Source organism: Marinomonas sp. ABL3_031 (assembly GCF_056161265.1).
On the sequence record NZ_JBSWYU010000014.1, the window covers coordinates 1 to 57,671 of the forward strand.

Annotated in this window: 56 protein-coding genes, 1 pseudogene and 1 riboswitch (1 of these 58 running past the window's edge); of the genes and pseudogenes, 5 read left to right on the forward strand and 52 right to left on the reverse strand. The window is 43.9% G+C overall.

Annotation, left to right across the window (positions count from 1 at the left end):
- The 38 genes and pseudogenes from ACXAH2_RS14340 to bioB form a co-directional block, all read right to left on the reverse strand.
- A pseudogene (locus tag ACXAH2_RS14340) lies at positions 1 to 490 on the reverse strand (chemotaxis protein CheW); the annotation flags it as partial.
- Positions 491 to 499: 9 nt separating this feature from the next.
- Positions 500 to 1,273 carry a ParA family protein gene (locus ACXAH2_RS14345; RefSeq protein ID WP_475079442.1) on the reverse strand — a complete coding sequence of 258 codons (774 nt, stop codon included), beginning with the start codon at positions 1,271 to 1,273 and terminating at the stop codon, positions 500 to 502.
- A 72-nt stretch (positions 1,274 to 1,345) separates the two neighbouring features.
- Positions 1,346 to 2,161, reverse strand: coding sequence for an OmpA family protein (locus tag ACXAH2_RS14350; protein ID WP_475079443.1), 816 nt, complete (start codon positions 2,159 to 2,161; stop codon positions 1,346 to 1,348).
- The gene (locus ACXAH2_RS14355) at positions 2,154 to 2,891 is read right to left on the reverse strand and encodes a flagellar motor protein (RefSeq protein ID WP_475079444.1); all 738 of its coding nucleotides are present in this window, start codon (positions 2,889 to 2,891) and stop codon (positions 2,154 to 2,156) included. Before ACXAH2_RS14355 ends, ACXAH2_RS14350 begins: the two co-directional genes overlap by 8 nt.
- Positions 2,891 to 3,955 carry a protein-glutamate methylesterase/protein-glutamine glutaminase gene (locus ACXAH2_RS14360; RefSeq protein ID WP_475079445.1) on the reverse strand — a complete coding sequence of 355 codons (1,065 nt, stop codon included), beginning with the start codon at positions 3,953 to 3,955 and terminating at the stop codon, positions 2,891 to 2,893. Before ACXAH2_RS14360 ends, ACXAH2_RS14355 begins: the two co-directional genes overlap by 1 nt.
- A gap of 30 nt (positions 3,956 to 3,985) precedes the next feature.
- Positions 3,986 to 6,289, reverse strand: coding sequence for a chemotaxis protein CheA (locus tag ACXAH2_RS14365; RefSeq protein ID WP_475079446.1), 2,304 nt, complete (start codon positions 6,287 to 6,289; stop codon positions 3,986 to 3,988).
- Positions 6,290 to 6,304: 15 nt separating this feature from the next.
- Positions 6,305 to 7,090, reverse strand: a complete 786-nt coding sequence (locus ACXAH2_RS14370; protein ID WP_475079448.1) for a protein phosphatase CheZ — start codon at positions 7,088 to 7,090, stop codon at positions 6,305 to 6,307.
- Positions 7,091 to 7,100: 10 nt separating this feature from the next.
- Positions 7,101 to 7,481 (reverse strand): chemotaxis response regulator CheY, encoded by a 381-nt coding sequence (locus ACXAH2_RS14375; RefSeq protein WP_012071097.1) that lies wholly within the window; start codon positions 7,479 to 7,481, stop codon positions 7,101 to 7,103.
- Positions 7,482 to 7,536: 55 nt separating this feature from the next.
- Positions 7,537 to 8,274 (reverse strand): RNA polymerase sigma factor FliA, encoded by a 738-nt coding sequence (locus ACXAH2_RS14380; RefSeq protein ID WP_475079449.1) that lies wholly within the window; start codon positions 8,272 to 8,274, stop codon positions 7,537 to 7,539.
- A gap of 95 nt (positions 8,275 to 8,369) precedes the next feature.
- On the reverse strand, positions 8,370 to 9,725 hold the full coding sequence (gene flhF / locus ACXAH2_RS14385; protein ID WP_475079450.1) for a flagellar biosynthesis protein FlhF: 1,356 nt from the start codon (positions 9,723 to 9,725) through the stop codon (positions 8,370 to 8,372).
- Positions 9,726 to 9,826: 101 nt separating this feature from the next.
- Entirely contained in the window at positions 9,827 to 11,944 is a 2,118-nt protein-coding gene (gene flhA, locus ACXAH2_RS14390; RefSeq protein ID WP_475079451.1) for a flagellar biosynthesis protein FlhA, read from the reverse strand.
- Positions 11,945 to 11,978: 34 nt separating this feature from the next.
- Positions 11,979 to 13,115, reverse strand: coding sequence for a flagellar biosynthesis protein FlhB (flhB, locus tag ACXAH2_RS14395; protein WP_475079452.1), 1,137 nt, complete (start codon positions 13,113 to 13,115; stop codon positions 11,979 to 11,981).
- Positions 13,108 to 13,890 (reverse strand): flagellar biosynthetic protein FliR, encoded by a 783-nt coding sequence (gene fliR / locus ACXAH2_RS14400; protein WP_475079454.1) that lies wholly within the window; start codon positions 13,888 to 13,890, stop codon positions 13,108 to 13,110. Before fliR ends, flhB begins: the two co-directional genes overlap by 8 nt.
- Positions 13,890 to 14,159: a flagellar biosynthesis protein FliQ gene (fliQ, locus tag ACXAH2_RS14405; RefSeq protein WP_475079455.1), complete on the reverse strand. Its 270-nt coding sequence runs from the start codon at positions 14,157 to 14,159 to the stop codon at positions 13,890 to 13,892. Before fliQ ends, fliR begins: the two co-directional genes overlap by 1 nt.
- Positions 14,160 to 14,161: 2 nt before the next feature.
- A complete protein-coding gene (gene fliP / locus ACXAH2_RS14410; RefSeq protein ID WP_475079456.1) occupies positions 14,162 to 14,902 on the reverse strand; it encodes a flagellar type III secretion system pore protein FliP in 741 nt (246 codons plus the stop codon).
- A complete protein-coding gene (gene fliO, locus ACXAH2_RS14415; RefSeq protein WP_475079457.1) occupies positions 14,899 to 15,228 on the reverse strand; it encodes a flagellar biosynthetic protein FliO in 330 nt (109 codons plus the stop codon). Before fliO ends, fliP begins: the two co-directional genes overlap by 4 nt.
- A gap of 91 nt (positions 15,229 to 15,319) precedes the next feature.
- Positions 15,320 to 15,787 carry a flagellar motor switch protein FliN gene (gene fliN / locus ACXAH2_RS14420; RefSeq protein WP_475079458.1) on the reverse strand — a complete coding sequence of 156 codons (468 nt, stop codon included), beginning with the start codon at positions 15,785 to 15,787 and terminating at the stop codon, positions 15,320 to 15,322.
- 1 nt (position 15,788) lies between these two features.
- A complete protein-coding gene (fliM, locus tag ACXAH2_RS14425) occupies positions 15,789 to 16,766 on the reverse strand; it encodes a flagellar motor switch protein FliM (RefSeq protein WP_475079459.1) in 978 nt (325 codons plus the stop codon).
- 5 nt (positions 16,767 to 16,771) lie between these two features.
- On the reverse strand, positions 16,772 to 17,281 hold the full coding sequence (locus tag ACXAH2_RS14430; RefSeq protein ID WP_475079460.1) for a flagellar basal body-associated FliL family protein: 510 nt from the start codon (positions 17,279 to 17,281) through the stop codon (positions 16,772 to 16,774).
- Positions 17,282 to 17,451: 170 nt separating this feature from the next.
- Complete coding sequence (locus ACXAH2_RS14435) at positions 17,452 to 19,434, reverse strand: flagellar hook-length control protein FliK (RefSeq protein WP_475079461.1); 1,983 nt, start codon at positions 19,432 to 19,434, stop codon at positions 17,452 to 17,454.
- A 102-nt stretch (positions 19,435 to 19,536) separates the two neighbouring features.
- Complete coding sequence (locus ACXAH2_RS14440; protein ID WP_475079462.1) at positions 19,537 to 21,243, reverse strand: SpoIIE family protein phosphatase; 1,707 nt, start codon at positions 21,241 to 21,243, stop codon at positions 19,537 to 19,539.
- Between the two features lie 5 nt (positions 21,244 to 21,248).
- Positions 21,249 to 21,551 (reverse strand): STAS domain-containing protein, encoded by a 303-nt coding sequence (locus ACXAH2_RS14445; RefSeq protein WP_475079463.1) that lies wholly within the window; start codon positions 21,549 to 21,551, stop codon positions 21,249 to 21,251.
- Between the two features lie 30 nt (positions 21,552 to 21,581).
- Positions 21,582 to 23,462 carry a hypothetical protein gene (locus ACXAH2_RS14450; RefSeq protein WP_475079465.1) on the reverse strand — a complete coding sequence of 627 codons (1,881 nt, stop codon included), beginning with the start codon at positions 23,460 to 23,462 and terminating at the stop codon, positions 21,582 to 21,584.
- A gap of 9 nt (positions 23,463 to 23,471) precedes the next feature.
- On the reverse strand, positions 23,472 to 25,481 hold the full coding sequence (locus ACXAH2_RS14455; protein WP_475079467.1) for a hypothetical protein: 2,010 nt from the start codon (positions 25,479 to 25,481) through the stop codon (positions 23,472 to 23,474).
- A 14-nt stretch (positions 25,482 to 25,495) separates the two neighbouring features.
- Complete coding sequence (gene fliJ, locus ACXAH2_RS14460; RefSeq protein WP_475079468.1) at positions 25,496 to 25,930, reverse strand: flagellar export protein FliJ; 435 nt, start codon at positions 25,928 to 25,930, stop codon at positions 25,496 to 25,498.
- Between the two features lie 53 nt (positions 25,931 to 25,983).
- Entirely contained in the window at positions 25,984 to 27,315 is a 1,332-nt protein-coding gene (fliI, locus tag ACXAH2_RS14465) for a flagellar protein export ATPase FliI (protein WP_475079469.1), read from the reverse strand.
- Complete coding sequence (locus ACXAH2_RS14470) at positions 27,315 to 28,133, reverse strand: FliH/SctL family protein (RefSeq protein WP_475079470.1); 819 nt, start codon at positions 28,131 to 28,133, stop codon at positions 27,315 to 27,317. Before ACXAH2_RS14470 ends, fliI begins: the two co-directional genes overlap by 1 nt.
- Positions 28,134 to 28,141: 8 nt before the next feature.
- Positions 28,142 to 29,155 (reverse strand): flagellar motor switch protein FliG, encoded by a 1,014-nt coding sequence (gene fliG / locus ACXAH2_RS14475; RefSeq protein ID WP_475079471.1) that lies wholly within the window; start codon positions 29,153 to 29,155, stop codon positions 28,142 to 28,144.
- Positions 29,156 to 30,829: a flagellar basal-body MS-ring/collar protein FliF gene (gene fliF, locus ACXAH2_RS14480; protein WP_475079472.1), complete on the reverse strand. Its 1,674-nt coding sequence runs from the start codon at positions 30,827 to 30,829 to the stop codon at positions 29,156 to 29,158. It abuts the gene before it with no gap.
- A 27-nt stretch (positions 30,830 to 30,856) separates the two neighbouring features.
- Positions 30,857 to 31,219: a flagellar hook-basal body complex protein FliE gene (gene fliE, locus ACXAH2_RS14485; RefSeq protein ID WP_475079473.1), complete on the reverse strand. Its 363-nt coding sequence runs from the start codon at positions 31,217 to 31,219 to the stop codon at positions 30,857 to 30,859.
- A gap of 67 nt (positions 31,220 to 31,286) precedes the next feature.
- Positions 31,287 to 32,636 carry a sigma-54-dependent transcriptional regulator gene (locus ACXAH2_RS14490; RefSeq protein WP_475079475.1) on the reverse strand — a complete coding sequence of 450 codons (1,350 nt, stop codon included), beginning with the start codon at positions 32,634 to 32,636 and terminating at the stop codon, positions 31,287 to 31,289.
- Position 32,637: 1 nt separating this feature from the next.
- Positions 32,638 to 33,792, reverse strand: a complete 1,155-nt coding sequence (locus ACXAH2_RS14495; RefSeq protein WP_475079476.1) for a sensor histidine kinase — start codon at positions 33,790 to 33,792, stop codon at positions 32,638 to 32,640.
- Positions 33,792 to 34,262 (reverse strand): helix-turn-helix domain-containing protein, encoded by a 471-nt coding sequence (locus ACXAH2_RS14500; RefSeq protein WP_475079477.1) that lies wholly within the window; start codon positions 34,260 to 34,262, stop codon positions 33,792 to 33,794. Before ACXAH2_RS14500 ends, ACXAH2_RS14495 begins: the two co-directional genes overlap by 1 nt.
- A gap of 89 nt (positions 34,263 to 34,351) precedes the next feature.
- A complete protein-coding gene (bioD, locus tag ACXAH2_RS14505; RefSeq protein ID WP_475079479.1) occupies positions 34,352 to 35,029 on the reverse strand; it encodes a dethiobiotin synthase in 678 nt (225 codons plus the stop codon).
- Positions 35,030 to 35,040: 11 nt separating this feature from the next.
- Complete coding sequence (bioC, locus tag ACXAH2_RS14510; protein WP_475079481.1) at positions 35,041 to 35,868, reverse strand: malonyl-ACP O-methyltransferase BioC; 828 nt, start codon at positions 35,866 to 35,868, stop codon at positions 35,041 to 35,043.
- Positions 35,852 to 36,652: an alpha/beta fold hydrolase gene (locus ACXAH2_RS14515; protein WP_475079482.1), complete on the reverse strand. Its 801-nt coding sequence runs from the start codon at positions 36,650 to 36,652 to the stop codon at positions 35,852 to 35,854. The genes bioC and ACXAH2_RS14515 overlap by 17 nt, the downstream gene beginning before the upstream one ends.
- Positions 36,653 to 36,660: 8 nt before the next feature.
- Positions 36,661 to 37,845 (reverse strand): 8-amino-7-oxononanoate synthase, encoded by a 1,185-nt coding sequence (bioF, locus tag ACXAH2_RS14520; RefSeq protein WP_475079484.1) that lies wholly within the window; start codon positions 37,843 to 37,845, stop codon positions 36,661 to 36,663.
- A complete protein-coding gene (gene bioB, locus ACXAH2_RS14525) occupies positions 37,829 to 38,917 on the reverse strand; it encodes a biotin synthase BioB (RefSeq protein ID WP_475079486.1) in 1,089 nt (362 codons plus the stop codon). The genes bioF and bioB overlap by 17 nt, the downstream gene beginning before the upstream one ends.
- Positions 38,918 to 39,220: 303 nt before the next feature.
- Between bioB and ACXAH2_RS14530 the strand changes: the two genes are divergently transcribed.
- A complete protein-coding gene (locus tag ACXAH2_RS14530) occupies positions 39,221 to 39,709 on the forward strand; it encodes a ComF family protein (RefSeq protein WP_475079487.1) in 489 nt (162 codons plus the stop codon).
- Positions 39,710 to 39,771: 62 nt separating this feature from the next.
- Entirely contained in the window at positions 39,772 to 41,061 is a 1,290-nt protein-coding gene (gene bioA, locus ACXAH2_RS14535) for an adenosylmethionine--8-amino-7-oxononanoate transaminase (RefSeq protein ID WP_475079488.1), read from the forward strand.
- Between the two features lie 63 nt (positions 41,062 to 41,124).
- Here the strand turns inward: bioA and ACXAH2_RS14540 are convergent, their stop codons facing one another.
- From ACXAH2_RS14540 to rpsF, 7 genes are all read right to left on the reverse strand, one after another.
- A complete protein-coding gene (locus ACXAH2_RS14540; protein WP_475079489.1) occupies positions 41,125 to 41,781 on the reverse strand; it encodes a methyl-accepting chemotaxis protein in 657 nt (218 codons plus the stop codon).
- Positions 41,678 to 42,688, reverse strand: a complete 1,011-nt coding sequence (locus ACXAH2_RS14545) for a PAS domain-containing protein (RefSeq protein ID WP_475079490.1) — start codon at positions 42,686 to 42,688, stop codon at positions 41,678 to 41,680. Before ACXAH2_RS14545 ends, ACXAH2_RS14540 begins: the two co-directional genes overlap by 104 nt.
- Before the next feature lie 54 nt (positions 42,689 to 42,742).
- A complete protein-coding gene (gene dnaB / locus ACXAH2_RS14550) occupies positions 42,743 to 44,119 on the reverse strand; it encodes a replicative DNA helicase (protein ID WP_475079491.1) in 1,377 nt (458 codons plus the stop codon).
- A gap of 121 nt (positions 44,120 to 44,240) precedes the next feature.
- A complete protein-coding gene (rplI, locus tag ACXAH2_RS14555; protein WP_353669451.1) occupies positions 44,241 to 44,684 on the reverse strand; it encodes a 50S ribosomal protein L9 in 444 nt (147 codons plus the stop codon).
- Between the two features lie 19 nt (positions 44,685 to 44,703).
- Positions 44,704 to 45,567, reverse strand: a complete 864-nt coding sequence (locus ACXAH2_RS14560; RefSeq protein WP_475079493.1) for a YybS family protein — start codon at positions 45,565 to 45,567, stop codon at positions 44,704 to 44,706.
- A gap of 18 nt (positions 45,568 to 45,585) precedes the next feature.
- On the reverse strand, positions 45,586 to 45,816 hold the full coding sequence (gene rpsR, locus ACXAH2_RS14565) for a 30S ribosomal protein S18 (protein ID WP_013662377.1): 231 nt from the start codon (positions 45,814 to 45,816) through the stop codon (positions 45,586 to 45,588).
- A gap of 23 nt (positions 45,817 to 45,839) precedes the next feature.
- On the reverse strand, positions 45,840 to 46,244 hold the full coding sequence (rpsF, locus tag ACXAH2_RS14570) for a 30S ribosomal protein S6 (RefSeq protein ID WP_475079495.1): 405 nt from the start codon (positions 46,242 to 46,244) through the stop codon (positions 45,840 to 45,842).
- Positions 46,245 to 46,499: 255 nt separating this feature from the next.
- On the opposite strand from rpsF, the gene ACXAH2_RS14575 reads away from it, so the two are divergent.
- Genes ACXAH2_RS14575 through ACXAH2_RS14585 form a run of 3 tightly spaced genes read left to right on the forward strand, consistent with a single transcriptional unit; the run spans position 46,500 to position 49,063 of the window.
- Positions 46,500 to 47,237, forward strand: a complete 738-nt coding sequence (locus tag ACXAH2_RS14575; protein WP_475079496.1) for a MipA/OmpV family protein — start codon at positions 46,500 to 46,502, stop codon at positions 47,235 to 47,237.
- An 11-nt stretch (positions 47,238 to 47,248) separates the two neighbouring features.
- Positions 47,249 to 48,145, forward strand: a complete 897-nt coding sequence (locus ACXAH2_RS14580; RefSeq protein WP_475079497.1) for a DMT family transporter — start codon at positions 47,249 to 47,251, stop codon at positions 48,143 to 48,145.
- A gap of 21 nt (positions 48,146 to 48,166) precedes the next feature.
- Positions 48,167 to 49,063, forward strand: coding sequence for a DMT family transporter (locus tag ACXAH2_RS14585; RefSeq protein ID WP_475079498.1), 897 nt, complete (start codon positions 48,167 to 48,169; stop codon positions 49,061 to 49,063).
- Here ACXAH2_RS14585 and ACXAH2_RS14590 read toward each other — a convergent pair.
- The 7 genes from ACXAH2_RS14590 to hldE form a co-directional block, all read right to left on the reverse strand.
- Positions 49,060 to 49,926: a DMT family transporter gene (locus ACXAH2_RS14590; protein WP_475079499.1), complete on the reverse strand. Its 867-nt coding sequence runs from the start codon at positions 49,924 to 49,926 to the stop codon at positions 49,060 to 49,062. The two genes, ACXAH2_RS14585 and ACXAH2_RS14590, sit on opposite strands and share 4 nt — an antisense overlap.
- 45 nt (positions 49,927 to 49,971) lie before the next feature.
- Positions 49,972 to 50,685 carry a thiamine ABC transporter ATP-binding protein gene (locus tag ACXAH2_RS14595; RefSeq protein WP_475079500.1) on the reverse strand — a complete coding sequence of 238 codons (714 nt, stop codon included), beginning with the start codon at positions 50,683 to 50,685 and terminating at the stop codon, positions 49,972 to 49,974.
- Positions 50,678 to 52,252: a thiamine/thiamine pyrophosphate ABC transporter permease gene (gene thiP, locus ACXAH2_RS14600; protein WP_475079502.1), complete on the reverse strand. Its 1,575-nt coding sequence runs from the start codon at positions 52,250 to 52,252 to the stop codon at positions 50,678 to 50,680. Before thiP ends, ACXAH2_RS14595 begins: the two co-directional genes overlap by 8 nt.
- Before the next feature lie 23 nt (positions 52,253 to 52,275).
- A complete protein-coding gene (gene thiB, locus ACXAH2_RS14605) occupies positions 52,276 to 53,286 on the reverse strand; it encodes a thiamine ABC transporter substrate binding subunit (protein ID WP_475079503.1) in 1,011 nt (336 codons plus the stop codon).
- Between the two features lie 55 nt (positions 53,287 to 53,341).
- A riboswitch (TPP riboswitch) is annotated at positions 53,342 to 53,452 on the reverse strand.
- 22 nt (positions 53,453 to 53,474) lie between these two features.
- The gene (locus ACXAH2_RS14610) at positions 53,475 to 54,701 is read right to left on the reverse strand and encodes a 3-deoxy-D-manno-octulosonic acid transferase (RefSeq protein ID WP_475079505.1); all 1,227 of its coding nucleotides are present in this window, start codon (positions 54,699 to 54,701) and stop codon (positions 53,475 to 53,477) included.
- A complete protein-coding gene (gene msbA, locus ACXAH2_RS14615) occupies positions 54,701 to 56,485 on the reverse strand; it encodes a lipid A export permease/ATP-binding protein MsbA (protein ID WP_475079506.1) in 1,785 nt (594 codons plus the stop codon). Before msbA ends, ACXAH2_RS14610 begins: the two co-directional genes overlap by 1 nt.
- On the reverse strand, positions 56,486 to 57,671 hold the 3' portion of the coding sequence (gene hldE / locus ACXAH2_RS14620) for a bifunctional D-glycero-beta-D-manno-heptose-7-phosphate kinase/D-glycero-beta-D-manno-heptose 1-phosphate adenylyltransferase HldE (protein ID WP_475079508.1). 242 nt of this gene lie beyond the right edge of the window; 1,186 of the gene's 1,428 nt are visible here — the last part of the coding sequence; its start codon lies off the right edge, out of view — the gene reads right to left on this strand; it ends in the stop codon at positions 56,486 to 56,488.

Genomic DNA, 57,671 nt, shown 5'->3' on the forward strand with positions numbered 1-57,671 from the left:
CTGGCTCTGGCTCTGGCTCTGGCTCTGGCTCTGGCTCTGGCTCTGGCTCTGGCTCTGGCTCTGGCTCTGGCTCTGGCTCTGGCTCTGGCTCTGGCTCAATAGCCTGCTTACTTTCCGACTCAACTGGCAAACTTTCTTCTACATGATCTGCAACGGCGTTCTCAAAATCCTTAAAAGACGCATCAATGGAGGACCAGTCAGTAGCAGATAAATCCGTGCTCGGCTCACTATCTGATGGAACGTCAATCTCTGCACTCGGCTCAGCATCAAGTGTTTGTTGTTGAGACTCTACGATCTCTTCTGTATTCTCAGCAAGACTGACTTCAACGTCTTCTGCAAGCGCCTCATCTTCTTGTAAACCTTCTTCCGATACGATCTGTTCCGATTCAGAAGTTTCCGATGTTGCTTCTTGCAGCAAATCATCCAAATAACGTTGTACCGCGGCTTGCGGCCCAATCAATACGTCTTCTTTGTTCTTTGTTTCTTTCATATGTATTTTCTATCCCGCTGGATTCATCAATGAATCCATCAGACTCGCGTATGCTTTGATGCCACGAGCACTTGAATCCAATGCCGACGGAGCAATTCCTGCTGTACTGGCATCACGTAATTTTGTGTCAACGGGAATGACTGAGTGCCAAACAAGCTCTTCGTACATATCTTTTAAATTACGCAAACTCTTATTAGATGCCTGAGTACGACGATCAAATAAAGTTGGCACAATCAAATAAGGCACTGGACGCTTACGTGCTCTGTTAATCATAGTCAAAGTACGCACCATACGCTCCAATCCCTTAATAGCCAAAAATTCCGTTTGTACTGGAATAATCAATTGTTGGCATGCCGCCAGAGCATTAATCATTAACACACCCAACACGGGCGGACTGTCGATTAAAACGTAATCATAATCATCCCATAAAATGGCTAGCGTTTTGGAGATCACTAAGCCCATACCGCCTTGCGCTTGGGCATGGCGTTCTAAAGTAGCCAAAGCGGTAGAGGCCGGCAACAAAGACAAATTTGGATGACCCGTTTCCAATATCAAAGAAGGTGGCAATTCATCCGGCATTTTTCCAGACACCTGAAAAAGGTTATAAGCGCTGTTCTCTATTGAGTCTGGATCAAATCGGAAATAGCTTGTTAATGAACCATGAGGGTCTAAATCCACCATTAATACACGGTGTCCTGCGTCCGCCAATAGTCCGGCTAAAGACACTACTGTCGTCGTTTTACCTACACCACCTTTTTGATTCGCCACCGCCCAAATGTGCACTCTGACTCTCCGCTATCCTAAACTGTTTTTCTGCTTACGAATTCTTTGCAATCAATCATATACAGTAACTGCTTACTTAAACAAGTAATCATATAAATTATCGGCTCTTCGCTTGCTAATTCGTATTACCACGCGACGATTTTGCTGCCGAGCAAATTCATTGGTATTTCTTACTTTTGGATGTTCACTAGCAAACCCCATTGGAGCAACCATTGCAGGATTCATACCGCGATACACCAACTCATCTACAACAGATGAAGCACGTAAACTAGATAAGTTCCAATTGTTACCAATACGTGGAGAGTTTACCGGCAAATTATCTGTGTGACCTTCGACTATTACTGCAGATGGATAAGCATTTAAAACATTTGCAACCATTATCAGTAGAGCTACCGCTTCATTAGTCAGTTCATACTCGCCAGCACCGAATAATAAAGCCGATTTCATTTCTAGACTGACCCAATCAGCCGACTCTGACACTTCAATTTGACCAGTTTGATGTAAACCAGAAAATTGCTGTTCAACCAAACGACTCAATAAAGCATATACAGCAGAAGATTGATCTTCTTCAACTTCAAACGCTTCTTGAGGAAGGGGTATCGTTTCGATTAATTCAGCATCTTTGGGTTCTCCAACAATGGGGTCTCCTATATTGATGGGTTTTACCGATTTTTGGACCGCTTCAAATACGCCTTGTAAACTTTCCTTTAGACGCTTTTCATCATCAGAATTTTTTAATGACAAGGAATACAAAGCAACAAAGAAGGCAAAGAGCAAAGTAATAAAATCAGCGTAAGAGAGAATCCATCGGTCTTTTCCTGGCGGATGTGCGGGGGAAGACTTAACCAACTTACGGCGTTTAGATGAACCAGATTCAACATCACTCATAAGTCGCCAACTCAAGTTCTAAGCGGTATGGATGCTTACCAATCGCAATCCCACAAATACCATCAATAAGAAGTTGATGATAGAGCAGCTCTTTATCAATGTAATTGGACAACTTTCTGGCAATGGGAAACACCACCAAATTCGCAAAGCCTTGCCCATATAAAGTCGATACAAAAGCCACTGCGATCCCTTGCCCCAGCGCTTCAGGACTATTCAAATTAGCCATCGCCTGTATTAGCCCCAAAACAGATCCCATGATCCCTAAAGTTGGAGCATACCCACCAATGGATTCAATAAAAGATACGCTCTTTGTCCGTCTTTCGTGAATGCGAATGGCATCATCGTGCAAACGATCAGACAACACATTTGGGTCAGTGCCATCTATGGCCATCTGTAAAGCTCGGGTAGAAAAAGGATTATTGATAGCACCGACATCCGATTCTAAAGCTAATAAAGATAAACGTCGTGCCTTATGGGCGAGATTGTTTATGGTAGTTCGTGCTGAGGTAAAATCAAAAACAGGTGGAAATAAACTCCATTTAAGTAAAGCTAAAGCACGAATTGCTTCTTGAATACTGCTCTGAATTAGCGTCGCACCGAGGCTACCGAAAATAACGATAATAGCGGATGGGAGATTGAGTAGTAAAACCACTTCCCCACCGCCCAACCAATTAGCAAGGAAAACTGAGCTAAATGCAATTAATAAACCTGCTAAGGTGACTAAGTCCACTAACCGACCTCGCGTACAATACGTTCACCAATATGATTCAAGTCGATAATTTCATCGGCCAAATTAGCCTTTTCAACCGCCATTGGCATGCCGTAAATAACACAGGTATCTTCACTTTGAATCCAAACTTTAGAACCTGAGTTTTTGAGCATCCTGGCACCTTCTCGGCCATCTACGCCCATCCCCGTCATAACCACTGACAGAACTTTTCCTGGGTAGCATTTTGATGCCGAACCAAAAGTCACATCAACCGATGGCTTGTAATTTAGACGTTCATCACCATCCAAAATACGTACACAACCGCCATTACGTGAATCGATCATCATTTGTTTTCCACCAGGAGCAAGTAAGGCCACTCCGGCTTCAAGACGATCACCATCCTGTGCTTCTTTCACTTTAATTTGACATATATTATTCAAACGTTCTGCAAAAGCCCCCGTAAAAGCAGCAGGCATATGCTGTATCAACACAAGAGGTGCCGAAAAGTCTTCGGGGATTTTACTTAATACAGCTTGGAGCGCCATTGGGCCACCTGTGGAAGTACCAATAGCGACGAGACTAACGCGCTTTCGAGAACGAGGAATAATTACCCCTCGATCAGTGACAATGGCTTTATGCTCTTTACGCGACGTAAGCGGTTCAGTACTTCCACCACCACTCGATAAACGCGTACGAGCCACCGCCAACACGCGGTCAACCAAAGCTTTCTTCACCACCGCAGAATCTCGAGATATGTCCTCAAAGTTCTTAGGCATGAAATCAACCGCACCCGCTTCTAAAGCATCTAACGTAACTTTAGCGCCTTCATGGGTAAGAGAAGAGAACATTAACACCGGAGTGGGTTTGACCTTCATGATATTAGAAACAGCCGCAATACCATCCATTACGGGCATTTCATAATCCATGGTCACCACATCTGGTGACAGCGATTGAACTTTATCAATCGCTTCTTTGCCGTTATTAGCCGTCCCCACAACAGACAAACGCGGGTCTGCTTCGAAAATTTCCACCAATCGGCGTCTGAAAAAGCCTGAGTCATCAACAACCAGCACTTTTACCGGCATACTACATCTCCAAAATGTATAACTTAGTTGTTACCTTGATGCATAACTTTTTAGCATGCTTGGCACATCCAGAATCAATGCAATACGACCATCACCCGTAATTGTTGCCCCTGCCATACCTGCAGTACCTTGCAACATTTTCCCTAGTGGTTTAATAACAACTTCTTCCTGTCCGACCAGTTGATCCACAACAAAGCCAACTTCATTCATTCCTACCTGAACCACAACAACGTGAGCCTCAGAAGGATTTTCGTCCGTTTTAGAACCTTTCACCAGCCAATTTTGCAAGTGGAAAATAGGCAGAGTCTTACCACGAATGACTACCACTTGCTGACCATCAACAATATTGGTTTTCTTTAGATCTAAATGGAAAATTTCATTCACGCTTACCAATGGGAAAGCAAAAGCTTGATCAGATAAGGTCACCATCAAGGTCGGCATAATAGCGAGTGTTAATGGTACTTTAATGATAAAGCGAGAACCTTGACCCAATACAGATTTGATGTCCAAGGTACCGTTTAGTTGAGAAATTTTGGTTTTCACCACGTCCATCCCAACACCACGACCAGACACATCTGTGATCTCAACTTTGGTAGAGAACCCAGGGGCAAAGATCAGGTTAAAGGCTTCGTCATCAGATAAACGCTCAGCCGCATCCGTATCCATCAAGCCTTTTTCAACGGCTTTTTTACGTAATACATCTGGGTCCATACCAGCACCATCGTCTTCGATAGACAAGAGGATATGGTCACCTTCTTGCTCCGCTGACAAGATAACAGTACCCATGCGAGGCTTACCATTCGCTTCACGCTTCTCGGGAGATTCCACACCATGGTCAACTGAGTTTCGCACCAAGTGAACTAAAGGATCTGCAAGGGCTTCTACCAAGTTTTTATCTAAGTCAGTGTCTTCCCCTTTTAACACTAGGTTAACTTCTTTCTTCATGTTACGAGCCAAATCTCGTACCACTCGAGGGAAACGACCAAACACTTTCTTGATAGGTTGCATGCGAGTTTTCATAACCGCATTCTGCAGATCACCGGTTACTACATCAAGATTGGCAACTGCTTTACCCATAGACTCGTCGTCACTCTGCAAGCCTAAACGCACCAAGCGATTTCGTACTAATACCAACTCACCTACCATGTTCATGATGTCATCAAGACGTTTGGTGTCAACACGAACGGTAGCTTCTTGTGTCACAGGAGCATTAGCAGCTTTTTCTTTCGGAGCTTCGGCTTTAGCTGCTGCAGGTTTAGCAGCAGGTTTCGGCGCAGGAGCTGCTTTTGGTTTTGCCGGCTGCTCTTTTTTGGGGGCGGTTTTCTTGGTTTCAGACTTTGCAGGTTCTGCTGTTTGTTGTGCTTTTTTCTCAGCTTGCAAAGTATCTAAAAGCGACTCAAATTCATCCTCAGTAATCAAATCAGATTCTGCATTATCAGCTGCGGAATCTGCCTTAGATGTTTCTGACGTCTTATCTTCTTTCGTTTCTTTTGCTGAATCATCTTTTTCAGCCGACGATCCAGGCGCGCCTTCACCATGCAAGCTATCTAATAACTCTTCAAATTCATCTTCTGTGATATCATCAGACTCCGCCGCTTTACTAGCATTGGCTTCCACAGGCTTACTTGGCGAATCAGCCTCATCATTCACACCAGGCGCCCCACTACCATGTAGCTGATCAAGCAAGGCATCGAATTCATCTTCGGTAATGTCATCATCTCCAGCTTCTGCTGTATTCGATGCATTTTCTGCAGATGCAGCAGCTGGCGCATCATCACCTAGCGCATCTAGAAGCGATTCAAATTCATCATCAGAAATATCCACTGACTCTGACTTTTCATCCTGTGCAGGCGTCTCTTCTGGATCAGGTTCAGACTCAGAGACAGGTTCTTCTAGCTCTGGCTCGGGTTCTGGCTCCGCTGCGGCAGCCATTTCTTCTTCAGAGGGAGGAGTTGCGTAAGCACTCAAAGTAGCAATTAATTCAGGATCTGCAGGTTCTGGTTCTCCACCAGAACGAACGACTTCAAACATTCCATTTACCGCATCCAAAGCTTGCAATACGGTATCCATTAGGTCGGAATCAATTTGACGTTGACCATTTCTCAAAATGTCAAAAACGTTTTCTGCATAATGGCAGCAATCAACCAATGCAGTTAATTGCAAAAATCCAGCACCGCCTTTTACGGTATGGAAACCACGAAATATAGCATTAAGCAGAGCTTTATCTTCAGGATTTTGCTCTAGATCTACTAATTGTTCGGAAAGCTGCTCTAGAATCTCTCCAGCTTCTACCAAAAAATCCTGTAGAATTTCTTCATCGACTTCGAAACTCATCCTCAGCTCCTTCTTCTAGAAACCAAGACTTGATAGCAAGTCGTCTACTTCGTCTTGACTATTCAGTACTTCAGGGTTGTTTTGTTTATTAATAGAAGGACCATGGCCTCGTGTATCATCAGCCTCTTGTGCCTCCTCTTGATGCTCAATGCCGGAAATGCTATCAACACGCCCCGCAACTGCGACAAGATGTACAAGTTTCTCCTCTACATCTCGAATCAGTTCATTTACTCTAGAAATTACTTGACCCGTTAAGTCCTGGTAGCCTTGTTCTAGAAGAATCGTATTTAGATTAGAATGTAATGTAGTAGCGCTTTCATCAGCGTACGACAAAAAAACGTCGATTCGCTTATACAAATCTCGAAATTCTTGCGGCGATAAATCACGTTGAATTAAACGTCCCCAATCTTTTCGAAGCTCACGTGCCTGCTTTTGCAGCTCACTGGCAACTGGTACACTACTGTCAACCATGTCCATGGTCTTATTGGCAGCTGCACTAGTTGTTTCGATAACATAAGTCAATCGATCAGATGCATCCGTTATTTTAGAAGAACCTTCTACCTCTTCATTAACAACCAAATCCATCGAATCAATTTGAAAATCACGAATAGCATCATGCAGACTTCGCGTTAGGTATCCCACTTCGTTATAAAAGCTATTATGTCTAGCTTCGCTTAACTCTTGGATAATCTTTATCGCACCACTGAAATCACCGACTTCGATATGGTTCAAAAGTTCTACAGCGCCATCTTTTACTTGTTTTTCAAAATCCACTAGTCCAGATCCCAATTTATTTGACATCTAAATATCCCTATTTGGCAGCATCGATTCGTTCGAATATCTTCTCAATTTTTTCTTTCAGTGCTACGGCTGTGAAAGGCTTAACAACATAACCATTAACACCAGCTTGTGCTGCCGCAATGATTTGGTCACGCTTTGCTTCTGCCGTTACCATTAATACTGGGATACTTTTCAACTTCTCATCAGCCCGGACTGCACGCAAAAGCTCAATACCCGTCATTCCAGGCATGTTCCAGTCGGTTACGAGGAAATCGATTGTACCAGCTTGAAGTATTGGTAACGCAGTCGTTCCATCATCCGCTTCAACTGTATTGGTAAACCCTAAATCCCGTAACAAGTTTTTAATGATTCGTCTCATTGTCGAGAAATCATCAACAATCAGGATCTTCATGTTTTTATCCAATGCAACCTCCACACCCCAAAGGTATATTTCCACAACACATAATTTAATCTCGCCAATCGCTCAACCTAGCACGTAATCTCATTGCCGCTTGGCTATGAATTTGGCTAACCCTTGATTCACTGACGCCTAAAACAGCACCAATTTCTTTTAAGTTTAGTTCATCATTGTAGTACAAGGATAAAACCAACTTTTCCCGTTCTGGTAGATTGTCAATTTCAGCGGCTAATTGCCCCTGAAAACCACTTTCTTCTACCAATGCATATGGAGCATTTTCACTTTCACTTTCCGCTCCATCAAAATTATTTGCATCAGAGTCTAGCATCTCTTCATAACTAAACAGCTGTGTCGACATGGATGAATGCAACATATCATGATATTCATCCATACCGATTCCCATATGGGCTGCAACCTCCATATCGGAAACATCTCTTCCTAACTTTGCCTCAAGCTCTTTGATGGCGTTGGTTACTGCACGCCCATTGCGACGTACAGAACGAGGAGCCCAATCAGATTTTCGCACTTCATCCATAATAGAACCACGGATACGAATACCCGCATAGGTTTCAAAGCTCGCACCCTTGGTTGACTCAAAGCGCTTATAGGCTTCAATCAAGCCCATCATACCTGCTTGAGTCAAATCATCTATATCCACACTGTCAGGTAATCGAGCTAATAGATGGTAGGCAATCTTCTTTACCAAGTACCCATACTGCTCGACAATCGCATCAATCGATAGCGTTGCCTTTTTGGTGTAGGTGTCATATCCACTTTTGGTTTGCATAAAATCGTCTGAGCAACCTTCGTCTTTAAGTAAGTTGCGCAATCAAACTGTACTACATAGTTTGGCGCAACGCTTTCTGAAATAACATAATTTTACTAACTACCATACTTTAGTGACCCAAAAAGATGGTTGTAGTGTTCTGCCGTATACACGGCACGACTAATTAAATTATGTGCTCGAGCTGGTTCAATATCATCTGGGATACGTTGACCATCCGCCAAATATACTACAGGTAAACCTTCTTCAATGACCACACTTATTGCCTCACCTAAGGAAGCAGACTCATCAAGTTTACTTAATACACAACCATCCAACTGCACTTGAGAGTAGACATCAACCACAGTTTTCAATACTTGGCGCTGACTTGTACAAGGTAACACCAGCAATTTTTGCAAACTCGCACGTGCTCGTTTCATCATCAGCAATTGACGCTCAAGATTCGAATCACGGGGGTTCATCCCTGCTGTATCCACCAAGACCAAGGAATAATGAGCGTATTTGGTCAAGACTTCGTTTAGGTCCGAATACTCATTTACCACCTCAACAGGAACGTTCAATATACGCCCAAAAGTACGCAACTGCTCATGAGCAGCTATTCGATAGGTATCTGTCGTAATTAACACCACCCCTTCAGGCCCATGCTTTAGAACATGTTGAGCGGCAATTTTACCAATTGAAGTTGTTTTACCTACACCGGTTGGGCCCATAAAAGCAATGCAACCACTCAGCTCTGCACCACCAGAACGTACGGGGATATAATCAGCTAAATGCGCTAATAATCGGTTCCAATCGTCTTCTCGACCTTTAAGGTCAATATCATCCATTAAACGTGATGCGACTAAATCAGATAAACCAAGCGCTTTTAATTGTTCACGCGCTTTGCTTTCCAATTGACCACGCTTAGATTGAGGGTCTGCCCCTTCATTCTGACGTTGTTCCAACATAGCACGAACTTGTTGTAACTCTCGCTCCATTTCACGAAGTTGCTGAGCACCTTCAGTATTTCGAATTGATAGGGCTTCTTCTACTTCAGTCTTTTCACCGTCCTCTGCTGCTGGCATTTCAATTGATGAAACAGCTTCATATCGATAAGACGGCTTAGGTGATGCCATGTCAGAAGAAGATTTGTTTGACTGGGCGTGTTGCGAGGAAGAGACCCTTTTTTGCTTGGCACGTTCAATTCGCTCTAAATAGTCCGCACTTGGGTCTTGCGTAAAATCTTGTCTTGCTGCTGGAATGGCTTCTTGACGACTAAATTGAGAACGAGGTGAAGCCGCCCCTTTTGACATGGAAGGTGGCATAGAGCCATCGTAGTCAAGAGCCGCAACAATTTCTATCTCACCCGTCGGCAAGCGCTGATTTGATAATATTACAGCGTCTGGACCTACAGCATCTCGAACTTTCCGTATCGCTTGCCGCATGTCAGGTGCACGAAAACGCCTAATTTGCATGAATAACCTAATCCTTCCAGCTTATTTCTCTTACAAATCCATAGCTTACCCGAAAGAATAGAATAAATATAGCCACAATATTTACCATTAATAGGTAAACTTTATTGGCCTATTACACCCACCACTGTTATACGCTTATGATCTGGCACTTCCTGATAGGAAAGCACCGCCATATTCACCATCCCATAACGCATAAAACGTGCAAGCATCGGACGGATAGGCGCTGATACTATGAGGATAGGCGTATTCCCCATTGCCTCTTGCTGTTCAGCAGATTGTCGTAAAGAAGTTTGTAATTGTTCCGCCATTTGTGGTTCGAGAATAAGCGCTTCTTCGTTTTTAATACCTGACTGTTGACTTTGTTGCACTGTCTGCATCAGCATCTTTTCCAATTGAGGTTCTAACGTCAGCACAGGAATCTCTTCCACACCATCGGCCAGTGTTTGAATAATCAATCGCGACAATGCCGTTCGCACTGCCGCCGTTAATATCATAGGATCTTGTGTTTTTGGCTGTACTCCCATGATGGCTTCTGCAATGGTACGCATATCACGTAATGGCACCCCTTCAATTAGCAAGTTCTGCAACACTTTCAACAATACACTCAACGGCACAGTATTCGGTACCAGTTCTTCTGCGAGTTTAGGGTTGTATTGTTTCAACAAGCTAAGCAACTGCTGAACCTCATCATGACCAATCAGTTCATAAGCATGTTTATGCATAATTTGATTCACATGAGTTGCTACTACCGTACTGACATCCACAACGGTATAGCCAAATGTTTGCGCCTGATCACGCTTTTTCGGATCAATCCAAACTGCATCCAATCCGAATGAAGGATCCTTACCAGGCACCCCCTCAATGGTTCCAAAAACTTGACCAGGGTCGATCGCCAAGTCTTTATCCGGATGCACTTCGGCCTCAGCCAAACTTACCCCCATCAAAGTGACTCGATAAGCATTAGGCATCAGATCCAAATTGTCACGAATATGAACACTGGGCACCAAAAAACCCAAATCTTGCGACAATTTTCGGCGCACCCCCTTGATCCGCGCTAACAATTCGCCCCCTTGAGTTTTATCTACTAATGGAATCAAACGATAGCCAACTTCTAGACCTAGCATATCCACAGGAGCAACATCATCCCAACTTAAATCTTTCGATTCCGCCGGCACAGGAGTATCTGTCGTTGAAGACTCAGAAGATTTTTTACCTTGATTGACCTTTTGTTTTTTACGATATTCTAAGAAATAGGCCAAACCACCCAAGCAAGCTGCCAAGCTTAAAAACGCAAGGTGTGGCATACCAGGAACAACGCCCATAATGGTCATTACTCCTGCTGCGATATAAAGTGCTTTAGAAGAGCCAAACATTTGTTTGACTACCTGCGAGCCCATATCCCCTGTTTCATTGACGCGAGTCACCATGATGGCAGCGGCCGTCGATAACATTAACGACGGCAATTGCGCCACCAAACCATCACCAATAGTCAATAGTGAATAACGCTCAATAGCTTGCGTAAAAGACAAATCATGCTGCGCCATACCAATTGATAAACCACCAATAATATTGATCCCCAAGATCAATAAGCCAGCAATAGCATCCCCTTTTACAAACTTTGAAGCACCATCCATAGAGCCGTAAAACTCGGCCTCAGAAGCAATTTCAGTACGACGCTGCTTGGCTTGATCCGCATCAATCATGCCGGCATTCAAATCCGCATCTATCGCCATTTGTTTACCCGGCATAGCATCCAAGGTAAAACGCGCACTCACTTCAGAGATACGACCCGCACCCTTGGTCACTACTGCAAAGTTGATGATCATTAAAATAGCGAAGACAACAAAGCCCACAACATAATTACCACCAATCACCACTTCACCAAAGGCCTGGATCACCTTACCAGCAGCATCTCCCCCCTCATGACCATTAAGCAGCACTACTCGAGTAGATGCCACATTCAGTGCCAATCTCATCAAGGTAGATACCAACAAAACAGTAGGAAAAACAGCAAAGTCCAGCGGGCGCATGGAATAAATCGCCACCAACAAAACGACAATAGCAAGGGCAATATTAAAGGTAAACAAAACGTCCAGAAGAAAAGCTGGGATAGGCAAGATCATCATCGCCAACAGCGACAATAACAAGATAGGAATCCCTAAGTTCCCGCTAAAAATGCTTTGAACTTGTCCAGTTATTCGGCTTCTGTCGAAATTCACACAAGTTCCCTAGCGAATAAAACTATTTTCATGATCAATTACCATCCCATTGAAATTCATCAGGCACATCTAAGTCAGGCATAGATTCAGGCATAGGAGCCCCTGTCCTGGCATTGCGTAATTGGTAAACATAAGCCAACAACTGAGCCACCACTTTAAACAGACCTTGCGGTATCTCTTCACCAATCTCCGTATGATGATAAACAGCCCGCGCCAATGCAGGCGATTGTATCACAGGGATATCGTAATGATTGCCTACCTCTCGAATTTTCAGCGCAATGAAGTCCCCCCCCTTTGCCAACAACACCGGCGCGGAGCCACTCACTTGATCATACTTTAACGCCACAGAAAAGTGCGTCGGGTTAGTAATAATTACATCCGCTTCGGGCACATCTGACATCATTCGACTCATGGCAGCCTGTCGCTGCAGTTGACGAATACGCCCACGAACCAGAGGATCACCTTCTTGTTGTTTAAATTCGTCTTTCACTTCCTGCTTGGTCATTTTCAACTTTTCTTTATGCGACCAAACTTGGAAAGGCACATCAATAGCAGCAATCAAAACCAAGGCTAGCGATACAAAAATAAACGACCAAATGATGATATCAACACCATGCTCTAGCGCTAGTTGGATATTCTGAAAGGTTAGTCCAAGAGTTTCCGGCAAGAAATGTAAAGTCACCAACACTGAAATCAAAGTCACCAAGCTAACTTTGGCAATTGACTTTAGTAATTCCACTAAAGATTGCACTGAGAACATTCGCTTTAGCCCAGCAATCGGATCCATTTTACTCAGCTTAGGAATCAATGGCTCCCAAGAAAAATTCAACCCACCAAGAGCAATACTTCCAATAATGCCTGCTGCTGCCAACACTGACATAAGTAGCACCATGGAATCCATCATAGCTACCACAGATTCATAAAGATGAAACACCATACGATTAAGATCGAATAAATCTTTGCGCTCAACGAGAAAATTAAAATCGAAAAGCACCGCTAAATCGTTCACTAGAAGTGTACCAGTGCCATACAAGGTAACTGCTGCCACAATTAATAATAATGCAGTACTAAGATCTTTTGATCGAGGAATATTGCCTTTATTACGCGCGTCTTGAAGCTTCTTACTACTGGCGCTTTCCGTTTTTTCACTACCGTCTTCGTTTTCAGCCATTAATCTGAATCCCCCAAGTAGCCTTCATCCAGTTGGTAATTTCTTCGAAGAAAAGCGCATAAATGCGCAAGAACTCTTCCAGCATAATCCAAAAGAAGAATAAGGAAAACAGCATAATGATAGGAAAGCCTAATGCAAAAATATTCAACTGAGGCGAAGCCTTGGCCACTACACCAAATGCCAAGTTGATAATCAACACCACAACAGCCAATGGCAACACAATCAACAAAGCCTTTTCAAACATCCAACCACCCAGCAACACCAACTGCCAATAACGCTGACTATCAAACCCAGCTCCAATGGGCCAATAACGAAAGCTCTCAGCCAAATATTCAATCATAACCAAATGGCCATTGGTACCGAGAAACGCCAAAGCCACCATAGACAAATAATATTGCCCCATAGTCGCCACTGAAATACCGTTAGCTGGATCGTTGGACATAGCAAAACCGAGACCAGCTTTCATAGCGGCCAATTGTCCTGCTAAAGAAAATAATTGAAAGAGTATTGTCACCACAAAGCCAAGTACAAAACCAATCACTAACTGCTCTGCAATCAACACAATATAAGCAGGAGAAATTGGATCATAATTCGGCACATTAATCACTGGAGTAATGATAATAGACACAACAAAGGCAAAAGCTGCACGTACAGGCGTACTGACCAAACGACTACCAAATAATGGAAGCGCCATAAAAAAAGCGCCTATACGAAAGAAAGGCAACAAGAAACTGATGGTTAACTCGAGTAACTGTTGTGGATCAAGCTCAAGCATTAGCCTATTATCAAAGGGATATTAATGAAAAGTTCAGTAGTAAAATCCACCAATTCAGTAAGAATCCACGGCCCTAACTGCATAATCACCAAAATAGTGACTATTAACCTAGGCAAAAAAGACAACGTTTGTTCGTTAATCTGAGTAGCGGCCTGAAACACACTGACCAAGAGACCAACCAGCAAGCTCGGCATCATCACCACTCCGACAATCAACACAATCAGATAAAAACCTTGCCCATAAAGATCCAATACCACTTGTGGATTCATCTTTAGATCCCAAAACTCGCCGCTAGTGTCCCCATTATCATAGCCCAACCATCCACCATGACAAACAACATAATTTTAAAAGGCAATGAAATAATAATAGGCGACAACATCATCATACCCATAGCCATCAATACACTGGCCACCACCATGTCGACAATCAAGAAAGGGATAAAAATCATAAAGCCTATTTGGAAAGCTGTTTTTAACTCACTGGTCACAAACGCTGGCATCAAAATAGTAAAAGGCAAATTATCAAGCGAGTCGATAGCACCTTCCTGTCCTGCCAACTTAACAAATAAATTGATATCGTCTTCTCGAGTTTGCGCCAACATAAAATCACGAAGCGGTCCCGAAGCCGCCTCTACTGCCTGAACGGAAGTCATCTCTTCATTTAAATAAGGCTGTAGCGCTACTTGATTCACTTGATTCAAGGTTGGCGTCATTATAAATAGAGTCAAAAACAATGCCATCCCAATCATAATTTGATTCGAGGGCGTTTGCTGCAAACCTATCGCCTGCCGCAAAATCGCCAATACCACCACGATACGCGTGAAAGACGTCATCATCATTAACGCCGCTGGCAGCAAGGTCAACGCCGTCATGATGAAAAGTATTTGCAAGGAAACTGAATACTCCTGGCTGCCGTCAGGATTGGTCACTAATTTAACCGCAGGCAAGCCAGTTTCCGCCCAAGCCAATACAGGGAGAAACAATAGACAAAGTAACAATACAAGACGCTTCATTTGTCATCGCCTTGAGACTGACGAGTTTGATCATGCTGCGCTTGTACGAGCTCAGAATCAAAGGGGCGACCTCGCTTAGGAAAGCTTTTGAGATGAGTAATAGTATGGCTGGTCACACCAAGCAAGACTTTCTCATTCTCTACTTCAACTAACATTAGCTTTTCTTTTGTCCCCAAAGATTGCACGCTCAGAATCTTAATATCCGTCTTACCCAACTTCATTTGAGCCAGCTGAAAACGCTTCAACAACCACAAACTGGCAGGTATAAAAGCAATGATCACCAGCAAAGACAACGCCACTTTCCATAATGAGGCGGTGGCTGACATTTCCTGTATTCCAGACGCAAAAATGCCAGTTGCAGAGAAAATACCGCAACTGGCCATCAAAAACTTATAAATAAAAGACGTTTTCAAGACACTATTTCAATCGTTTAATTCGTTCGGAAGGGCTCACCACATCCGTTAATCGAATACCGTATTTATCATTCACGACCACAACTTCACCGTGCGCGATAAGGGTTCCATTTACTAATACATCTAATGGCTCACCTGCAAATCGATCCAACTCAACTACAGACCCCTGTGTTAATTGCATTAGATTACGGATAGCAATTTCTGTGTTTCCTAACTCCATCGATAAGACCACAGGAATATCCATGATCAAATCCAAATCCGAGCCAACACCACCATCAGGAACGTTCGGGACAGTCAAGGTTTCCAACTTGACAGGCTGAACCTCCTGCTCATTCATCGCAGCTGCCCACTCATCATCAACCGCGCCTTCGTCTGAATCATCAGTTTCCCCAGCTTCAGACATGGCTGCTGCCCATTCATCCGCTAGGTTCTCGTCCATTCCTTCTTGATCTGGGGATTGCTCTTCTGCCATGCTACTTCGTTACCTTGTTCGGTTTAATATTTTCCGTGACCTGAATCGAATAGCGTTCGTTACTGACGCCCAATTTACCTTTAAAACTTGGCACGCCATTCGCGCGTACTATAACAGACTCAGGCATTTCTACTGGGATAATATCGCCTGCTTTAAATTTTAAAACCTCCCCTAGTGTAGCTTTTTTATTAGCCACATTCACTGAGAGTTTTACATCAATGTCTTTTACATCTTGCTCAAGAGATTTGCCCCAGCGATCATCTTTTTCATCAACATCACTTTGTACACCCGCGTCTAATAATTCACGCACTGGTTCAATCATGGAGTAAGGAAGAGTGATGTGCAGCTCGCCACCGCCACCATCTAATTCAATATGAAATGTAGATACCACTACCACTTCACTAGGACTGACAATGTTAGCCATCGCTGGGTTTACTTCGGAACTGATGTATTCTAATTCCAATTGTAAAACAGGCGCCCAAGCCTCAGTCAGATCGACAAACACTTGCTCAAGCATAAGCTGAACAATTCGAATCTCAGTTGGGGTAAATTCACGACCTTCAATTTTAGCGTGACGACCATCACCGCCAAAAAAATTATCCACCAGCTTAAATACTAATTTGGCGTCAAGAATAAACAGCGCGGTGCTTCGTAACGGACGAAATTTCACTAAGTTTAAACTGGTTGGAACATACAAGGTATGCACATACTCCCCAAATTTCATCACCTGCAATCCGCCCGAAGACACATCGGCAGTACGCCGGAGCATATTAAATAAACTGATCCGAGTATAACGAGCGAAACGTTCATTAATCATTTCTAAGGTCGGCATGCGACCTCGAACAATTCGCTCTTGACTGGTTATGTCATAGGAAGCGACACCATTTTCATCGGCGTTATCATCGTCGGCAGGCTTCTCATCTGCACCATGTAAGAGTGCATCAATTTCGTCCTGAGATAAAAGATCTTGAGCCGACATAATGATTACTGCATCACAAAGTTAGTAAAAAGAACACCATCAATGCCGCCTTGCCCAGTTTCTTGCTCCAAAATACCGTTTATGGCATCCAGGGCTGCAATTTTCAGCATATCTTTCCCCTCGGCTGTTCTAAGCTCATCAAACGATTGACTAGAAAACAACAACACCAAACTATTACGAATTAAAGGCATATGTTGAGTGACGGCTTCCATTTGCTCTTTATTTTTTGATTTAACCGTCATATTCAACTGAACATAGCGCTGTCGTCCATTCACCATCATATCTATGGTAAAAGCCGGCTCCAATGCTAGATAAATCGATGGTTCTGCAGCCAAGGCCGCCGCCTCAGCCTCAGCGGAATCTGCAGGCGCCTCAGAACCACTGAACAAAAGAAAATACGCCGCGGCCCCACCACCTAAAAGAGCAACAACCAAAGCAATAATGATAATAAGTTTCTTCTTGCTACTAGACGTTCCTTCCTCGGAACCAATATCTAAACCGTCTTCTTCAGCCATATACCTTAACCTTTGGTGCTTAAAACCTTAACGCTCAACATATTGAAGAAGGCAAACAAGAGTCTTCTAGACCCAGTTAAACCATCCTCAAACAACTAACTCTATATTCTACAAAGAATAAAGCAGAGCACCATCAATTTCTTTTACTATGTTCAACAACAAAGGCAAAATTAAGCATAATAATCCACCCCTGTAGGTGACACGTAAGACATCATGGTAGTCGACATTTCTTCCTCTCCCTGTTCGTCTAAGGCTGCATCATTACTCGCAACAAGTGGAGCTTGTCGTGGATTTTTTTGCGCTCCTGAAGCATCTTGCTGTGACACATCCACTTCTGCGCGACTCAAATCCATACCTTGTTGCGCCAACATATCACGCAAACGTCCCATTTGACCTTCTAAAAGATCCCTAGCCTGCGGAGTGGCCGCGACAAAGTTAATTTGTGTATTCGCATCATTATCCACTGACACCTTGACCGTTAAACTACCAAGTTCCGGTGGATCCAAACGAATATGAGCAGTATGCCCACCCTCGCGCGCAACCCATGCCACTTTCTGCCCCATTTCAGCAGCCCAGTTAGGGTGACCCGGCGGCACACTCATCGCCATATTCACAGCTACTTGATTTGGTGTCGCTAATTGACTGGTAACACCCGCCGCGCCCATCACACGTCCAAGCTGCTGTTGATGAAGAGATGAATTAAACATCACCGCGTCATCAGGAAGAGGGTTTTGCCCAGCCATTTTGCTCAACATGGCTTCGTGCTCTTTTTTACGCAACTCAATTGGTTCATTAGGCATCATATCGACCGCGTCAAGATCCACTCCCTCTAACATCTCCGTCGCTGCAGAGCCAGTGGCTTCATTATTCAGTTTATTAGCGGTCATCACCAGTCCGGCGCCAGCAAGCAGCGCTTGTTTAGCATTATCTTTGGCCGTTTGATCGGCTAACACTCCGGTTACCAAACCATCTTGATTGCTCTGTTTTGACGAGCTCGTCATCTGATCCAATACCCAAGACAATTGACCATCAGCCACTTCCAAGCTATCAGCAGACACGGCCATTCCGGCAGAAACCGCAGCAGCAACCGGGGTAGGCTTAACCTGCTGCTGGATATCAGCTATTTGAGTAGTTGCTACCGCAGCAGCAACCGGGGTAGGCTCAACCTGCTGCTGGATATCAGCTATTTGAGTAGTCGCCAACGCAGCCTTCTGTTCTTCTGTTAACCCCGTTTCAACACCAAGGGATGCCATGAATTCAGGAGACCGTTCAATACCTTCGGTATTAGCGGTACGCGCTTCCTCCATATTCAGTGGTAACGCTGACTGCGCTTGTAAAGCAGCAATTTGATCGGCATTTAAACTTTCTAATTGCTCTTCAGTAAGTGATAAGTCTGCTAAAGGTTTGTCCATTAATTGCCCATCTACCATAACCTGAACAACACTTCCTTGTTGATCTGACACTGATTGAAATGAATTGCCTTCTGCATCAACATCTACTGACTGCTGAGCAAGCAGTAATTCATTATTCGTCATTGCAGCTGTTTGATCTTGCACAACATTTGTCATTACATCAGATGCATCGACACTGCCTTGCTTAATATCCGTTGACAATGACTGAGACTGGGTCGAGTCAACAGCCACTTGTTTTACTGCACCGATAATTTGAGCGGTATCAATAGCGGTTTGCTTAACTTTTTCTTGATTGATATCTGTCGTTTGTTTTGGAGAAGCTTCGCCACTTAACTGCAAGTTTTTGCCGCCATCCTCCCCATCCGAAGCAAAGGACTTATCGTTTTTTACTGCTGGCTTGTTACCATCATCTGTCGCCTTCGAGGAGGAAGACAATACCTGCTGCCCGTCTTTTTTGGCATTTTGTGTAGCCAATTCTGAAGACGCTTTCTGCTGGTCTTTACTCTGAGCTCGGCGCGTATCCATCACTGCATTTTGATCATGAGACGCTGACTTGGTGCGGGCTTCGCTGACGTTAGATGATGGGGCGTGAGAGCCATTTCTTGGCGAAATAGCTTCTTTAGCACGGGAAAAATCATCCGAAAACGCCGTTCCATTGCGTTCTGGCACGCGATTGATTGGGGCTTTTTTAGCTGTCGACGGAGCCGAAATCGATAATAAGCTATTAGAATCTGTGCGCATAATGTCCTCCAAAGATATAGAAGACTATGCAATAGTGAGGCCAACTAGAAAAAAGCGCTAAAAATCTAGGAAAATCAAGCTTACAGACGGGGTAGAAAGCGATCAATCCTGTCCAACTTGCCAGTGATAATAAGCAGTAACAGCACTTCCTCCCTTAGAAAATTCCAATTTATGACAAAGCTGATCCAACAAAGCCAAACCACGATTGTAAAGCAGCTCACTGTTCGCCATATCAAAATTTATGTGTTGGTAATCAAAGCCCGAACCGCTGTCTTCAACATATAAGACCAATACCCTACTATTGCCTTCTGAGGTGACTTTCACGGATATTTTGACATACCCCTCTTTAAGATTTGCCAAACTCCTTTCACGCTCTTCGTAATACTGGGAAAAACCATCACTGGAACACTTTTTATCTGAGTTTAACTTAAGCACACCGTGCTCTAGAGCATTAGAGTAAAGCTCTGACAAAATCATAAAAATCTGACTGGAAAAACTGCTTAAACCAGGCACAGTAGTAATAATCTGCAATACATAAGGCAATGGATCAGTATTACGAAGCGAATCAGCATTGAGGACATACTCAAATGAAAAATCTGCTGGCGCCTCATGATGACTAATCGACATATCACGTTCTGGCGACTCGATACCTATATTGGTATCAAGACATACACTCAAACAAGAAATATCGTCATGAGGATTTTCTAACACTCCCTGCTCAGTTAGCTGCTCCACCAACCAGTCTAAGGCCTTATCAGCCTGAACTTGACCTTGATAAAAAGGATCCAATACGGAATGACAAAACATAATCCCAGACTTATCTAACGCTTCGTAAACACCATCGGAAAACACCACCAAACGATCACCTGGAATAAAGGTCACAGGATCGATCTGACATTCAAATTCGTCAGGATGCAAAATACCCAAGGGAAGGTTTTTAGAGGGAAAACGCTGCGGAGCTATAGATTGCTGAGAGAAAAATAACAAATCTGGCAAACCACCATTCCAAATCTCAATACTTTTATTATTAACTTTTATATCGACAAAGGCAGCACTGCAAAACATATTGGCAGGCAAGATAGTCTTTAATCTGGCATTAATCTCTGGAATGATCTGCCGCATTAAAAAACCTTTTTTGGTCCAATCAAAAAAGATGTCCGCTAGTGGCAAAGCGCCAATTGCTGCTGACAAACCATGCCCAGTAAAATCACCCAATAATATATGCATACCACCATTGGGCTTATAAGCAGCCAAAATAACATCCCCATTGAAGGTATGCGTACCATAGTGAACGGTTGATATAGCAGGGTCTTTCAAGCAATTGGAGTGAGTAATATTTTCATACACTACCTTGGCGACATTTTGATCATGCACCAATTGCTCATTATACAATGACATGGCATCGCGCTGTTCCTCCAGTGTTTTCTGCATTACTAGCAGGCGCACAATGGCGTTCAACTTGGCGGTAATAAGGGCAGGATTGTAGGGTTTAGATATAAAATCGGTACCGCCAATTCGCAGACAATTAGATAAAGCAACAGGGTCTGCTACACCGGATAAAAAAATAATGGGGACAAATACATTTCCAGCCGCCTGCTGAATTTCAAGAGCAGCCTCCCAACCATCTTTACGCGGCATTTTAACGTCTAAACAAACTAATTGAATGGTATTAGGGTCAAATTTATCGACTGCGTCCTGACCATCTTCCGCTGAAATGACATTATGACCAAACTGACTCAAGATGGCCTTCAACAAAATCCGGTCAGAAGGATTATCATCCGCGATCAAAATGTTCAGAATCTGTTCCATAGACACTACTCTTCGATATCAAATAACCTATGGAAATTCGCTATTTTTAAGATATCTAATACCGCACCATTAGGCTTCTTCAAAATAACGCTCGCTTTCTCACCACCAGCATGATCTCTTAACAATAACAACATACCCAATGCCGAACTATCTAAATAGCTGACATTACTAAAATCAATCTCGTAGGCGTTCGCTTTCTTGACTGAAACAAAGGCTTCTTTAAACGACTTATGAGAGCTGTAATCAAAACGCCCATTAATGACAATCGTTAGACATTTTGTTTTATCATTAAAAGTGCTTTCAACCACTGAACACCTCGCAAGTAACAATGGGAAACACTACCATTCCTCCCATTCTTCATATAAATCTCCATCTGCCGACGCCTCATCCTTTTCTCCTTGCTCAACGGATGATTCTTCTGTTGCTATCAACTCAATTCGCTTTACAATATCGTCCACTGTTTCCCTCACTCTCATTAACCTAGCGTTTCCAACGCTACGATCTGATTCCAACAAGGATAAGGTAGTACTAATCATTCTCACCATTTCCTGTATTTGACCTTGAACTTCATTAATATCGTGGTCTAAATCAACAGCAAAACGATGACGAACTGTATCATTTTGCCCTTCAGCAGCTGATAAGCTCGACAACACCCCAGCTCTCACTTCATGTAAACATCGACTGACGTTATCAAGTAGCAAGGCATTTGAAGATAAATCTTTTTCCACCAAAGACAGACGTTGAACAACCATCTCGTACCCTAGTAGAAGGGAATCTTGAATTTGATCCGATAAATTCCTCACATCTCTTACACTCAACTCAGACAGTGAGGTAGAGACAACAGGCAAAACTTCTTGGGCCTCAGAGACATTGTGGTCTGTTTTTGCGTCAAATAAGGATGCTATTTGTTGTAGTTTGGTAATCTTTTCAACATTATTTGTATGTTTAGCGAAGGTATTACTTGCACTCAGAACCTCTAGTACTCTCAACCTTATCGCCTCTAATGCAACCGCAAACGGCGCATAAGGAGACGCTTCTCTTACCATACGAATGGGTGCATCCCAGACATCTTTATAGAGCAATTTTAAACTGTTATACAAAACATCAAATTCAGCACTTTCGGATTTATGCTGAATCAAAATAAGATAGCGCTGACCGGATTCATCTTCATTTGCGGTGAACTGTTCCACTGTTAAAGCATATACTCCATCCGCCAAGACCAGCTTCAACTCGCCCTCATTGAATAAGATAGTTTCAGCGACCTGCTCACCAACAGGTGAATCTAAACCCGGATCTATACCAAACAGAGTTTCAAAAGTAGTGGTATTCCTCTGCCACAAAATGTCGGCACCCCGAGTAAGCCAAATAATATCTCGCTCTTCATTCACTACAAAAAATGGCAACTCAACTGCCGACAAAGCAGATTCAATCAGGGTTAAACGCCCCAACTGATCTCGAATATCCATATCACGAGATGATAATTCATGATCGATTAAATGGCTTAAATCCGTTAACTCATCCACCATCTTACGTTCCGGAAGCACTGAAGCATGGCCGTGCTTTCTGTGATCAATCACATGATGCATGGTCGCAAAACCTGTGGTTAATTGACGACTAAAGCGCAATACCAACAGAATGACGATGAAAGTAACAGCAATAAACAAGGCAACTGGAGCCCATACCATACGCCCGACAAAAAGCTGTCGCTGATAATCTAATGCCACACCAATTTGCAATAGCTGCTCATCCAGCACCTCAAGTTGTTCAAACTCTAGATATGCCTGCACTCTTTCCTGGTCAGACAAAGGGTAAGTATCTATTTCACGATTAAAAAAGACATTCAGTAAATCAATTGCACCAGATAAATCAGTATCTTGAACTTCAGGGAAAGCATCCAATCGATCTACAATTAATTGATACTCACTAATGAGCAATTGTTGATAATAACCGGCTGAATTGGTTTGTAATCCGGGTTGCAGACGATTTAAATTATCAATAAGAAGCCATTCAAGCCAGTTTTCTTCTGCGTTATGAACCAGCTTCTGCAACTCAGATAAGTTTTCTTGCTGCGAGTTTTGCTGTTGCAAATTGCTGTTTACCAGATAATAAAGACCAGCAAACGCTAGCAACAGAAAAAACAACAAAATAACGACTGTTTTCTGCAAACCGTTAATTAACTCTTTTCGCGGAGCACCAAAAGGTGAATGCAATTTATTCATAGTAAATAATCACTTACAAGCTAACACTGACTCAAAATAGTCAGTGATAAAAGACAAATATTTTTTCTTATCTAGCACAACGAGATCTTCATGTTCTAGGTCGTTACTAAGCTCGCTACCACTCCCTAGTTCAAGTGATTCAATTAATTGATATGATTCATACCAGTCAATTGAAGCGAATGGCAAAACGACTGACTTACCATCAGCCTCAAGAATAACAGAAAAATCCCCAGTTGAGTTTGTTTCACTAAACCCTGATGCCCCATTATTCAATTCAACATATTCGATGCAACTTTCTAAGCTTGGCATAAAATACCGACTTTGCAGCCCAAACTCTGTATAAAGATTAAAACATTGCGGTGATTTGTAAGGGGTAATATCCAATACTAAATCTGCTTCAATCACTAAGGGAAAACCATTGCATAACCCAAAATAATACCCCTTCTTGCCTAAGCGAGGAACCATTTCCGTCCCTAACCCTTGCACTTCAGGCGCTATAATACTGACATTAGCTAAAACAGGCTCCAATAACATTACACCTTTCTTATCTAGCCAAATATTTTTTACTTGCGAACCAACACAATGACAATGTAACGCCACTGCCTCTACACACCGCAACCCATCATATGGAATAGCAAAAGATTGACCCAATTGAGTCACAACCAACACAGCAACCTTCCCATGATTAGGAAATAGCATACAAACTGCTTGATCCATAGAATAGACTGCAAGAGAAGTCACCAATGGGATCCGTCTCTCATCCTCCAAGTTGCAAAAAACTTGCTGGTTTGAAAAAGAAATCTGATCAGCCTCTATACAATAGGGTCTTGCTTCTGAACAGTGAAAATGAAATTGTTGAGAAAGGTAATCAATCTGATATAAAACACTCGGTAATATGTCTCGGCCTAGGTAAACACTCTGAGTTATCTTATTCGCCTCTTTAACCGCAATAGTCTCAAATTCCGCGACCAGATTACTGTCTGGCGCAGAAACTTTATGCGCCACCGCATAAAAACTTCCTTGCCAACGTAAAGGGGATAGCACTGTCCCATGATCAACAGACCATGAAGACAGATTCACCTTAGGAACGGGAAATTGAGAAAATACTGGATCCACTTGAGCTATATTGTCAACAACGTCTGCAAAACCAGTATAAATCTGTTGCTTAACATATTGAGTGTATTGGGTTAAAAAAGTATCTCTCCAATGACGGGACAAGCTATTTGATTGGAAAACTGAAAGCAAGGCAGGAAATGACAATGCAGGATGCTCTAATAAGGTCGTATGTGCAACAACATCCTTTGTTATTGCTGTTTTCGTTAAAGATTCAGATGCTTGAACGCTTGATAAATCAGTCTTCCTATCTGTCTTTTCAGCTTTGCTCTCCACCCATTCAAGTTCAGAAAAAAAGTGACTTAACCAACTCAATGGCACACTTGACTCGAAAGAAAAGCGTCCAACAAAACACCCATTGACAGTACCACTCACCTCAAACGACACTGGGCCAAACTCAATCAATCGTTGCAATAAACTTTCTACATTAAGATTTTTTTTACCCGTTAACTCAGCAACATACCGAAACCGATCGACTGGTTTCGACAAGCTTGTTTGAAAATCCATCAATTTTTGCCAAATAGAGTTTTGAGGCAATAAAGAACGTGCATGAAGCTGCTGATAGTCTTGGCCTAACTGTACCGCCATAACATTTTGAAAAATGGCATCCAAACAAGGTAGAAGCAACATTTGTCCATCAGGATGAAAAGGACAATCTAATCCAAGCAATTGATCAATGGTATTTTGAATTAAGACAAGTTGAGATTGAAACAAAGAGGTACTAGGAAAAGCAAACTGACTTTGTTCTTCAAGTTTTCCCAGTAAAGAGCACAAGCTTTCCAAAGATGAGCGAGGTTGCGTAGCATAAGACACAACAGCAGCCTCTATTTCAGCCATAAGCAAACTAACATCAGAAATATTTAGTTCCGCAACTGAATTCCCCAGTCCCACTTGCTTTAACTCCATTATTTAATAGGCTATTAGCGACTCATATCCAAAAAACGACGCATGGCAAATTCATCCATTTCACGCTGCTCCTGTTTATCTTGGAAAACTTGTTCAGCTTTTAGGTTTTTGTCTTTTAAAACATCCATGCTTTGTGTTTTTGAGCGTGCTTGTAACCAACGCCGCATACTCATATCAGCTTGTTGCTCTGCTCTTTCTATAGCCGCCTCTTGTTGTGAAATAGCCTGTTGCACACGATCAACAAAGTGCTGATAATTGGTTGTAAGATAAGGACTCAAGCCTAGCAGGTTGCGTTCTGACTCGTATTGTTGGGCATACTCTTTTAGCTCTTCCAGTTTCTGAATGTCTTGCTGAACTTTTGCCTTATCACGCGCCAGCTGTTGAGCAACAACATCCTCTTTGCGCTGGGCAAGATCCACAAGTATTTGCAAACGACGTGATTTTTTCATGAGCAACCTATTTATTCCGTTAATAAATAGTAGACGTATTTAGTGACTGGCGTCTACTGCCCTTTTGTCATCGCAGTCACTAATGCTTCCAGACTTTGATCTATCGAAAAGCTTTCACTAAGCGGCTGCTGCAGAAAATTACGAATTTCAGGCATTTGAACGATGGCCTGATCAAGATCAGGGTCACTACCCTGCGCATAAGCACCGACAGAGATTAAATCCTGATTTTGTTGAAATTTCGAATAAAGCTGTTTTACACGCATTGCGCCATATAAATGATCTTCACTGACAATTTGTGGCATAGCTCGGGAAATAGAAGCTTCAATATCAATGGCTGGATAATGACCCTCCTCCGCAAGACGCCGAGACAATACTATATGCCCATCAAGTATGGCTCGCGACGCATCCGCAATAGGGTCTTGCTGATCATCACCCTCTGTCAAAACCGTATAGAAAGCAGTCACAGAGCCACTACCATCCTGCCCATTTCCCGCCCTTTCAACTAGTTGAGGAAGTTTCGAAAATACAGAGGGCGGATAACCTTTAGTAGCCGGCGGTTCGCCAACAGACAAAGCAATTTCACGCTGTGCTTGTGCATAACGAGTAAGAGAATCCATTAACAAAAGAACATTCTTGCCTTGGTCTCGATAATATTCAGCAATACGAGTAGCCAACATGGCTGCACGCAGTCGCATTAATGCAGAATCATCAGCAGGAGAGGCCACTACTACTGACCGCGCTAAACCTTCTTCACCAAGAATCTGCTCAATAAATTCCTTTACCTCTCGGCCACGTTCACCAATTAGCGCGACAATAGTAATATCCGCTTCAGTAAAACGCGTCATCATACCCAGCAACATGCTTTTACCCACACCGCTACCAGCAAACAACCCCAGACGCTGGCCTTTTCCAACAGTCAAAAGACTATTGATAGCCTTAATACCAACATCCAAGGTATCAGTAATGGGCTTACGTTGTAATGGGTTGATGATGCCACCATGCAAACTCACTGAATCTTCTGCGCTAATTGAACCTTTGCCATCCAAAGGCTTCCCCAGCCCATTGACCACTCGTCCCAATAATTCATCGCCTACAGGCATTTTACTTTCATCAAGTAATGGCTTCACACGCGCACCAGGAGAAATTCCCTCAATCGCCTCAGTAGGCATCAGATAAGTCAAATCCCCCGTAAAGCCCACCACTTCTGACTCTACCCACCGCTCTTTACCAATCTGCACAGCACAACGGTCACCTAATGCTACGACACAACCCACAGCCTCCATGGTGAGACCGACCATGCGCGTTACTTTACCCTCTAATTGAGGAGCATAGGTGTTATTAAAAGCATTGTTGAGCTTGACCAATCTTTCTGCAAGGCTGGCCATTAGCTTGCATCCTGATCATGAGAGCTTATCAAATGGCGTAATTCTTCATAAACAGCAGCCAAACGTTGTTCAACGCGGCCATCAATATGAAAGGATTTGGAGTCCAACACAAAACCACCACTCACCATAGAAGGGTCTTCTTCCACTTTCAGTGCTAGACGCTCTTGGATACCTAACGCTTGTAAAACCGAAATATCATCAGGGTTGAGTCGTATACGAATACGCCCTTCAAATTCACCTATTTCATCAAACACCCGAGTGAGCTGCTCTGTTAAGATATCCTGCCCATCTTGCTGCATTTTGTGCAAACAAACATTTTCTACCATGCGAATCATCGCTTGATAAATTAATTGTTCAGCAGCGTGTCGGCTACTTTCTAGTGGTTGGGAAATTTCTGCGACGACATTAGCAAACAAGGCTTCAACTTGCTCAAGCTGGGCTTTAGCAACTTCACGAGCTTGCTCACGGCCTTCCTCCAAACCTACCGCCGTACCTTCAGCATGCCCTTTTTCAAAACCGTCTACTTCACCTTTAGAAAAGCCTCCCTCATAACCTTTTTTATGGCCTTCTTCTTCCCCTTGAATAAAGCCCTCGTCATAAGCGGCAGATCGGATTTCTTCTAACTGAGAAGCGGTTAGGGGCTCATATACAAGAGCGTCTTGATCGACTTCTTCTGTTACCACTACCGTATTTTTTTGCACCAGAATGGCTGGACCGGTTGATTCTTTTGGTGTGGGGTTTTCAAGATGAGGCAACTCCCATCTCTCATAAGCGGTTAGTTTACGATCTTCGTGCTTTTCATTATCCTTATCTGACATAACGCTAACTAAACCATCTGCTCGCCACCGCCACCGAGAACGATTTCTCCGTTATCAGCGAGACGTCTGGCAACGGCCAGTATTTCCTTCTGCGCAACTTCAACTTCACTTACACGAACTGGACCTTTTGCTTCCAAATCGTCTTTTAACATGTCTGCAGCACGGGAGGACATGTTTTTGAAAATTTTCTCCTGCATATCTGGGTCCGCCCCTTTCAATGCCAGAATCAGAGTTTCCGATTCCACCTCACGCAAGATAACCTGAATGCCTCTATCGTCCACTTCGAGCAAGTTATCAAACACAAACATCAAGTCTTGAATGGTATTCGCTAGATCTTCATCCACATCACGAATCGACTCCATCAGTTCGGTCTCCACCGAACTATCAATAAAGTTCATAATATTTGCGGCAGTACGCACACCACCAATAGTAGTAGATTGCGTCGAGTTGTTGCCAGAGAATTGACGCTCAAGAATGTTATTCAACTCTTGCAAAGCAGCAGGCTGTACTGTTTCCAACGCTGCCACACGTAACACTATGTCCAAACGCACGCGTTCATCGAAGTTTGCCAAGATATCGGCGGCCTGGTCTGGATCAAGATAAGAGATAACAATAGCTTGAATCTGTGGGTGTTCATAACGAATGACATCAGCGACTGCACGCGACTCCATCCACTTGAGAGTATCTAGACCTGTAGTGTTACCACCTAATAGAATTCGGTCAATCAAGCTGCCCGCTTTTTCTTCGCCCAAGGCTTCTCGCAGCATATTACGGATATAACCATCCGAACCAAGCCCTAACCCGGTTTGATCACCTACCAAAACCAAAAAATCATCCAAGACTTTTTCCACTTGGTGACGTTGCACATTACTCAATTGCGCCATGGTCTGGCCAATTTTCTGAACCTCTTTCGGGCCCATGTGCTTAAGGATTTGTGCGGCATCGGATTCCCCCAGTGACATTAATAGCACTGCAGCTTTTTGAACCGATGTTAAATCTGCACCTTGGCCTGTATCACTCATTTAATTTTCCATTACCCACTGTTTAACAACTTGCGCAACACGCTCTGGTTCTTCGGCAATTAAGCCGCGTATTGCATTAAGTTGACGATCAATTTTTTCAGGTGAACCTGGTACCAATATGTCTTCAGCACTGACCAAAGACACCTGATCATCTGAAATTTCATCCGTTTCGTCTGAGAATATAGCGGCTTCGGTATCCTCTGCAACCGCAATCTTGTTTTGCTCACTAAGGGTTTTCAAAATCGGGCGCACCACGATGAGCAACAAAATAAGAACAAACAAGCCCACTAAGGTTGGCTGCAATAAATTCAAGAACCAATCCTGCTTATAGAAAGGCGGGGCAACAATTGGCTCTTCCGGATCAGGCAAAGCAAAAGGAGAATTAATAACACTTACACTGTCACCACGAGCCGGATCATAACCCACTGCATCACGGACCAATAAAGTCAGACGACCTAACTCATCGTCACTCCAAGGTGTTCGTACTACAGTGGAGGTATCAGTATCCAAACTTGCTAAGTCATCAACCACCACGGCAACTGACAAGCGTCGAATGGTACCTTGTTGGCGTTTGGTATAGCTGATACTGCGATCTAGCTCAAAATTACGCGTGGTTTCTTCTCGGGACTGACCATTTGTTCCTGCTGAATTACCACCAATGGGCGCACCATTTTCGTCAACCGCTTCTGGCGCAGTGACTGCACCGGGCGGTTGATTGGTCAATGCGCCAGGAATACCGCTGGCTGAAACGCCTGCACTACGATTTTCTCGAAGCGTTTGTTCACTTCTCAAAGCCAATAAATCAGGGTTATATTGCTCGTCAGTTTTCTCGATAGCAGTAAAGTCCACATCAGCTGACACTTCAGCTTTGAAGCGTCCTTGTCCCACAACCGGGCCAAGAATGTTATTAACTCGCTGCAATAACACATCTTCTACTTTACGAGTATAGTCAAACTGCTTACCTGCCACGGACAATTCTGAATTAGAATCTTTTTCGGTCAGCAAAGTACCACGCTGATCCACCACAGTAACGTCTTTATCACTCAATTGAGATATGCTGGAAGCAACCAAATTAACAATAGCATCGACCTGACTGCGATCTAAACGACGTCCCGGATACAGCTCTAGAAACACAGAGGCGGAGGGTTTTCGAGTATCACGAACAAACACGGACTCTTTAGGGATAGCAAGATGAACCCGAGCCGTTTTAATACTTTGCAAGCTTGAAATAGTTCGACTCAACTCACCTTCCAAGCCGCGACGATAGCGCGTTGTCTCAACAAATTGCGATGTACCAAGACCTTGATCTTGATCCATGATTTCTAAGCCAACAATATTGTCAGAAACGATACCTGAACCAGCCAATTTTAAACGCGCTTGATGATAATAATCGCCTTCAACTAATAAAGCGCCGGTATTTTCATCAAGTTTAAAAGGGATGTTATTAACACTAAGAATTTCAACTATTTGATCTGCGTTGTAGTCAGTAATACTACTTAAGACAGGTTTATAATCTGGGCCGTTAGTCCATAACACAGCAGCCAAACCAATTGCGATAGAGGCAGCCAAGCCGACCATCAAGGCCAGCTGTCGTATCACTGTTAACTTATTGAATCCAGTGACTAATTCTAAATAGAGCTTACGCTCCGATTGTTCTGCAGGGACATTATCCATTAAAAAGCGCCAAGCGGTTTATCTAGCCTAAATCGGCATATTCATGATTTTTTCATACGCATCAACAAGTTTATTTCGTACTTGAGTCATCGCTTCAAAAGAAACACTTGATTTTTGTAGACCAATCATCACTTGTGGTAAATCAACACCTTCATCACCGCGCTCATAAGATTGAGCTAGTTGCGATGCTTCTTGTTGAAGAGAATTTACATTATCAACGGCATTCTTCAGCATTTCTGCGAAATCTGCACGTTCTACAGCCTGAGCAGCATCCACATTGCCACCAGATTTTGCAACCTCTGTCACCCCACTGCCGGGGGCTTGAACTTGCGAGCGGAGATCCCTCATTTGGGATAACACTTGATTAATATCAGGTCGACCTGAAATCATGCTCTTCACCTAAAAAATCACGTTCTATGAAGTTTAGCATAAAGCTAATTAAAACAAGATACAAAAATCAATCGACGTCGATACCACTTTCACGCATTTTCGCTATCTTGTATCGTAAGGTTCGAGGGCTGATTCCCAACTTATCCGCCACTTCCTTACGTTTACCCTTAGCATCAATTAATGCTTGAGCAATAATACGAAATTCATGCTGCTGCACACCTTTACCCAATATGGAAGCCGCACTCTCCTCTTCCTCCTGCACCTCCTCTGTCGTCGTTGGTGCTCCAGCCATCATATCAAAAGCAATGTGTTCATCGTGTATTTGACCATTTGAACTTAAGATCAAGGCACGCTGAATTACATTATCTAACTCACGGACATTACCAGGCCAAGGGTGCGCTTCTAACTTACTTTGTGCTGAAGGTTTCAACAAAGCCCCTATTATGCGCATCTTGCCAGCATGTTTGTGTAACAAATGCTCGGCAATGGGTAAAATATCTCCTTTACGTTCTCGAATTGGTAACCAGCGCAATGGAAAAACGTTAAGGCGATAGTACAAATCTTCGCGAAAACCACCTTCTTTTACGTACTCTGCAAGATCACGATTGGTCGTCGCTATGATTCGCACATCGAGCGGGATCGATTTTTTACCACCAAGACGCTCTACTTCTTGCTCTTGCAGCACTCGTAATAACTTAGCCTGCAAACCCACATCCATTTCCGTAATTTCATCTAGTAGCAAGGTGCCGCCATTGGCTTGTTCAAATTTGCCTGCTTGCGAAGAAACCGCGCCAGTATAAGCGCCTTTTTCATAACCAAATAAAATGGCTTCCAACATATTTTCAGGAATAGCAGCACAGTTGATGGCCACAAAAGGCGCATTGCGACGCGACGATTGGTTGTGAATGTAATGGGCAAGCACCTCTTTACCTGTACCACTTTCGCCACACACCAGTACTGTTGAGTCTGTCACGGCCACACGCTTAGCCAAATCCAACAAAGCCAAACTAGCCGAATCTTTAGCAATCGGCTGACTCGAAGATAAAGAAGTTTGCTTAACCGTATATTTGGCAATGGCATTTAAAAGCTCTTCTTCCTGAAACGGCTTAAGAAGATAATCCACCGCACCGTCACGCATGGCTTCTACCGCATGAGCAATGTCGCCATAGGCCGTCATTAACATAATGGGTAATTCAGGATACGTATCGACCACGTGATGCAATAAACCATAACCATCCATGCCAGGCAGGTTCACATCTGACACCACCATATCAAATTGCCCATGCTTCAACGCCAACACAGCTTCTTCAGCACTGGAAACCATTTTACATTGGTAACTTGCCAGCATGAGCGTATCTTCCAGCGCTTCTGCCAATCCTTTGTCATCTTCGACGATTAATAACTTCACATCCGACATGCTATACCCTTATAAGAGGAATGGTTAAACTGGCCGTTGTCCCAGCCCCTTCTATACTATCAATTTCAAACTGCCCGTGATGAGCACGAGCGATGGCCTTAACGACCATCAACCCCAAACCAGTCCCATGCTGTTTGGTTGTTACAAAACCTTCTTGAACATGCTCTAAATGCTGTTTGGACATGCCCACACCACGGTCTTTAAATACGAATTGAACCCCTGCGTTTGCTTCTTGCCAATCCAACCTTACGACACAAGCTTCCGCTTGTGAGTCTATGGCGTTATTAAGCAAATTTAACAGCGCACCAATCAGCGTTTCCTTATTGCATTGAATCACCTGATTAGCAGTAAAATCACTTCCTGAAGCTTCCAAAGTAGCATTTTTTTGTTCACATACTTCTTCACATTGGCTTATCAATTCATCAACAAACTCATTAATGGATAAGGTTTCATCCAATTTAATTTCACTGCGCGAAAAAATCAGCATATCACGAATTTGCTTTTCGATATTAGCTAATCTATCCGCCAGTTTATTGGCAAAATTTTGACGCATCACAGGCGCCAAATCCGCTTTTTGTAAATGCCCTGCATACAAAGAAGCCGAGGATAATGGTGTTCGAATTTGATGGGCTAAAGCGGCTACCATTTTCCCCATATTGGAAAGTCGCTCATGATGATTAAGCTTCTTTTGCAACAAGTAGGCTTCTGTTAAATCCACCAAAATCAACAATTGACCAGGCACATTACCCAAGGAGGCCGTTTCCACACGCACCCTTCGACCTGTCACCATAGTCACATCGTGACCATCGTCTTCTTGAGGTCGGAAACTAAGTGGCACCACTTCTCCCCAGGACTGTCCGATGAGCGGCAGATTAAAGAGTTTTTCTGCTACCGGATTTGCCATCACAATCAGTCCTTCCTCATTTAGCAGTAAAACGCCAACCGGCATGGATTCAAACAACTGCTGAAACTGCAACACCAAAACGCGATTCTTATCTTGTTCCTGGCGCTTATCTTGCTCTACTTGCTCTAATTGTTGATGCAAACGTGCAACTTCTTGCTGCAAATCAAGATAAGATTTTGTCAACACATCGGAAGATTCAGAGAAAGCCTTAAAAGCGGCTTTTAATTCCGCTATTTCTTCATCTTTAGTCACTAAAACTCCGACTTATCAATATTGTAACGACGCATTTTCTCAATCAAGGTGGTTCTCTGAATTTGCAAGTTTTGCGCCGCCTTAGACACCACGCCTTGTGTAGAAACCAAAGCTTGGCGAATCAACAGGGCTTCCAAATGCCGAACATGCAAATTCAAATTAACACCCGAAGCCTGAGGAAAGCTATGCAATTTCTTAATTTCTTTTAAAATGGAAGATAAAGCTTGGGAACGCCAAGGCAAAGGACATAACCACACATTCTCACTGTCAGTAACGATACAGTCTTCTCTAAGTGAAATAACCGGCACCATTTCATCCAATTCAAAGGATTCAACCTGACGTCCCAATACCGCAAAATCCGGCAAATCAAACGCCGTTAAAGACGTACTGTGCTCAATACCAATGAATGTCAGAACACTGGAAACACTGGAAACTTCCTCGTTATCTAAACCGCATAACCAAGCTTTCACCTTAGCACTCCAATTGTCACCTTTTTATCATGCAATTATATCTCGTATTAATGCGCTTTTATCCAAGACTTTCAAGCATTAAGAAAAAATTATAGATTTGAGAGTAAGTTATCAAACTCTTGCTCAACTACTTCAATACTTTGAGCGAATGATAACTCCCCCATTAATGGTGCAGGTAAGATGCTCTTTAAAGTTTGCAGATTTTCATCGTAGCAAGGCATTTGAGAGTCAGCACTGTTAGCAACCCAGCCAGCCAAAGTCAGGCCATCTCGAACAATAGACTCTGCGGTTAAAACGGCATGATTAATACAACCTAACTTCATATTCACCACAAGGATAACGGGATAACCGAGCGACTTAGCCACATCCGACAACATTTCCCTATCGTTTAAAGGCACTCGCCAGCCACCGGCACCTTCTACCAAAGCCAGCTCATGCGACAAGAGCAAAGCCCCTTTTATGAAGCCCTCCAAACGCGCAGCAGTAACCAGTCGTTGCTCTTGCTGTGCTGCAATGTGAGGAGCAATCGCCGCCTCCAACAATATTGGGTTCACTTGCTCATAGGCCAGCGGGACACTGTTTGCCTGCATAATTTGATGGGCATCTTGATTACGCCACGACCCTTCTATCCTTTCCGCTCCTGCCGCCACAGGCTTTAACCCCATCGCCTTTAAACCTGATCGCTTGGCGGCTGATAATAAACCCACGGTAAAATAGGTTTTTCCTGCATCTGTATCCGTTCCTGTCACAAAAAAACGTTTCTTCACATTGACCTCTTTTATTCAACTCGCTGGCTTTGCGCCACCACAAAAGCCACCTGATAACTGAGTGGTATACCTTCTGGCTGACGCTGCTTTTCATAAGCCTTTAAAAAACGCTTCCAAGTAGAAGGAGACATGGCACCTGAATCAGCGCCAATCATACTGGCACCCACTTTGCGCAAAGAGGCCACAGCCTGTTCAGGTGTATCAAACCACATGCGCACTGTGTCTTGGCATAGTGACCCAACATGCCAATTTGCTTGCTCGAGATAATCTTGGAGGGCTTGCAGCGAAACGTATTGATGCACATGTTTTGCCTCATCAACTCCTCGCCATGCGGCATTAATTTCAGGCATAGAATCTGACAAGAGTGTGGTAAAAACAAAATAACCTTGTTGTTGACTGGCTGCATGCAATGATTTGAAAAGAACATCAGGTTGCAAGCACCACTGCACCGCTAGATTAGAAAAGACCAAAGACAAACTGGCTTTGGCAAACGGCAAAGATTCAGCATCTGCACAAAGATAATAAATGTTATCAACAAGGTCGGCGCAGTCTTGCTGAACTCGCTGGCGTGCTTGCTCCAACATACTTGTCGACAAATCTAATGCTAAACATTGGGAAAAGCCTTGCAGCTTGACCAAGGAAGGCAAAGCGGCTCCCGTACCCGTACCCAAATCAAGTATTCGGTCGAAAGTCTGATTGGGCAGCATGGCAAGTAATCTGTGCATTACTTCTAACTGGAATTGGGCATAATGATCATAGCCAACGGCTGCACGATCAAAACGCTTTGCGAGCTGCTTTTTGAAAGCAGTCGCAGAAGTCATATCAGGGGTTATTAACATTGATAAAATTTTCTACCGCTTCCACACAAGCTTCTTCATCTTCTAAAAACGATTGATGAGCACATTCCGGCAAGACCAAACTTTGCTGTAAAGGATTCACCTCAAGCTGCTGCAAACAGTGAGCAGACACTAAGGTGTCGCGTCCTCCGAATATATGAAAATTCGGCACATCCAATAAAAATAATTCGCGTCGCACATCCAAGAATTTCAACAAACGTAAACCACCTACCAACGCGGCTTTATTGAGATTATCCATTGGCAACAAAGCTTGTAATTGCTTCGCCAATGCCCTCTCATTCTTTGCCCCTTTGGATTGCAAAGCCACAAACCGTTTTAAGCCTTGTTCAGGCTGCTCTGCAATTAGATTGGCAAACGCATCAAAATCCGCAAGCGACATGGCGTGATTCCAACTGTCTCGCTCCACAAAGCTTGGCGCACTTGAGAAGGTAATCAAACCCTCAACACAGCTGGAGCGACGCGCCGCGACATACGTTGCGATCATGCCGCCCAATGACCAGCCCAACCACCATGCACTTTGAGGCGCTACATCAATTAGCTGTTCAGTTAACGCATCAATATCATAGTTTGGGCCAATTCGTGTTTTTGAGACCCATTGCTCATCCAATGAGATACCTGGTAAGTTCGCCACCACCACATAAAAATTATGACTCAAGCGTGTTGCAAAGTCCGCCATGACTTCTTTCGGCATGGCCCAACCAGAGACCATAAATATGGCTTGCTTAGAATCATCGCCAAAAGCTTGGGTTTCGATCGGTGTGCGCATCTTGTTCCTCAATTATTAGCCGTTAATACTTGCTCAAGTGCATCACATAATAACACTAAATCTTGCTTCGAGTGTCCAGCGCTCAAGGTAATCCTCAATCTCGCTTTACCATTTGGAACCGTAGGCGGGCGAATCGCCGTACACCAGATACCAGACACTTTAAGCTGCTCACTTACTGCTAATGCCGCCGCACTTTCACCTATTAGGATAGGTTGAATTGCCGTCTTTGAGGGCATCAAATCCACTGGCAAATCCGCCATGCGCTGACGAAAATAACTTATATGTTCTGCCAGCTGCTCTCTTTTCTGCTGACCTTCATCAGAGCAAATCAACTTCAGCGCCGCCAAACTCGCACCAGCGACCGCAGGAGACATAGAAGTGGTGTAGATATATGGGCGGGCAAATTGAGTTAAATAGTCAGCAAAATCATTATTGGTAGCCACAAAGGCACCGGCAGTACCAAATGCCTTACCAAATGTCCCAACTAATATTGGAACTTGCTGCATGCTCAAATTATATAGCGCTAAACTACCTCGCCCTTGCTTACCTAAACAACCCAGACCGTGAGCATCGTCCACCATAAAAGTCCAATCTAGCTGCTGACACAAAGAAGCAAGTTCATCTAAAGGCGCAATGTCACCATCCATGCTAAATACGCCGTCGGTGACCAATAAACCTGGTTGTGACTCTTTACGCATACGCCGCTCAGCACTGATCGCATCCGCATGCAAATATCGACGAAGCGGTGCCTGAGCCAATTGTGCGCCATCAATCAGTGAGGCATGATTCAATTTATCCTGAACCACTGGTCGATGCTTATTGGCTAATGCCGAGATCACGCCCAAATTCGCCATGTAGCCAGTACTGAACAGCATTACCCTTTCATAACCAAGCCAATCTGCCAACGCGTCCTCTAACGCTTGATGAATGCCCAAATGCCCCGCTACCAAATGAGAGGCACCACCACCGACACCATATTCATTCGCGCAAGATTGCATGGCTTTAATAAGATGAGGATGGTTGGCCAAACCAAGATAATCATTAGAACAATAGGCAGTATAAGCTTGCCCTTGGATCTGAGTATGGGGCACTTGAGGACTGTTTAAAGTAACGGTCTGCCTCATCAGATCGCCTTGACGTCTCTCATTCAGAGCCGCCAAGACCCAATCAGGCGTATTAGACACTGGCTTCATAAAAAAGCTTAGCGTCTTCTTGCTGAGCCGCTTGTGCCGCAATGGCTTCTGCTACGGCTTCGTCTGAATGCTCTTCGCGTTTTTCAGGATTAATACCCAATTTAGCAAACAAAGCCATGTCTTTATCTGCTTCCGGGTTTCCTGTCGTTAGCAACTTCTCACCATAGAAGATGGAGTTTGCACCGGCCATAAAACACAAAGCTTGGGTTTGCTCACTCATACCTTGGCGCCCAGCCGACAAACGAACATGGGATTTCGGCATAATGATTCGCGCCACAGCGATGGTACGAATGAATTCAAAGGTATCTAAATCATCGACATTTTCAAGTGGCGTGCCTTCTACTTTAACCAACATATTAATTGGCACACTTTCAGGGTGAGGCTGCATTTGAGAAAGCTGACGCAATAAACCAACGCGATCTTTTTGCTCTTCCCCCATTCCCATGATGCCACCACAGCATAACTTGATGCCAGAATCACGCACACGAGATAGCGTATCTAGCCTGTCTTGATAACTACGCGTGGTGATGATGCTGTCATAAAATTCAGCCGAGGTGTCTAGGTTGTGGTTGTAATAATCCAACCCCACTTCTGACAAACGTTTCGCTTGATCATCATTCAAAGTCCCCAAAGTCACACAAGACTCTAAACCAAGAGATTTCACACCTTTAATCATCTCCAACACATAAGGAAAATCTTTCTCAGATGGGTGTTTCCAAGCCGCACCCATACAAAAACGACTAGCGCCTTTTTCCTTCGCTAAAGCCGCTTCTTCCAGAACTTTTTGCACTTCCATAAGCTTTTCTTTTTCAAGCTCAGTATTGTAGTGACCGCTCTGCGGGCAATATTTGCAATCTTCTGGACAAGCACCCGTCTTAATTGACAAAAGCGTACTGACTTGCACTTCATTAGGAGTAAAATGCTCTCTATGGACAGTCTGAGCGCGGAACATTAAATCCATAAAAGGCAAATCAAATAGAGCTTTCACCTCTGCATGAGTCCAATCATGACGAGGCTCACCAGATAAAGTGGCAGTGGTGTTAGTTAGTGAAGCTGTGTTATTAACAGACATAATTCCCTCAGACATAGAATATTTGGAGCAATACTAATGGACTGGAAATTGCTGTCAACCACTAAAATTAAAGAGGTTTACTTTAGATTATTTTTTAGTCTATGCTATGTATGCCAGAAAAAGCAGGCTTTTTCACTTTGTCCACATTGTCGCAAAGGGTTTGAAAAAAACATTACCTGCTGTCAAAAATGCCGTAAGCCAATTACTCAGCCCCTTAAAGAACAAAGTTTTTTATGCGGTGAGTGTCAGAAAAAACCGCCTAGCTACAACAGATGCTTTGCGCCATACCTCTTCACTGGCAGCATGCGCACTTTAATCCACCAAACAAAATTTCATCAACAAGTGCATTTTATTCGCCCACTGGTCTATCTCCTCAGTGAATACCTTCTAGAAACTTATCAAAATCAAGCCTGGCCAACACAATTGCTTTTTGTGCCTAGCCATCCAAAACGCATCCGCGAAAGAGGCTTTTGCCAAACTCAACTCATCGCCAAGCAGCTTGAACAACAACTGCTAAAACAGACAAAACACGCCCCCAGATTAATAAAACCCAATCCCATTAATAAAATACAGCACACAGAAGCGCAACATACACTCAAACGCAAAGATCGTCTGCGCTCGCCACGCCAAAGCTACCAAACTCACTCCCCTATCGCTGAGCATGTGGCCTTGATTGATGATGTCATGACAACAGGTAGCACCATAGAAGCGGTATGCCAATCACTTAGGCAAGCAGGCGCAAAACACATCGACGTTTGGGTTATGGCTCGAACCGCTGAAAAGGAAAGTTGAACTCTGGTCATTTTCTTCTGCTTTGTTTAGTATTCCGGCAGATTCAGCAAAGGCACTATTTCATGCAAACTAAGCGCACCACACAAGACTACCTAGAGCTCGACAAACAGTTACTCTGGCATCCTTACACTTCGATGAGCCATCCAAGCCCTCAGTTTTTGGTTGAGAAAGCAGAAGGCTGTGAAATTACGCTGAGTACAGGTGAGTGTTTAGTCGATGGCATGTCTTCTTGGTGGAGTGTCATCCATGGCTACAATCATCCCGCTATAAATCTCGCTATTGAGCAGCAATTAAAGCAATTTTCACACGTCATGTTCGGTGGACTTACCCATAAACCTGCTATAGAACTAGGTGAAAAACTCATTGAGATGACACCCGAGCCGTTACAGAGAGTCTTTTTCTCTGATTCAGGTTCCGTTTCCGTTGAAGTTGCTCTAAAAATGGCCATTCAGTATTGGCACACGCAAGGCAAGGCAAGCAAACAATTCTTTGTCACCCCCCGCAGTGGTTACCATGGCGACACCTTTGCTGCCATGTCTGTTTGTGACCCTGAAAATGGTATGCATAACCTTTTTACCGGCGCTCTGACACAACAATTTTTTGTATCACCTCCTCCGACAGGCCTTGATGCTCCCGTGGATGATAATTACATCAGCGAAATTCGTGATATGTTCGCACAACACCACGAGAAAATTGCTGGTTTTATTATTGAGCCAGTTGTACAAAATGCTGGCGGAATGCGCTTCTATAACCCTGATTACCTGAATGTTATTCGTGCTTTATGCGACGAATTCGACATCTTATTAATTTTCGATGAGATCGCCACTGGATTTGGTCGCACTGGTAAGCTATTTGCCACTGAACACAGCCAAATCTGTCCAGACATCATGTGCGTCGGCAAAGCTTTAACTGGTGGCTATATGACACTCGCTGCCACCTTAACCAATGACAAGGTCGCACTCGGTATTAGTGAAAAAGATGGCGTTTTCATGCATGGCCCAACCTTTATGGCCAACCCTCTAGCATGCAGTGCAGCCAATGCCAGCTTACAACTTTTACAAGAAGGCGCCGTAACAGAGCAAGTGAGACAACTTGAACTCTGGCTAAAAGCCGCATTAAAGCCCTGCCACGCACTTGATCAGGTTAAAGATGTACGCTGCTTAGGAGGCATAGGTGTGGTGGAGCTAACAGAAGCCGTTAGCCTTCATGATATCCAACCTAAGTTCGTAGACCAAGGCGTATGGATTCGACCTTTTGGTAAACTTATCTATCTCATGCCTCCATATGTCATTAATCAGCAGCAAGTTGAGCAACTTGGACAGGCTATTTACAAGGTCATCAAAGATCATTAGAGACAAAAAAGCCCCTGAGATTCTATGGAATCAAAGGGGCTTTCAGACAAACTGACCAATCGTTTATTGCTTCATCCGCTCTGCAAGACTGCCTTGCTCATAAGCTTCTTCTTCAATATGAGTGATATTTAATACAATATTTTCAGCACGCTCGATGCTGTTCACACTCAACTCATCCACAATCGTCATTTTGTCATTTAAGTTACGCGCCACGCTAGCTTGCTCTTCAGAAGACACATTAATCTGCGCCGTCATTTCGACAATACGCTGTATTGAGCCTTCTATCTCACCCATTTTCTCTGCCACTTGATTAACGCTGTTTACCCCTTCTTGAGCCACCAAAGTACCTTTGTCTATGGTCTGAGTCACTTCAGCAGTGTGCTTTTTCAGCGCTTCGGTCATGTCATGAATGCTTTGTGTCGCAGTCTGCGTCCGAATGGCAAGCGCTCTGACCTCGTCGGCCACGACAGCAAAACCACGTCCCGCCTCACCAGCACGGGCAGACTCAATCGCCGCATTAAGGGCAAGCAAATTGGTTTGTTCCGCAATATCACTGATCGAGCGTACTAGTTCATTAATTTTGTCACTCTCTTCAACCAACACAGACACCACTTGCTTAGCATCGGCAATCTCTCGATATACCTGCCCAATGGTGTTTCCTGTTTGTTGCGCAAGATGACGGCTCTCTTGAGTTACCCCCCCCCACAGCCTCAGTCGCATCAACCGCTACATGAATATGAGACGCCACTTGAGTTACACTACCCAATAATTGCGAGCTGGCAGTCACCACATCCTGAAACGTCGTGCGCTGCTTATTAAAATTCGCTAGATTGGTCGTGACACTGGCTTTCGCATCAGAGGCACGTTTACTAAGGTGATTCGCCCCTTCTTTCAATCGGTAACGAAAAGTATGGGCCGCGGCTGCTTGATGTATTTTTTCAAAACGAATAGCCGCTTTGGCTCCCACAGAATGACAATACAAATATTGACCGATAGGGTTTTTAGCTTCTACCGAAAGCACAGACACTAAACCTTGTACTGATTGCGCTTGTGAATAAACATAAGCAGCACCCATCAAAGCCACGACTATTGCCAACACTTGATAGACCATACTGCCCACAGCCAGGCTGCACAGCGCCAGCAAGACAAACGCCAACATCGCAGGCCAAATCGCATTAGCAAAATGCGAAGCAAGCTTAGTACGCCAAGGCAGTAAGTTTTTGCCCGCATTGATTCGATCATAAATATTTTGCGCATGCTGCTTTTCACCAAGAGAAGCCTTGCGACGCACGGATTCATAGCCAATGACCTTATCACCATCCAATAATGGACTGACGTGCGCACTCACCCAATAATGATCACCATTTTCACAACGATTTTTGACCAAACCCATCCAACTACGGCCCTGTTTGAGATTCGCCCACATATCGGCAAATACCGCAGGCGGCACATCTGGATGACGGATAAGATTGTGCGGCGCACCGATAAGGCTAGCCTCATCGTAACCAGCCACCTTACAAAAGGCCTCATTTACAAAGGTAATTCGCCCTTTTACATCCGTACTAGAGACTAAAATATCACTTTCAGGAAAATCGTTTTCCTTTCCAGTAACCGGCATTTTACGCATCTTCATTCCTCGAATTTTTGTTATTGTTCTGTCGCTGTTAATCAGTGACTGTCCTTATTCATCATCAAAATCGCGATAAGCATCCGGTGCCAGGTCTTCAAAGCGAGTAAATTTCCCCACAAAAGCCAAGCGGCAGGTTCCTATTGGGCCGTTTCGCTGCTTGCCTATAATAATTTCTGCAATGCCTTTATGCGGCGTGTCTTCATGGTATACCTCATCACGATAGACAAATGAAATCACATCCGCATCCTGCTCGATCGCACCGGATTCACGCAAATCCGAGTTAACTGGACGCTTGTTAGGGCGATTCTCCAAACTACGGTTAAGCTGAGATAAAGCAACCATAGGGCATTCCATTTCTTTGGCAATGGCTTTTAGAGATCGAGAAATCTCCGAAATTTCATTGGTTCGACCTTCGGTAAAGCCAGGTATCTGCATTAGCTGCAAATAGTCGACCATGATCAAAGCGACACCACCGTGTTCACGAGCGATTCTTCGCACCCTTGAACGCATTTCGGTTGGACTGATCCCCCCCGTATCATCAATGAACAGCTTTCGGTCTTTGAGCATTTTGACGGCGGACATCAGCTTATCCCAATCTTCCTGGATCAACTGACCTGAACGCATACGGGTTTGGTCAATACGACCAAGTGATGACAACATACGCATCATTAATTGTTCGGCCGGCATCTCCAAACTGAATACGATAACGGGCAAGTCACTAATCATGGCAGCGTTTTCCACCAAGTTCATCGCAAAAGTGGTTTTACCCATGGAGGGACGCCCCGCCACGATGACCAAATCGGCTGGCTGTAAACCTGCTGTCATTGCATCCAAATCCGTAAAGCCAGTGCTCAAGCCTGTGATGGCTCCATCTTGATGGTATAACTCATCAATCTTATCTACCGTGGCACTAAGAATATCAGAGGCTATTCGCGGCCCACCTTTTTTCTCACCGCCTTCCGCTATTTGGAAAATTTTTCGTTCGGCTTCATCAAGCACTTCTGCCGCTGTCATCCCTTCTGGGTGAAAAGCGCGTGATGATATTTCGTTGGTAGTAGAGATAAGGCGACGTAATATCGAGCGCTCTCGTACAATTTCGGCGTAAGAAGCAATGTTAGACGCACTTGGTGTCGCTTCTGCTATCTCAATTAGATAGGCCATGCCGCCAATGGACTCGAGGTCACCCCGCTTATCAAGACGCTCACCTATGGTAACGACGTCGACTGGCTCAGACTCATCCGCTAGTCTCGCGATGACCGAAAATATCAGCTTGTGTTCAGGTCGATAAAAATCGTCCGCGATCACCAGTTCAGAGACTTTTTCCCAAGCCTGCGGGTCCAGCATCAAACCGCCCACGACGGAACGCTCGGCTTCGATTGAATAGGGAGGCAGCTTAATCGCCGCTACTTCTGAATCATCTAATTGCACGCAACTACACCTGTAAGAAAAGGTCAAAAAACAAAAGATTAGCTTATCATGGCAATAAAAAAAGGGCATCTCGCAAACTGCAAGATGCCCTTATTTTTGGCAAATAATTTAGCTAAGCAAATTATTCAGCAACAACTGCCAAAGTAACAGTCACAACAACTTCAGAATGAAGTTGTAGATCGATCTCGAAAGAACCTGTGTGGCGGATAGAGCCTTCAGGTAGACGAACTTCTGCTTTAGCGACTTCAACTTCTGCAGAGATCGCTTCCGCGATGTCACGAGTACCGATAGAACCAAAAAGCTTACCTTCGTCACCAGCGTTCGCTGTAATAGTGAAAGTTTTGCCTTCTAGTGATTGCGCACGTGTTTCAGCAGCCGCTTTACGCTCTGCTGCTTGAGCTTCAAGCTCAGCACGACGCTCTTCAAAGCTAGCCAAGTTAGCTTTTGTAGCCATTACAGCTTTTTTGTTTGGAATCAAAAAGTTACGAGCATAGCCTGGTTTAACAACGGCAACGTCACCAATACCACCTAGCTTGTTTACTTTGTCGAGTAGAATAACTTCCATCTCGATCACCTCTATTTAATCATTCGCTATCATTTGAGTTGGACGCTTTATCTTGGATTCTCGAACGTATATCAACAAAACTGTCTATCACACTGAGTGCAACTAACAGATTGGCAAAATACACATTCAGGATAAAAAATCCCACCAAATAAAATGCGATCAGTCCAACAATCCCAATTTCTTTCTTTGCTAGAATACCGTGTACTAATGCAAGGCCCGGTAAAACCAATGCTGGTACAGCCGCCAGAGACAACACACTGAGCGCGCCTCCAACACTTTCACCTATCAGAATCATAGCGCCCAGAACTAAGCTGAACACCAAGGGCATTCTCAATTGATGAAACTCTGTACGTAAACCACCAGGGTTATAAAGCGCCGCTTGCCATTTTCTTGCTAGTAATAGCGCCAATACGGCAATTATCGCTTGAAAAATCGATACCGCCATTACCGCTTGCGCAAATATGGCCGACCTTTCAGGCACTTCAACCCCCTCTCTTTGCAACACGGTTTGAACTAAGTCAACTGCAAAGTTCATTACGTTTGCCATGAGCAGTGGTTGAATCAAGGTACTGATACAAGCAATAAAACTGCCGATCAATAACACCCAACTCCATGACGTTGTGCGCCTCAATACATAGGCTAACAATGTCACATCCAGCATTACCATTAATGCCGTTGCATCCCCTTGTAGCATCCAGATCACTAAACCTGGTAAACAGCCCCAAGCGAAAACCGATATTCCCTCTTTTACACCTTTACGAAGTACCACTAGACCTAAAATGGCCGCAGCTAACCAGAACATAACTGGGATCAAACCAAACACCATAACACCAATAATGGCATTAAGACGCTTTTGCATTACCCACTTGGCTAAACTGCTCATTAGCGTACTTCTAGCCTATTAATTAAAGTGGCTGTCAGTGTAAGGAAGTAAAGCAATGTAGCGAGCGCGTTTGATTGCAGTCGCTAGCTGACGCTGGTAACGAGCCTTAGTGCCAGTGATACGGCTAGGTACGATTTTACCAGTTTCAGTGATGTAACCTTTAAGTGTGTCTAGATCTTTGTAATCGATCTCTTTAACGCCTTCTGCTGTGAAACGGCAGAACTTACGACGACGGAAAAAACGAGCCATGAGTGTCTCCTAATTCAAATAGATTAATCTTCAGATTCTTCAGTAGTTTCTGTAACGGCTTCAGCATTACGCCCTTCACGCTGAGGTGCAGAACGACGCTCTTCGCGACCTTCAGAAGCTTTGATAGGAGAAACAGCAGTGACCGCTTCTTTACGACGGATCACCATGTTACGGATGATGGCATCGTTGTAGCGGAAAGTGTCGTTTAGTTCAGACAAAACACTTTCAGAACACTCAACGTTCATTAGAACGTAGTGTGCTTTATGAATTTTGTTGATTGGGTAAGCAAGTTGACGACGGCCCCAATCTTCGAAACGGTGTACTTGACCACCGTCTTCAGTGATTAGGTTAGTGTAACGCTCAACCATTGCTGGTACTTGCTCGCTTTGATCTGGATGAACCAGAAAGACGATTTCATAATGACGCATTTAAGCTCCTTATGGGTTCTTAGTCTCCACGCTTCCCCTGTTAAAAAGCTGTGAGACAAGGAGTATTGATTTACAGGGACGCGAATTATATAGCACAACTGGCTATTAAGTAAACGTCTTTAAAGACTATTTACCACTCTCCTAGCAAAGCCTAGTTCACCGTTTTACAGCTCTTGTAAAAGAACATAGAATCACGCCATCTTGTACTGTTTTAGACCTCGGACCAAAGGGATCAGATAAATGGATTGTCGCTCAATGAAGTCTTATTTGAATGCCACTGCAGCAAGTTTACTTATGGTTTGCTCTGCTTCAGCAAACGCAGCAGGAAGTATTGGTGTGCTCGGTTCCTTGTCAGACTCCATTTACCAAGATACCGACACAGATTCACAAGCCCTTCCCAATCTATCCTACAAGGGAGAACGCTTCTATTTTAGTTTTCCCGACATAGGCTATCACTTGATTCCACAATCTAAGATACAAGCCTTGTCCGCAGGACTGTCTTATCAGTCTTCTGGTTTTGATCCAGACGATTCCGATAACAGTGATATGCGCCTTTTAAATGACAGAGACGAGAGTGTGATGGCATTCGCGCGATATCGCTTTGGCCTGCTTAACACCAAAATTGCGCAAGATATCAGCGGCGAACATGAGGGGTATTATGTTCGCATGTCGCTTAGTCTTCCTATCCCAAGTGGAAATTGGACGTTCATCCCTTCCATTAGCCAGCAATACACTAGCAGCAAAATGAGCCAACACTTGTATGGCGTTTCGCAAGCTGAATCCGACCGAACCGCTGGACGCATCAGTGCCTACAAAACCGGTTCCACCTCACATACCGGCATTGGTTTAAGAGGAATTTATAAAGTGTCACAAAATACCAACTTAATGCTTGCCATCAATCATAAAGTCTACAGTGACAGCGTCTATAACAGCCCTATTGTAGAAAAACGTCGCGCCACCTCTTTATTAGCCGGCATTATTTATAATTTTTAAGGCTTAACCCGATGCGTCCATTAAGCAACAACACCAAAGCTTTGTTATTTGGTTTTCTCACGGTCATTCTATGGTCAACTGTCGCCACGGCATTTAGCTTATCCCTTAAAAGCTTGTCGCCCACACAGCTGTTACTTATTGCCTGCTCGGTATCCTTGATTTTTTTGCTTTGTTTGCTAACCATACAAGGTCAACTTGCGGAATTAAAAAAAGCAGCAAAAGCCTCTTGGCGTGCTTCTCTGTTTTTTGGCGCTATTAACCCCTTTATATATTATCTCGTTCTACTCAAAGCGTATCAGTTGTTGCCCGCTCAAGAAGCTCAAGCGATTAACTATACCTGGGCTATTACCCTTAGCTTCATGGCCGTCCCTATTTTAAAACAAAAATTAGGCTTGCCAGATTATATCGCCGCGGCCAGCTGTTATTTTGGCATACTCTATATTTCTACCCGAGGGGAAGTTGGCTCTTTGGAGTTTTCAAATCTGACAGGCGTTGGCTTTGCTCTTCTCAGTACGATTATTTGGGCTGTCTATTGGCTGTTAAATACCAAGGATAAACGCCCTAACCAAATCGGCCTCACGCTTAATTTTGCCTTTGCTTTACCGATTATTATTGTTTATGCCGCCATGACTGACCAATTAACTAACTGGCAAGTTGAAGGTATTTGGGGAGCCGTCTACATAGGCCTTTTTGAAATGGGACTCAGCTTTGTTTTATGGAACCGAGCCCTAAAACTTACCAGCAACACCAGTCAGGTCGCCAACCTTATCTTTCTAGCGCCTTTGCTTTCCATGGTCTGGCTAACTCAATTAGCGAACGAAGTCATTTTACCCTCGACCTTGATAGGTTTAGCTTGTATTTTATTCGGCCTTTTCGTACAAAACTGGGCCAAACGCAACAAATCCTAAAACAAGAATAAAGGAATTTTTATGCCAGCATTTGTCTACCTACTACTGCCGATATTGTTCTGGTCAGGCAATTATGTTTTGGGACGCATAACGGTTTCCAGCGGCATCGACCCTTACACCATCTCTTTCCTACGCTGGACATTGGCTTGCTTAATCATACTGCCTTTTGCTTATCGAAAACTTTACCAAGAGAGACACATCTTCCGCCAGCATTGGCCTTTGCTCGTACTCTTTGGTTGGCTAGGCATCTGTAACTACAATCTGTTTTTGTACATTGGCCTGACTTCCACCACGGTTACGAATGCGGTATTGCTCAACTCCATCATGCCAGTGATGATTCTAATCACGGCGCGAATCATTCTTGGTAGCACTACCAGCTGGGCACAAAACGTAGGAATTCTTGTGTCAACTGTTGGCGCTATTACCATAGTCAGTCGCGGCAGTCTCGACACTTTATTGCATTTAACCGTTTCAACTGGAGACCTTTGGATTCTAACCGCTACGGTAAGTTGGGCCATTTATTCTGTGATGATTATTCGCCGTCCTAAAGCCATGTCATTAATTGGCTTTTTTGCTTCCACCGCCATCATAGGCACCTTCATTCAAGCGCCATTATTCTTGCTGTTTGGAGAAAACAGCCTTAGCGACTTACAGGCTAAAGACTGGGGCAGCATTGCCTATATGGGTGTATTCGCTTCCATTGGTGCCTTTTTGTGTTGGAATATCGGCATTCAAAAGTTAGGTGCCGCAACCGCCGGCCACTTCATCCATTTATTACCTGTATTTAGTATCGCTTTGTCCGCCCTGTTATTGGGCGAACGCTTATATCAATTCCACCTTATTGGCATTGCACTGATTTTTTCCGGCATCTTGATCGCTACAGTATTGAACAGTCGCCTATCAAGACCGAGCCATTAGCCTCGATTACGGGCAATACGAGTGCTGATTAGAATACTCAAAAAAATCAGCACTACCCCCATCAAGGCAAACTGATTAGGCACGTGCCCCCAAATAACCCAGCCCCAAAAGCCACTAAAGACAACACCAATGTAACTTATAGGTGAAACCATACTAGCAGGCGCATAGGTATAAGCCTTATTGTACAAAAACATCCCTATGTACAGAGTGACTGCGACCACAGCAACCCAAGGCCAAACAGACATAGGCAAGAATAAGCTGTCCCCTTGAGAAAAAACTAAGGGTAAAGACAATAGACAAGAAACCAAAAAATACACCAGCAAGGTTTCCTCACCTGACACTCGTTGTGACAGCATGCGTGTTGTCACCATAGACAAAGCCAAACCAACGGCAGACACAACCCCCACCAAGTGCCAAGGATTAATATGATCCGGCGTTGGCTGAATCACCAAAGCAACACCAACAAAGCCTATAATCAAAGGCAGCCAACGGGCTTTCGGAATACGGATACGATGAATCGCCAGCACCACTAAAGGCACACACAAAGGAGCACAGATACGCAATAAGGAAGCTTCGACTAGCGGGATATGATTAAGCGCCCAATAGTAAAATAGAAAACCGATAAAGCCACCGAAGCTGCGCATTAAATGAATACGCCATACACTCCAAGGCCTCTTTTGCCATTTACCGCGCATTTGAGGCAATAAAACCAGCACACAAAACAGACTTTGCCAAAAAACCAAACTGGAAACCGCAATGATGGTTTGCGCTTGTTTGGCTGCTACAGCAGTGACCGACATAATAAAAGCGTACGCAATGGTCGCCAATATACCTTTTGTAATCAGTTCCCTGTCATCCAACATCAACTGTCTCATGCAATAATATAGATGGTCACTATGTGTACTGAATTAATCGCCTTTTGTCGAGCTATTTGCTCGACCAAGATAACGCTCAAACGCAGCGTGATCTTGAGGCATCTGCAACACTTCAACAGGCTCATGAGCCGCTACTTTACCTGATTCAATCAAGATAACCTTACCTCCAACCAAGCTTGCCTCATTAGGCAAATGGGAAACCAACAAGGTCGTCAAAGCAAAATTTTCTGTTACCTCCTTGACCAAGAATAGCATTTCCTCTCGCAGCGCTGGATCCAAGGCGCTAAAGGGTTCATCCAGTAATAGAATGGGTTTCTTTCTCACCATGGCTCTGGCGATAGCAACACGCTGCGCCTGACCACCAGAGAGCGCTTGTGGATAAGACTTGGCTTTCTCGGTCAGTTGCGTTTGTTCGAGCGCCCAACGCACCCAGTCCTGTTGCTCCGAGGCCAATCGCATGCTGGGAGCCAGACCAATGGCGACATTTTGCCAAACCGTCAGTTGAGGAAATAAATTATCACTTTGAAATAACGTCGAAATCGGTCGGTCATAAGCAGGCAAATCCAATAAAGGCGCTTGGTTATAAAACAATTCTCCGCTGCCTTGCAAAAAGCCGCCAATCAAATGCAATAAAGTACTTTTCCCTTCGCCACTGCCCCCAAGCAAAGTGGTCATCCCAGGCTCTATTTGTGCTTGATAATGGGCATGAAAATCTTCCCAATGATACTCGAGATTCAGATCAAGCATGCTTACGACCTCCAATGATTCGACTACTCAAAACGAATAACAATAAGCAGAGTAAAATCAACACCACCGCCACACATGAGCCTTCTTCAAGACGATAATTGCCAATTAATTGGAACAAATACAAAGGTAAAGACACCATACCTTGGCTACCAAACAAGGCGATCACTCCCATATCACCAAGCGACAATACCAAGGCGAAAGCGAATGCCTGAGCAATACAAAACCTTTGTATTGGCCACTCTAGCCTCCACCGCTGCCATCTTGCGATATCCAGACTGGTGTACAAATTACGATAACGACGCTCCTGTTGATAGAAGCTAGGCATGATAGAACGCAACACAAAGGGCATGGCCATCACTGCATTTACCCAGACCACAATCCAATAACTGGAAGAAAAGCTCATCCCCATTTCACGCATCCAAAGAAATAAGCCGGTCGCCATCACCAAACCTGGCACCATGAGAATGAAATTCCCCAATTGTTCCAGTCTTATCGAATACTTATCCAAGCCTGCTTTACCCATACAGAATCTTGCTAAAACGGCAAAACATACGCCCATCGACACACTGAAAAAAGCCGCAGGAAAAGCAATTTTCAGTGATACCCACATCGCAGACCAGAGCCCTGGGGATTGAATGGTTTGCCAAAAAGCCATGCTAAAGAGAGGATCAAATATGGCAAGAAAAGGCGGCAATACCAACAAAAGAACACTGAGCATAGCCAAGCCATCAGAGCCTGTAGAGAGCCAAGATTGCTTTATAGGGTATAAGGTTTCACCCAGTAAACTAACGTCTTGCCTGTGTATAGGAGCAAATTTATACACCAAGAATGCCATAGCACTACAAAGCCCAACTTGCACCATAGACAAGAAGCTGGCTTTATTTAAGTCAAAGTCAAAGCGCAACGCCTGATAAATAGCCACCTCTAAAGTAGAAGACTTTGGTCCACCACCCAGACTTAACACCACAGCAAAGCTTGAAAAGCAAAGCATGAAGATCAACACAAAAGCTCCTGGCATGGCTTTGCGTAAATAACTCCATTCAATAATACGAAAGGCAGCCCAACGAGAAAAGCCTAGCTGATACGCCTGTCGCCACTGTCCCGAAGGCACCAAAGCATACGCCTGTAGCAACAAACGCACCGCTAAGGGCAAATTGAAAAAAACATGGGCCAATAAAATTCCCGTCAAGCCATACAGAGGAACCTCTACCGACAGCAAACTGTTTAACCAACCACTGCGCCCATACACCACAACGATACCCAAAATAGCGACAATGCTGGGAACCACCATGGACACGGAAAAAATCTGCAACAACAGGTTTCGCCCAAAAAACTGGCGATGAAACAAACAGGATGCGACTGGCACCGCAATAGCAAGACTGATCAAGCTACTTAATAGCGCCTGCCACAAAGAAAAACGAATCAAACGCCATAAATAAGGCTGAGATAAAAAGCCCCACCACTCCGCAATATCACTGAACTGCAGCAAAGAAAAGAGGCTAATCCCTCCTAACAAAACAAATAAGCCCACTCCCAGCAGAGCTGGAAGTAGGCTTATGATAGACATATTTCGTTTCAAAAAAGTCCTACTTACTCTGTCGTTGCATTCAACCACTCATTAATCCAAGCTTTGCGGTTTGCCGCAACCTGTTCGACCGGTAGCACTAGATTATTAGCTGGCTTCAAAGCGGCATCAAAAGCAGCAGGCAAAGGCTGATCAAGTTTAATAACGGGCAACATCCAGTTACCCGTTGCTATGGTCGATTGAAAACCTGGCGTCAAAATGAAATTCATAAACTGCTTAGCTAAATCTTTATTTGGTGCGGATTTCAGCATTGCCGCCACTTCTACTTGTGGGTAACGCCCTTCTTCAGCTTCAACCGCTTTATATTTATTCTCACCTTCTGCCACTATGTGATAAGCCGGTGAGGTTGAATAACTCAACACCACATCCGCTTCTCCTTTAAGGAAAAGACCATAAGCATCCGACCAACCTTTGGTCACAGTGACTGTGTGAGAAGCCAATGTTTTCCAAGCCGTAGCGGCATCGTCACCATACACAGATTTCATCCAAAGCATTAAGCCCAATCCTGGCGTACTGGTACGAGGGTCTTGGTAAATTACACGCAAGTCTTGATTTTCAACAATTTCAGACAAACTGCTTGGTGGATTGGAAAGTGCTTCTGAGTTGTAGATAAAAGCAAAGTGACCATGATCAAATGGCACAAACACCTCGTCTGTCCAAGCCTGATCAAGCTGCACAGCAGTGGTATCCACGCCATGCTCAGCCAATAGACCGGTTGCTACTGCGGCTTGCATCAAGTTCAAATCCAAACCCAATAACACGTCAGCTTGCGACGACTTACCTTCAAGTTGTACGCGAGAAAAAATACCACCCGAAGAATCTAATGCTACGAAGTTCAACTCGCAATCACATTCCTTCTCGAAGTTTTCTTTGATTTTTGGCCCTGGGCCCCAATCGGATGCGAAAGAATCGTAAGTATAGACGTTTAAAGTCTGGGTGAATGCAGAGGCTGAAAAGGCAAAAGTTAAGCTTGCCAAGGCAATGCTTGAACATCGACGAAGAGAAAGTTTTTTCAAGGTGTCGCTCCTAAAATAAGTGAGCGGCGTATCAAAGGAATGTAAGCAAACGGAACTTCACTTACTACCTCAATTCCTACGCCAGCATAATCTGGATCAGGTTCAATGGGTTAGCGAATAATCACTTCTCAGCTTAGACTCAGTCCAAGCACCCCATGAGATATAGAGCGGACATTGTAAAGAGTCACTTAATGAAAGTCTATTTCATTGAGTACTCGCGTTACTGCGCCTTGACTGTTTTGCGCAAATCGTAATGCAGCTTGACCAAGACGAATACGTTGGGAAGTTTGCTTCGCTAGAGAAACCAGTAAATTGCTCAACTGCTCTTCATCCTGACAACGCAAGGCGCCTTTTGCCAAGATCAACTGGTCGGTGATGTCTTGAAAATTAAAAGTGTGAGGGCCAACTAAAATGGCCTTGGATAGCAAGGCAGGTTCAATCGGATTGTGACCACCTCGTCTTATCAAGCTGCCACCAACAAAGGCTAAGTCAGACGCTTGGTAATAATGCATTAGCTCTCCCATGCTATCACCAATCACTACCTGGAAATCACTCCATTTATTTACGGGTGTATTACTGCGTAGTGAAACTTTTGAGAAAGATTCTCTAGCCAATTGACTGACTTCTACAAAGCGCTCAGGATGACGTGGAACTAAGATCAATAAGGCCTGAGGCTGAGCTTTTAATAAGGCTTGATGCGCCTTTAATATGAGCGCATCTTCTCCTTGATGGGTACTAGCTGCAATCCAAACAAAAGGCTTATCAATTTGCTCCCGCCAGTTCTGCTCCAGCACCTCTTTAGAAACAGCCAAATCGAATTTTATACTGCCCGTCGCATATACTTTACTCGCCCCCAACCCCTTTATACGATCCGCATCCGCTTGCGCATGCGCTAAAAATTGATCCGGCAGGGCAAATAAACGTCGAGAAAAACGAGGAAATTTTTGATATCGAAGAAAAGAGCGCTCACTCATGCGAGCGTTCACAATACTGACATGAAGCCCTTTTTGTTTCGCATACCTTATCAGATTTGGCCAAAGCTCCATTTCAATTATCAGCAATCTTGGACAGTCTAATTGACTCAGCGCTTTTTTCACTGCTCTGCGCCAATCCATTGGTAAATATTTATGCTGGGCAAAGGGAAAAATTTTGGCTACTTGCTCTGCTCCCGTCGGTGTCATGGTTGTGACTAACAAACGCTGGTCAGGATATTTTTCGCGCCATTGTTCCACCAAGGGCCGCGCAGCTAAGACCTCACCCACAGAAGCACAATGCAACCAAAGATCCGCCTCAACCTCGCCCCAATGCCCATAAGCTTCCTCAGCGCGATAATTCGCATAACTCCGTTTAAAGCGACGAATTTTTAACCATATAAGCGGAGTTAGCAGATTGATAACACAAGAGTACAACCACATTATTCAGCCGACTCACTAAATTGCTGATTATGAAGTTGCGCATAGGCGCCTTGTTTGGCGAGCAGCTCTTGATGCGAACCTTGTTCAACAATCTCACCATGATCCACTACCGCAATAATATCGGCATTTTCAATGGTAGATAGGCGATGCGCTATGGCAATGGTCGTACGATTTTCCATCAAACCATCTAATGCAGATTGAATAGCACGCTCAGATTCCGTATCCAATGCGGAGGTTGCTTCATCGAGAATCAGGATAGGCGCATTTTTTAGAATGGCTCGAGCAATGGCAATACGTTGACGTTGACCACCAGAAAGCAAGACACCATTCTCACCTACCATGGTATCTAACCCCTTGTCTAACTCCTCAATAAAGCCCCAAGCGTTAGCCGCTTTCGCTGCCGCTATAACTTCATGCTCCTTGGTATCACGTAACTGGCCATAGGCGATATTTTCACGGATGGTGCCATTGAATAGCACGACTTGCTGATTCACCAGAGCAATATTCGAACGCAGAGAATCTAATTGGTAATCGGCAATCGACAAGCCATCTATGTTTAATTCACCTTCATCTAGGTTGTAAAAACGCGGAATCAAATTCGCTAATGTCGATTTACCACTGCCTGATCGCCCGACCAGCGCCAAGGTTTTCCCGGCAGGAAGGGATAAGGTGATGTTTTTCAATGCTTGCTTTTCCGCTCCGGGGTACTTAAATGACATGTCTTTCCATTCAATATCCCCTCTCAATTTTTGAGCAAGCACCTTACCGTCATCCGGCTCTACCTCCATATCCAAAAATTCAAAGATACTTTGTGACGCCGCAATCCCTTTCTGCAATACACTATTCACATCTGTTAACTGACGAATGGGTTTTCCGAGCATGCCTGCTGCGGTTAAAAAGGCTATAAAGTCCCCCGGTGTCATGTGTTGACTCAAGTTTGGACTGAGCGCAAACCAGATCAAGGTCGCCATGGCAAATGCCAATATAAACTGAACAATAGGAATATTGAGGGAACGCGTTTTTTCCATCTTCAGCTGAGATCTGCGATTTTCTTGCGCGGCTTGGCGGAAACGTTCGATTTCGTACTCACTACCACCAAAGATCTTAACCACTTCATGACCTTTAATGGCTTCTGAAGCCACATCGGTCACCCCCCCCATGGCATTTTGAATCCGTTTACTTAGGCGACGAAAACGCTTTGACGCATAAGACACTATTAAACCGATTAGAGGCACCACTAACATAAAGAGCAATGTCAGTTTCCAGTTCATATAAATCATGTAACCCAACAAACCGACCACAGTAAAACCTTCCCTCAAGACAACTCGAATCGCTTGAGTAACGGCACCAATAACTTGCTCTGTATCATATGTTAATTTGGCTAATAGACGCCCTGTTGGTATCGAATGGTAATAACTAGAAGACATTTTAACCATTTTGTTAAACATGCTGGTTCTTAGATCAAACACAACCTTGTTGGCCACTTGTGCCATAAAATAACCGCCCAGAAATGTCCCTATACCACGGGCAATAAAAATAGCCAATATAGCAAGCGGAATGACAATTCTGTTTTCAAGTACCTTACCTTCTGAAACGGTATCAACAATATGTTTTAACAAGGCAGCAAGGGCCGGCTCCATCCCTGCATACAGCATAAATCCAATCACACTGAGTAACATATAGAGCCACGAGGCTCTAACGTAGCCCAACAACCTCAAGTAAGTACGAAAACCTGTGGTTACTTCCGTCTGTCCTTTTATTTCTTCATCTTGCTTTTTTTGCATTCACAAATTCGCTTTCTCAATTATGGAGGTTGTTGAATAGCCATCTAAAAATGTAAGCACTTTTACTTCACCACCTTTTGCCAAAACATGATCAGCGCCAACAATTGTATCAATGGAATAATCTCCGCCTTTCACTAATACATCTGGCGATAAAAGCTCAATGATATTTTTCGGCGTATCTTCATCAAACCAAGTGACCCAATCAATCGCTCCAACACTCTCAAGTACAGCCATACGATGCTCAAGATTATTAATTGGACGCTTGTCACCCTTCAAACGCTTAACCGAAGCATCTGTATTAACCGCAACAATGAGACGATCACCAAGCGCTTTAGCTTGCTTCATGTAGGCAACATGACCTGGATGTAAAATATCGAAACAACCATTGGTAAAAACGACTTTTTCACCATTTACTTGAGCTAATTTAATTTGTTGTAAAAGTGCATCAGGAGAAAGCACCCCAAAGTTTTTAGAGTGGGTTCGTTGATACATAATGGTTTCAAGTTGATCAGCCATGATAAAGGCAGTACCAAGTTTACCAACAACATAGCCGGCCGCTTGATTCGCATATTCCACCGCATCCACAAAACGCTTACTTGTTACGTAGATAGCTGTTAAAACGGCAATAACAGTATCTCCAGCCCCTGTTACATCGAAAACTTCACGTGCTGCAGTTGCTAGGTAAAATGGTGATTTATCACCATCGAGTAACACAAGCCCATCCTCACCACGCGTAACCAGTAAAGCATCCCACCCAAAACGAGCCTTTAATTCTTTGGCCTTTATCTCTAATTCGTCAGTGGAGTTACAGGTTCCAACTATGGTTTCAAATTCCAACAAGTTTGGCTTTACCAATGTAGCGCCTTGATATATTGAGAAATCATTTCCTTTAGGATCCACAAGACTAGGGACTTTGGCTTGATTCGCCAGCTGAATTAGCTGTGATATATTGGCAAGACAACCTTTAGCGTAATCGGAAAAAATCACAGCATCTGCATCAGGCAAGGCTTGTTGAACAACTTCAGCAAGTTCTTCATTTTGCGACAAGCTGTCCGCCCTTTCTTCAAAATCGAGTCGTATTAGCTGTTGATGGCGACTCATAACTCTTAACTTAGTGATCGTAGGTAACTCATTTGATTCAACAAAACGGCAGCGAACACCTTCTTTTTCAAGACAGTTTTGCAAA

Excerpts from the sequence above, each read along its gene's own strand:
- msbA (WP_475079506.1), bottom strand. The coding sequence starts at position 56,485 with ATGCAAAAAAAGCAAGATGAAGAAATAAAAGGACAGACGGAAGTAACC.
- ACXAH2_RS14610 (WP_475079505.1), bottom strand. The coding sequence starts at position 54,701 with ATGTGGTTGTACTCTTGTGTTATCAATCTGCTAACTCCGCTTATATGG.
- fliM (WP_475079459.1), bottom strand. The coding sequence starts at position 16,766 with ATGTCGGCTCAAGATCTTTTATCTCAGGACGAAATTGATGCACTCTTA.
- fliQ (WP_475079455.1), bottom strand. The coding sequence starts at position 14,159 with ATGAATCCACAAGTGGTATTGGATCTTTATGGGCAAGGTTTTTATCTG.
- fliP (WP_475079456.1), bottom strand. The coding sequence starts at position 14,902 with ATGAAGCGTCTTGTATTGTTACTTTGTCTATTGTTTCTCCCTGTATTG.
- ACXAH2_RS14490 (WP_475079475.1), bottom strand. The coding sequence starts at position 32,636 with ATGTCGGATGTGAAGTTATTAATCGTCGAAGATGACAAAGGATTGGCA.
- fliE (WP_475079473.1), bottom strand. The coding sequence starts at position 31,219 with ATGATTTCAGGTCGACCTGATATTAATCAAGTGTTATCCCAAATGAGG.
- bioC (WP_475079481.1), bottom strand. The coding sequence starts at position 35,868 with ATGTTAATAACCCCTGATATGACTTCTGCGACTGCTTTCAAAAAGCAG.
- thiP (WP_475079502.1), bottom strand. The coding sequence starts at position 52,252 with ATGTCTATCATAAGCCTACTTCCAGCTCTGCTGGGAGTGGGCTTATTT.
- ACXAH2_RS14365 (WP_475079446.1), bottom strand. The coding sequence starts at position 6,289 with ATGAGTTTCGAAGTCGATGAAGAAATTCTACAGGATTTTTTGGTAGAA.
- ACXAH2_RS14470 (WP_475079470.1), bottom strand. The coding sequence starts at position 28,133 with ATGTCAGATAAGGATAATGAAAAGCACGAAGATCGTAAACTAACCGCT.
- fliJ (WP_475079468.1), bottom strand. The coding sequence starts at position 25,930 with ATGAAAAAATCACGTCGTTTGCAAATACTTGTGGATCTTGCCCAGCGC.
- ACXAH2_RS14590 (WP_475079499.1), bottom strand. The coding sequence starts at position 49,926 with ATGTTGGATGACAGGGAACTGATTACAAAAGGTATATTGGCGACCATT.
- ACXAH2_RS14585 (WP_475079498.1), top strand. The coding sequence starts at position 48,167 with ATGCCAGCATTTGTCTACCTACTACTGCCGATATTGTTCTGGTCAGGC.
- ACXAH2_RS14455 (WP_475079467.1), bottom strand. The coding sequence starts at position 25,481 with ATGGAGTTAAAGCAAGTGGGACTGGGGAATTCAGTTGCGGAACTAAAT.
- ACXAH2_RS14560 (WP_475079493.1), bottom strand. The coding sequence starts at position 45,567 with ATGAGCAGTTTAGCCAAGTGGGTAATGCAAAAGCGTCTTAATGCCATT.
- rplI (WP_353669451.1), bottom strand. The coding sequence starts at position 44,684 with ATGGAAGTTATTCTACTCGACAAAGTAAACAAGCTAGGTGGTATTGGT.
- bioA (WP_475079488.1), top strand. The coding sequence starts at position 39,772 with ATGCAAACTAAGCGCACCACACAAGACTACCTAGAGCTCGACAAACAG.
- fliG (WP_475079471.1), bottom strand. The coding sequence starts at position 29,155 with ATGAGTGATACAGGCCAAGGTGCAGATTTAACATCGGTTCAAAAAGCT.
- fliO (WP_475079457.1), bottom strand. The coding sequence starts at position 15,228 with ATGTCAGCCACCGCCTCATTATGGAAAGTGGCGTTGTCTTTGCTGGTG.
- ACXAH2_RS14545 (WP_475079490.1), bottom strand. The coding sequence starts at position 42,688 with ATGCGTAAAATGCCGGTTACTGGAAAGGAAAACGATTTTCCTGAAAGT.
- rpsR (WP_013662377.1), bottom strand. The coding sequence starts at position 45,816 with ATGGCTCGTTTTTTCCGTCGTCGTAAGTTCTGCCGTTTCACAGCAGAA.
- ACXAH2_RS14440 (WP_475079462.1), bottom strand. The coding sequence starts at position 21,243 with ATGGAACAGATTCTGAACATTTTGATCGCGGATGATAATCCTTCTGAC.
- bioB (WP_475079486.1), bottom strand. The coding sequence starts at position 38,917 with ATGTCTGTTAATAACACAGCTTCACTAACTAACACCACTGCCACTTTA.
- fliR (WP_475079454.1), bottom strand. The coding sequence starts at position 13,890 with ATGCTTGAGCTTGATCCACAACAGTTACTCGAGTTAACCATCAGTTTC.
- ACXAH2_RS14530 (WP_475079487.1), top strand. The coding sequence starts at position 39,221 with ATGCGCACTTTAATCCACCAAACAAAATTTCATCAACAAGTGCATTTT.
- ACXAH2_RS14575 (WP_475079496.1), top strand. The coding sequence starts at position 46,500 with ATGAAGTCTTATTTGAATGCCACTGCAGCAAGTTTACTTATGGTTTGC.
- fliI (WP_475079469.1), bottom strand. The coding sequence starts at position 27,315 with ATGGCCAGCCTTGCAGAAAGATTGGTCAAGCTCAACAATGCTTTTAAT.
- flhB (WP_475079452.1), bottom strand. The coding sequence starts at position 13,115 with ATGGCTGAAAACGAAGACGGTAGTGAAAAAACGGAAAGCGCCAGTAGT.
- ACXAH2_RS14595 (WP_475079500.1), bottom strand. The coding sequence starts at position 50,685 with ATGCTTGATCTGAATCTCGAGTATCATTGGGAAGATTTTCATGCCCAT.
- fliF (WP_475079472.1), bottom strand. The coding sequence starts at position 30,829 with ATGGATAATGTCCCTGCAGAACAATCGGAGCGTAAGCTCTATTTAGAA.
- ACXAH2_RS14350 (WP_475079443.1), bottom strand. The coding sequence starts at position 2,161 with ATGAGTGATGTTGAATCTGGTTCATCTAAACGCCGTAAGTTGGTTAAG.
- ACXAH2_RS14450 (WP_475079465.1), bottom strand. The coding sequence starts at position 23,462 with ATGAATAAATTGCATTCACCTTTTGGTGCTCCGCGAAAAGAGTTAATT.
- ACXAH2_RS14540 (WP_475079489.1), bottom strand. The coding sequence starts at position 41,781 with ATGCGACTGAGGCTGTGGGGGGGGGTAACTCAAGAGAGCCGTCATCTT.
- flhF (WP_475079450.1), bottom strand. The coding sequence starts at position 9,725 with ATGCAAATTAGGCGTTTTCGTGCACCTGACATGCGGCAAGCGATACGG.
- ACXAH2_RS14370 (WP_475079448.1), bottom strand. The coding sequence starts at position 7,090 with ATGTCAAATAAATTGGGATCTGGACTAGTGGATTTTGAAAAACAAGTA.
- ACXAH2_RS14515 (WP_475079482.1), bottom strand. The coding sequence starts at position 36,652 with ATGCGCACACCGATCGAAACCCAAGCTTTTGGCGATGATTCTAAGCAA.
- ACXAH2_RS14580 (WP_475079497.1), top strand. The coding sequence starts at position 47,249 with ATGCGTCCATTAAGCAACAACACCAAAGCTTTGTTATTTGGTTTTCTC.
- rpsF (WP_475079495.1), bottom strand. The coding sequence starts at position 46,244 with ATGCGTCATTATGAAATCGTCTTTCTGGTTCATCCAGATCAAAGCGAG.
- ACXAH2_RS14430 (WP_475079460.1), bottom strand. The coding sequence starts at position 17,281 with ATGGCTGAAGAAGACGGTTTAGATATTGGTTCCGAGGAAGGAACGTCT.
- ACXAH2_RS14375 (WP_012071097.1), bottom strand. The coding sequence starts at position 7,481 with ATGAAGATCCTGATTGTTGATGATTTCTCGACAATGAGACGAATCATT.
- fliN (WP_475079458.1), bottom strand. The coding sequence starts at position 15,787 with ATGGCAGAAGAGCAATCCCCAGATCAAGAAGGAATGGACGAGAACCTA.
- bioF (WP_475079484.1), bottom strand. The coding sequence starts at position 37,845 with ATGAAGCCAGTGTCTAATACGCCTGATTGGGTCTTGGCGGCTCTGAAT.
- ACXAH2_RS14380 (WP_475079449.1), bottom strand. The coding sequence starts at position 8,274 with ATGCAAACCAAAAGTGGATATGACACCTACACCAAAAAGGCAACGCTA.
- ACXAH2_RS14360 (WP_475079445.1), bottom strand. The coding sequence starts at position 3,955 with ATGCCGGTAAAAGTGCTGGTTGTTGATGACTCAGGCTTTTTCAGACGC.
- ACXAH2_RS14435 (WP_475079461.1), bottom strand. The coding sequence starts at position 19,434 with ATGCGCACAGATTCTAATAGCTTATTATCGATTTCGGCTCCGTCGACA.